Raw genomic sequence first — 53,411 nt, forward strand, 5'->3', positions numbered from 1 at the left:
GCGGAAGACCGGCCGGCCGTCGCGCTCCAGCGAGGAGACGACCTCGACCATGCCGTCGCGCTCGAGCTGGCCGCCGGCTGCCTTCGGCCGCAGCACATGGGCGAGATCGTCGACGCCACAGGGTGGGAACGAGAGCCCGTCCTCCGGTACGTCGAGCCCGGAGGCATTGGCGATCGCCGCCATCTCGATCGCCGACTTGGTGCCGTCGAGGAAGGAGTTGAACATTTGCGGGTTCATGCCGGCGGCCTTGGCCGCTTCCGGCGTCAGCCCGTATTGGCTCCAGACCTCGTCGGGCGTGACGCGGTGATAGGCTGGCAGGTATTTGGTGCCCTTGCCGGCGGCCGCGACGGCAAAGCCCGCCGCGCGGGCCCAGTCGACCATCTCGGAAACGAGCGCCGGCTGGTCGCCATAGGCCATCGAATAGACAACGCCCGCCGCCCTGGCCTTGGCCGCCAGCACCGGGCCGACCAGCACATCGGCCTCGACATTGACCATGACGACATGGCGGCCGGCCGCGATCGCGGCGAGCGCATGGCGGGCGCCCGCAGCCGGATGGCCGGTCGCCTCGATCACCACCTCGACGCCGTCCATCTCGGCCGCGGTGACGCCGCTATCGACGAAGCGTGTGGCGGCGATGCGGGCCTCGTCCCAGCCGACGGTGCGGCAGGCATTTCTCGCCCGCTCGGGGTCCAGATCAGCGATCGCCGCGACTTCCAGGCCCTCGATATGCGGAACCTGGGCGAGGAACATGGAACCGAACTTGCCGGCACCGATCAGGGCGCAGCGGACGGGGCGACCGGCCTCGCGGCGGGCGGCGAGCTTGGGCATGAGGTTCATGGGCAGGCTCCGGCATGTAAGGTCGTCATGGTCGGCCTTGAGCCGACCATCTCAGGACAAGAAGGCGCCCTTCTGGCGAGAGATTCTCAGGTCTGCGCTTCGCTTCGCCCGAGAATGACGGGGCGTCCTACTCCGGCTTGACGCCGGCTTCCTTGATGATCTTCTCCCAGGTCGCGATTTCCTGCTGGTGATAGGGTCGGAAGGCGGCAGGGTCGCGGACCTTGAGGGTGAAGCCGAGCTTCAGGATCTGCTCGGCGATCGCCGGCTTGGCGAGCGAGGCCAGCACGGCTTTCGACAGCGTCTCCAGGACCGGCGCCGGCGTCGCGGCCGGAGCGAAGAAGGCGGCCCAGCTATCGGCGTCGGCATCGGTCACGCCCTGCTCACGCAGCGTCGGGATGTCCTTGGCGCGCGGATTGCGCTCAGGGCTCGCCAGCGCGATGGCGCGGAGCGTGCCGGCGTTGATCTGCTCCAACACCGAAGGCAGCGTCGAATTGGCAATGTCGATGCGCCCGCCGATGATCTCCTGCACCAGCGGCGCGGCCCCCCTGAACGGCACATGCGTCATCTTGATGCCGGTGCGCTGCATGAACAGCTCCATGGCGAGATGCGAGCCGGAGCCGACGCCGGTCGAGCCGTAGTTGAGCTTGCCCGGATCAGCCTTGGCAAGCGCCACCAGCTCCTTGATGTTCTTGGCCGGCAGGTCGTTACGCACCACGAAGGCGTGCTCGAAGGCGCCGACGCCGGCGACCGGCGCGAAATCCTTGACCGCATCATAGCCGGGGTCCTTCAGCAGGAACATGTTGTTCCCGTGCGTCTGGTTGTTGCCGAAGATGAAGGTGTGGCCGTCGGCGGCGCCATGCGCGACGGCGCGAGTGCCGACCGCGCCCGAGGCGCCGGCGCGGTTGTCGACGAGGACATTCTGGCCGATCGAGGTCGAGAGGTCCTGCGCGACGAAGCGCGCGATCGCATCGGTCGGCCCGCCGGCTGGGTATGGCACGACCAGGGTGATCGGCTTCGACGGGAAGCTCTGCGCCCGGACGATGGCCGGAGCGAAGACGGCGCCGGCAACGAGGCCGAGCGTGGAACGGCGGGTCAGCAACATGAATTTCCTCCCGGGAGCCCGATTGGGAGACGAGCTTTCGCGGCAGGATTAGGGGCAACGTCCCAATTCGTCCAGCCGCCCGCAGCCTACCACACGCACGGCTTGGCGATGTTGCACCGCTGCTGCTACGCTGGCGCCGATAGCCGTGCCTCGAGCGAGACTTCTTCCGCTCCAATCTGCTCCCAAAGTGCAGGTGACCAAATGGCGATCCGGCCCTTCATCCTCGAGCCAAACTATGACTCGTTTTTCGACCGCGCACGCACAGGGCAACCTGCGCAGCTTCGCATCAGGTTGAAAGTGACGCTTGTCCCTCTCGACCCCTCCACGGCGTGGGCAAGAAGCTCCCATACCGCCAAACTTCCGGGATCGCGTCCGGGGCCGCTCCCCCCGTCCCATCTGGCCGCGAGCGAGGCCGACTTCAAACGCGGCAGTGTCGTTGACGCCAGCGGCCAACCCGTCCCCTGCCGCAGCTGGCTCGCCAGCGAATGGCAGGATTTCACCCGGCGCTTCAAGAACATCGTCGAGACCGTCTGGAACAACCAGATGGTGTTCCTCCCGACCGAAAGCGGAGACAGCTTGAGCGACGCCGACTTCCGGCAATTGATCGGCAATCCAAAAGTGCCGGCCCATGTCGTCGGTGTGCTCGAAATCGATCTGCAGCCTGCCGGTGCGGATAGCCATGCCCTCATCGAGGTCGCGCATCTGGCCAATCCAGGCGCAACCTTCCGAGACCGGATGACCCGCATCACAGATGAAAGCGTCCAATACGGAGAGCACAACTTCACCGCAGGCCGAGCCCGCGGGATCGGTGGAAAAACCGGTCAATTCGCTGCCGCGCACGAGGTCGGCCACTGGCTCCGCGATCCCGGATCGAAAGTGTTCGACCACATCGATCGCTCCTACGCGGTCACCCTTCCCAGAGCGCAGCAAGACAACGCGCAATATGGTCGAACGCTCGGGCGATACTATTCGATCATGGGGGGCGGAACCGTGGTGACGGATCATGATGCCACGCCGTGGATTTCGCGCCTACGCCGGCAGACGCCCATGAAACTCGGGTGGATGTATGTGCACAGGATCGATTTCCGCCGCAGCCTGGGCGACGTGTCTGCGCGTCAGAAGCGGCTGCTGCTGGCTGCTGGATTCCTGCCCCAGATTCTTCAACCGGGGCAAAAATTCCCTAGCTAGGCTGGGCGGAGAACCCTGCCCGCTTCAGGCGCTGCACCGCGACGTCCAGCGCCTGCAGGAAGGCCGACCGGTCCTTCTGCGAGAACGGCTTCGGCCCACCGCTGACGCTGCCCATGGCGCGCAGGTCTTCCATCATGTCGCGGGTGGCCAGCGCCATGCCGATCGAGGCTTCGGTGAACGGCTTGCCGGTCGGGCCGATCACATCGGCGCCGGCCTTGATGCAGCGGTCGGCGAGCGGGATGTCGGCGGTGATGACGACCGCGCCGCGGCCGGCGCGCTCGGCGATCCAGTCATCAGCGGCATCGAAATTGCCGGGCACGACGACGCGCTCGATCCAGGGCTCGCGTGGCACCTGCATGAAGCTGTTGGCGACGACGAAGACCTTGAGCTTGTGGCGCTCGGCGACGCGATAGACCTCCGGTTTCACCGGACAGGCATCGGCGTCGATATAGATCGCGATCGTCGTGGAAGCATCCATGGCGCCGGCATCGCAGCCGCAAGGACGCTGCGCAAGCCTTTATGCCGGCCTTATGCGCCGCAACACCTTCCGCATGGCGGCCTTATCGGGGGCGGACCTACATCATCGGCATCGATGGAGGTCGATATGTCGATGAACAACGCCTTGTTTCGCACCAGCCAGCAGCGCCGTGCCCGCGCCGTCTATGACAGCGTCGCCAGCCGCCGCCCGGTCGTCGGGATCCTCTGCGCCGAGATGGTCGCGCTCGCCGTGTTCGCACTGGCAGCCGCCGCCTTCATCGGCCTGCGCGCCTGGTTCGCTTTGCCGAACTGAGAGCGCCAGCATGGGACAATTCAAGCCACTACAGCCGCTCACCGGCGAGAGCCACCTCTTCCTGGTCGGCCAATCGAGCCACGGCTTCTGGGTCGCGCGCGACCTCGAAGGCCGCAGCGAAGGCATCTTCCGCAACCAGAAAGAGGCGGTCCGCTTCGCCCTCTCCGAGGGCGGTCACCTCAATGCCGTGCTGATCTCGCCGAACGAGGTCGAGCCGAGCTATGGCCTGGGCATCCATTGACGGGATGCCCACGGCTGGCAAGGCGAGCCGCGCCCTCGACAGGGCGCTGCTCGCCATCTTCCTTGAGGCAGCCGGCGCGCTGATCGATCAGCTCGTCGAGGCCGGCATCAGCGATCCCGCCGACATCGCCCGCCGCCTCAACCGCCGCGGCTTTCCCTGCTTCGGCCGCCCGCGCTGGGGTGCAAGCACCGTCTCCATGGTCAGGCGCCGTCGGTCGCTCCGCGACAGCGTTGATGAAGCGCTGCCGCGCCAAGAAAGCGCGTGCTCTGGCCGCGACTCTGTCTTACGCTCCGCATCTGCTTCGGCTTGACGGCCCGGTTTCCGCGGGCCGGCCGTGGCAGTCGGAAGCCGGCCGCCATGACCTAAGCTCGCAGCCGTCCCGACCAGCGTCAGGTTCGANGCGGCGATGCCTGTCATTCCGACCGAAGGAGACGAGACATGGCAAAAGGCGAGCAGCGCAGCAACCGCGAGGCCAAGAAGCCCAAGAAGGACAAGCCGAAGGCGAGCGCGACCCCTCCGGCAGGCTTCGCCTCGGCCGTCGCCAAGGCAGCGGCGGGACCGAAGAAGAAGTGATCCGCTTCCGCACGATCGACCCGGCCCAGCCCGAAAAGCCGGCGCCGCAGCCAGCCCTCGCGCAATCTGTCGCCAGCGCACTGGCAAAACCGGAGCCGGAGGGCGCGAGCGCCGCTCCGGCAACCCCCAAGGGCCTGACCCGCAAGACGCCGTTGCGAGCGAAGAAAATGGCTGAGGCCGTCCCGCTCTTCGAGAAGTAGACGGCCTCGGCCGGGCGGTCTCAAGCCGCCTCGCCGACCTCGTCCGTCCAGACCCTGAAGCCGGTCAGCGTGTTCGGTCCGAAGGTGGTGGCGATCGCGACATCAGCGGCATCGCGTCCACGTGCAATCAGCACCCGGCCGATGCGAGGGACATTGTTGCGCGGGTCGAACATCTGCCAGCCGCCATCCAGGAAAGCCTCGAAGGAGGCAGCGAAATCGCCCGGCGGCCAGGGCGGCGCCGTGCCGACATCACCGAGATAGCAGGTGCAATAGCGCGCCGGGATGTTCATCGCCCGGCAGAAGGCGATGGCGAGATGGGCATAGTCGCGGCAGACGCCGCGCCCTTCGCGATAGGCCTCGGAGGCGCTGCGGGTCACGCTGGCGTCCATGTAGTCGAAGGCGATGCGCTGGTTGACGAAGTCGCAGATCGCCTGCACCCGCGCCGCGCCCGGCGGCGTATGGCCGAAGAGTTCCCAGGCGAGGTCGAGCAGGCGATCGCTGTCACAGAACCGACTGGCGAGCAGGAAAACCAGGCACTCTTCCGGCAAGCGCTCCACCGGCACCTGCCCGGCCGTCCTGTCGAACGCCTCGGGCAGGCCGCTGTCGCTGATCATCGCATCGGCGGAAATGCGTATCGTGCCCTGCGGCGCCACCAGGCGGCTGCACCAGTTGCCGAAGCCATCGCGATAGGCCGTGACCGGTGTCGGCGGCTGGATGCGCATATGGTCCGGCGCCGCGAGATCCGAAACCCGGCTGAAATGCACGTGCAGCATCAAGATCATCGGGGTCGGCTGTGGAAAGACGTAGTCGAGCTCGTAGCCGATCCGGAGTTTCATGCATGAACCTTCTGCGCGTCAGCGCGCTGTGTTCTTTCGGCTCCCCAGCTTCCTCTTACCAAGCATGTTTCAGGCCACGACGATACGGCTTCGGTCACCAGCCGGGACCATGCCGTTCTCGCCCCGGAGGCACAGGCACGCCCTGCCGCCATTCCTGTCGTTTCTGGCGGGTATCAAGCACTGTCGCTTGCAGTGCCCGCGCGAGGGTCCTAAACCACGCCCGCGCCCGAAGGCGCGCCCTGCAAGCTCCCGGAGATCTGGATCATGGCTTTCCTTGCCGACGCCCTGAAGCGCGTGAAGCCCTCTGCGACCATCACCATCACGCAGAAGGCGCGCGATCTGAAAGCGCAGGGCAAGGACGTGATCTCGCTCTCGGTCGGCGAGCCCGACTTCGATACGCCTGACAATATCAAGGAGGCGGCGATCGCCGCCATCCGCCGCGGCGAGACGAAGTACACGCCGGTCTCCGGCATTCCGCAGCTGCGCGAGGCGATCACGCGAAAGCTCAAGCGCGAGAACGGCCTCGACTACAAGCCGAGCCAGACCATTGTCTCGACCGGCGGCAAGCACGTCATCTACAACGCCCTGCTCGCCACGTTGAACCCGGGCGACGAGGTGATCTGCGTCTCGCCCTACTGGGTCAGCTATCCCGAGATGGTGGCGCTGTGCGGGGGAACGCCGACCTTCGCCGAGACGAAGATCGAGAACGAGTTCAAGTTGCAGCCGCAGGAGCTGGAGCGCGCGATCACGCCCCAGACCAAATGGGTCATCCTGAACTCGCCGTCGAACCCGTCGGGCGCCGCCTACAGCCATGCCGAGATGAAGGCGCTGACCGATGTGCTGATGCGCCACCCCCATGTCTGGGTGCTGACCGACGACATGTACGAGCATCTGGTCTATGGCGACTTCCAGTTCGTCACCCCGGCCCAGGTCGAGCCCGGCCTCTACGAGCGCACGCTGACGATGAACGGCGTCTCGAAGTCCTACGCCATGACCGGCTGGCGCATCGGCTACGCAGCGGGTCCGCAGCATCTGATGAACGCCATGGACCTGGTCCAGGGCCAGCAGACCTCGGGCACCTCGGCGATCTCGCAATGGGCGGCCGTGGAAGCGCTCGACGGCACGCAGGAGCACATCCCGGTGTTCCGCAAGGCGTTCGAGCGCCGGCGCGACCTCGTCGTCTCGATGCTGAACCAGACGCGCGGCCTGGTCTGCCCCAAGCCCGAGGGCGCCTTCTACGTCTATCCCGACTGCTCGGCCCTGATCGGCAAGACCATGCCCAACGGCAAAAAGATCGAGACCGACGAGGATCTCGTGATGGGGTTGCTGGAGACCGAGGCGGTCGCGGCCGTGCATGGCTCATCCTTCGGCCTCGGCCCGAATTTCCGCATCTCCTACGCCACCTCGGACGAGAAGCTGGAAGAGGCCTGCCGCCGCATCCAGCGCTTCTGCGCCGAATTGCGCTGAGACGAGAACGGGGCGCGATGACTCTCGAGGATCAGCGCGCCCTGATGCTGTCGGGGCGCATGTATGACGACCTCACGCCCGAGCTGATCGCAGCCCGGGCGCGGGCCGTTGGCCTGACCGACGCCTACAACCGCAGCTTCGGCCAGCCGCAGGCCGAGCGAGAGGCGCTGCTGCGCGCTTTCCTGCGCGATGTCGGCCCCGGCGCCTATTTCGAACCGAATTTCCGCTGCGAACTCGGTTTCAACATCAGCATCGGCCGCAGTTTCTACGCCAATTTCGACTGCGTCATGCTGGATGGCGCCGAGATCACCATCGGCGACCACGTCCTGCTCGGACCGCGCGTCGGCATCTATACCGCGAACCACGCCTTCGACCCGGCCGAGCGGGTGGCAGGCGGCTGCTATGTCAAACCCGTGACGATCGGCAATCGGGTCTGGGTCGGTGGCGGCGTCCAGATCACGCAGGGTGTGACCATCGGCGACGATGCGATCATCGGCGCCGGTAGCGTCGTGACGCGCGATATTCCGGCCGGCGTGATTGCTGCCGGCGTCCCCTGCAAGGTGCTGCGCGAGATCACCGAAGCGGACAGGACCGGATTTTGCTCAACCCGTCCCTGAGCTGGCCGCGCTGCCGCTTGCCGCACCGGGCTTCGTGAATTGCTCTCATCACCGCCTTTGGATAACGCTCCGGCATGAACCGCCGCGCATTCCTGCTGCTCGCCGCCACCTGCTCGCTCCCGCGGCACGCCGAGGCTCAGACACCCCTACCCTCGCTCTCCGTCCGCGAGACGCATGAGGCGGTGAAGGCCGGCAAGCTCGTCCTCGTCGACATCCGCACATCCGAGGAATGGGCCGATACCGGCGTGCCGGAAGGCGCGATCAAGCTCGACATGACCGGCAGCGCCTTCGAGGTCCGCCTCGCCGCGCTGAAGCTCGATCATCCCGGCAAGCCGATCGCGCTGATCTGCCGGACCGGCAATCGAACCTCGACCCTGCAGAAGAAGCTCGCGGGGCGCGGCTGGACGAATTTGATCGACGTCCGCGGCGGCCTGCTCGGCAACCCGAAGGACAAGGGCTGGCTGGCGGAAGGCCTGCCGGTGACGACTTATCCCTAGCTCAAAGCTCCAGGAAACACTGAGTCGTCCCGGGCGAAGCGAAGCGTAGGCCCGGGACCCATGCCTGAACCTCTTTCGGAGAAGCTCAGGCATGGGTCCCGGATCGGCGCCGCTATCGCGGCTTGTCCAGGACGACCTATCCTCCCTCGCGATCGGCAAGCAGATCCGGCCGCCGCTCCCGCGTGATCGCCTCCGCCTGCTCGCGGCGCCAGCGGGCGATGCGGGCATGGTCGCCGGAGAGCAGGGCCTCGGGCAGGCCCCTGCCCTCCCATTCGCGCGGGCGGGTGTAGTGCGGATATTCGAGCAGGCCGTTCTCAAAACTCTCCTCGGTGCCGGAGGCTTGCTTGCCCATCACGCCGGGGATCAGCCGCACACAGGCGTCGAGGAGCACCATCGCCGCCATCTCGCCACCTGAGAGAATGTAGTCGCCGACCGAGACCTCGGTCAGGTTCCGCCCCTCGATCACGCGCTCGTCGACGCCTTCGAAGCGGCCGCAGACGATGACGACGCCCTCGCCCGCGACGAAATCGCGGACCATGAGCTGGCTGAGCGGTCGGCCGCGCGGCGACATCAGCAGGCGCGGCCGGGTATCGTCAGCCGGAACCGCCGCATCGATCGCCGCCGCCAGCACGTCGCAGCGCAAGACCATGCCGGCGCCACCGCCGGCCGGGTTGTCGTCGACATTGCGGTGACGGCCGATGCCGTGCTCGCGGATCTGATGCGTCTCCAGCGACCAGAGACCGGTGCGCAGGCCCTCGCCCGCCAGCGAAGCGCCCAGCGGGCCGGGAAACATCTCGGGATAGAGGGTGAGAATGCTGGCGCGGAAGGTCATGCTTGCTGGATCGCCATCAGTTGATCTGTGGTCATCCCGGCCGGAGCGCAGCGAAGAGCCGGGATCCATGCCTGAAGCTGCACGGAATAGCGTTCTGGCATGGATCCCGGATCAGCGCAGCTACGCTGCTAGTCCGGGATGACAAGCCCTTTTGTTCGGACGCCGAGATTTCAGGCGAAGCGCAGCGCCGGATTGCCGTTCAGATCGGCGTAGTCGCTCACGCTGGCGATGACGTTGTCGAAGGCCGCGAAAGCCTCGGCCGGCAGCATGGTCAGCATCGCCACCGCGCGCATGCCGGCGCGGCGGGCCGCCTCGACGCCGTTCGGCGCATCCTCGAAGACGATGCAGTCGGCCGGCGCGATGCCCATGCGCTCGGCGGCGGCGAGGAACATGTCGGGATGCGGCTTACCGCGAAAGCCCTGGCTCGGCGAGACGATGGTGGCAAAGCGCTCGCGCAGGACGAGCGTGTCGAGGATCAGCGCGATATTCGGCGGAGCGGCGGCAGTACCGACCGCCATTGGTACGGCATGAGCGCGAGCCCGGTCGAGCAGGCCGAGCAATCCCGGAAGCGCCGCGACATGCGGGAGATAGGTCTCGCGATAGGCGCCCTCCTTCTCCTCGGCCAGGCGATCGAGCTCGGCCGCGTCGGCGCCGGGGAAATGCGGGCCGATGATGTCGGAGATCGCCATGCCCGCGGTGCGCGCCGAGAAGGTCGCGCGCTCGAAGGGCAGGCCGTATTTGCGATACCAGACCTCCCAGGCATCGTCATGGTAGCGCATGTTGTCGACGATGGTGCCGTCCATGTCGAAGATCAGGGCCTTGGCCGGCGTCTCAGGCAGCATCGTCATCCTCGAACAGACCGGCCGGAGGCAGGGCCTCGATGCGCTTGGCCGCGATGTCGATGCGGGGCGCATAGGCCTTGGTGAAGGGCATCAGCACCGAGCGGCCATCCGGCGTCTCGATGTCGATGAGGTCGCCGGCGCCATAGTTGGCGACGGCGGTGACGGTCCCGAGGATGGCGCCATCAGGGCCAATAACTGAGCAGCCGACGAGAGCGGCCTGCAGGAACTCGTCCTCGTCCTCGGGCGCAGGCAGGCGCGAGCGTTCGACATGGAGTTTCACACCGTTGAGGAGCTCGGCTCCCTCGCGGCTGGTCACGCCCTTGAGTCGGGCGACGACCACTTCCTTGGCGGGCCTGATATCGGCGATCTCGAAACGCCGGCCCTGCTCATCGACGAGCGGGCCGTATTCGGCGAGCGCCATCGGATCGGCGGTGAAGGCCTTGATCCGGACCTCACCGCGCACGCCATGCGGCGCGCCGATGATGCCGAGCACCACGAGATCGCTGTCAGCCATCACGCTTCCTTTTAGGCGGCGCGCGTCATGCTCGGGCTTGACCCGAGAATGACGGCAGTCCGCTCACTCAGCCGCAGCTTCAGCCGGGGCAGCGCTCTTGGCGGCCTTCTTCTCGGCACGCTCCTTGGCCTTCTCGCCGGGGACGGCCTTGTCCGGGTTGTTGCGGGCCGGACGCTTCAGCACGCCGGCAGCGTCGAGGAAGCGCAGCACGCGGTCGGTCGGCTGGGCGCCCTTGGCGAGCCAGGCCTTGGCCTTCTCGAGGTCGAGCACGACGCGCTCCGGCGAATCCTTGGCCTTCATCGGGTCATAAGCGCCGATCTTCTCGATGAAGCGGCCATCGCGCGGCGAGCGGGCGTCGGCGACGACGATGCGATAGTACGGGCGCTTCTTGGCGCCGCCACGGGTCAGGCGGATCTTGAGGGACATTGCTCTTCTTCCTTTGGGTTGAGCGGTAAAAACTACTTCTTCTTGAAAGGGTTGTTGCCGAGGCCGGGCATGCCGCCGAGGCCGGGTAGCTTGGGCATCATGCCGGCGGGCGGGGTGACGCCCTTGGGCAGACCGGGGAAGCCGCCCGGAGGCAGCGAGGGCATGCCGCCGCCTGCACCGAGCTGCTTCTGCAGTTCGGCGAGCTGCGCCGGATCCATCTTGGAGGGGTCGGGCATGCCGGCCGGCATGCCGCCGCCGCCGAGCCCGAACATGGTGCCGAGCTTTCCGAGCATGCCGCCCTTCTGGCGGGCCATCTGCTTCATCATGTCCGCCATCTGGCGGTGCATCTTGAGCAGCTTGTTGATCGCCTCGGGCGAGGTGCCGGAACCGGCGGCGATGCGCTTCTTGCGGCTGTTCTTGAGCAGGTCGGGATTCCTGCGCTCGGCCGCCGTCATCGAGTTGATGATCGCGATCTGCCGGGCGAGCACCTTGTCGTCCATCTTCGAGCTGGCGATCTGGTTCTTCATCTGCGCCATGCCGGGCAGCATGCCCATCAGCCCGCCGAGGCCGCCCATCTTCTCCATCTGCTGGAGCTGGGTGCGCAGGTCACCGAGATCGAAATTGCCCTTGGCGAGACGCTGCGCCAGTTCCTGCGCCTTGTCGGCATCGACGGTTGCGGCGGCCTTCTCGACCAGGCCGACGATGTCGCCCATGCCGAGGATGCGGTTGGCGACGCGCGAGGGATGGAAGTCCTCGAGCGCATCGGTCTTCTCGCCGGTGCCGACGAGCTTGATCGGCTTGCCGGTGACAGCGCGCATCGAGAGCGCCGCGCCGCCGCGGCCATCGCCGTCCATACGCGTCAACACGATGCCGGTGAGCCCGACGCGCTGGTCGAAGGCGCGGGCGGTGTTGACCGCGTCCTGGCCGGTCAGCGCGTCGGCGACGAGCAGGACTTCATGGGGATTGGTCGCCGCCTTGACCTCGGCGACCTCGGCCATCAGCACTTCGTCGAGCGTGACGCGGCCGGCGGTGTCGAGCATGACGACGTCGTAGCCGCCGAGCTTGCCGGCCTCGATCGCGCGCCTGGCGATCTGCACGGCGCTCTGGCCGGCGACGATCGGCAACGTCTCGACGCCGACTTGCTTGCCGAGGATGGCGAGCTGCTCCATCGCGGCTGGGCGCCGCGTATCGAGCGACGCCATCAGGACCTTCTTCTTGTCCCGATCGGTCAGGCGCCTGGCGATCTTCGCGGTCGAGGTCGTCTTGCCCGAGCCCTGGAGACCCACCATCAGGATCGGCACCGGCGGCACGGCGTCGAAGGTGATGCCCTCGCCCTCGCCGCCGAGCGTGTCGATCAGGACGTCGTTGACGATCTTGATGACCTGCTGGCCGGGCGTGACCGACTTCAGCACCTCGGCGCCGATGGCGCGTTCGCGCACCTTGTCGGTGAAGCTGCGCACGACCTCGAGCGCGACGTCGGCCTCGAGCAGCGCACGGCGCACCTCGCGCAGCGCGGCGTTGACGTCGTCCTCGGTCAGCGCGCCCCTGCGGGTCAAGCCCGAGAGGATGCCGGAAAGTCTGTCGCTCAGCGTGCCGAACATGCGGTCCTGCTTTGCCTGGCCTCAACAAGTGAGAGACGGATTCACTGATCAGGTTGAACCAACCCGATCAGATCCGGCTCTGGGACCGACATCACCCAAGCCATTCGCCAAACGGTTTCGCGCCCGAGGGCGCAGACGCGCTGTCGGGCGTTGACCTCCGGGCTCTCGGCGGTTCCATGGGAACGGCCCGGTCGGCGGATGTGGTTTCGGCGATGTCGGCGAAACGAATGCGGGCGTTTAAGCGGACAAATGCGGCGAAAGTCAAGCTGAAGCGCGCAACAGCGCCGGGTGCTCGCCGGCGATTGCGTATCGCGCGGCAGCCCGCCTATGTCCTGAAACCGGTTCCGACCGGCCTTCACCACGGAGATGACATGAAGCTTCCGGTTCTCGCCGCCGCGCTGTTCGCACTCGGCCTCACCCAGGCGCAGGCCCAGTCCTGCGAAGGCAATTTCTCCGTCGTCGGCACGCCGATGCTGACCGGCCTGAGCTACAAGACCTGGGACATGGTGCCCAAGCGTGCCCCGGCGCGGGTGCTGAAGGACCTCGGCGCCGCTGTCTCCGCCGAAGGCTTCGCCGACATGCGCATCGACAACGCCACGAGCTCGGTCCTGGCTATCCAGGAGACCTCGGGTTCCGGCCGGCCACAGACCCTGCGCATCACCGCCCGCAAGAGCGGCAGCGGCACGCGAGTCGATGCGGTCTTCGTCGTCCAGCAGGGCCAGGTCGCCCCAGAAGGCTATGTCCGCGACGCGCTCTGCCGCGTGATCTCCGGCGCACAGGGCTGAGGCCTCACGCCTGTGTCGTCAGCAGATTGGCGTCGCGGGAAAGCCGCCAACGCCCGTCCGCGCCCTTGCGCAGGATCGTCAGCGTGTAGCCGGAGCGGCGGATGGTCTTGCCGTCCGCCGTGGTCGCGGTCATGTCGATGTGATTGCGCAGCCAGGCGATGTCGCCGAGCACTTCGAGCTCGCGAATGTCGCTGCGGCCTTCGATCGTCATAGTCCCCAGCCCCTTCAGCGCGGCGGCGAAAGCCTCTTTGCCGAAGGGCTCGGCGCCGGGAACCATGAAGACCACGTCGTCGCTCATCAGGCCCAGCACGGTCGCGACGTCGCCCGCCTTCGTCGCGCTCATCCAGCTTTCGACGAGATCGCGGATCGCCTGTTCGTCATCGCTCATGGGCTGTTCTCCCGGATCGGCTTGCGATAATCGCGCCGTATTCCTCGCCTAGGTCCGGCCCTGCTTCGTCGGCGTGGCGCAGCAGAAGCCGAGATCGATGCGATGACAAGACATGTGGGCGCAGCCCTCCTGACCGCCCTGCTCCTGGCCGGCTGTGCCGGGGCACAACGCGAAACCACGGCGCCGAGCCCGCGGAAGCAGGAGCGTCTCGCCGCCGTGAAAGCCGATCCGGCCGAGGCGGTGCGCATCCTCAACGCCTATCGCTCCGGCAAGGGCCTCGGCCCGGTTCGGCTCGATTCGACCCTGACCGCGATGGCGCAGCGCCAGTCCGATGCGATGGCAGCCGGCGACAACCTCTCCCATGACGCAGCCGGCAGCTTCACCTCCCGGGTTCACGGCGCCGGCCTCGATGCGGTGCGCGCCGCGGAGAATCTCGGCGCCGGCTACTACTCGACGCAAGAAGCCTTCGACGGCTGGAAGAAGTCCTCCGGCCATGAAGCCAACCTCTCCATGCCGCAGGCGACACGCATCGGCATCGCGCTGGCAAAGAACCCGCAGACCCGCTACGGCGCCTGGTGGACGCTGATGCTGGCGGGCGATCCGGAGAAGCGACAGGAGATGTCGGCAGGGCCCCTCGTTCCCGTACGCGGCAGCGGGACGACGACCTTCCGCTGGGGCGCCCCGCTCTAGGCGCGTGGCAGCGCAGCGATCACCATCGAAAAATGCCTCTTTACAAGCGCCCCGGTCTGGTGATGGCTCTGGTTTTTAGCGGAGCCTCTACACAATGACCTTTGAAAGCTGGGCTGCCTTCGCCGCCGCAACCGCCGTCCTCCTCGTCATCCCCGGCCCGACGATCCTGCTGGTGATCTCTTATGCGCTCGGTCAGGGCTGGCGTACCGCCTTGCCGATGGCGGTCGGCGTCGCGCTCGGCGACTTCACCGCGATGACCCTGTCCATGCTCGGCGTCGGCGCGCTGCTCGCGACTTCGGCGACGATCTTCACCGCATTGAAATGGGCGGGCGCCGCCTACCTGATCTATCTCGGCGTCAAGCTCGTCCGCGCCGGCGGCAGCCTCAACGCCGAGCCACACCGGGACGCGAGCTCGGCGCTGAAGATGCTCGGCCATGCCTGGCTGGTGACGGCTCTGAACCCGAAGAGCATCACCTTCTTCGTCGCCTTCCTGCCTCAGTTCCTCGACCCCAAGGCCGATTTCTGGACGCAGATGCTGATCTTCGAGGCGACCTTCATCACCCTCGCCTTCGCCAACGCCTTCGGCTACGCGCTGATCGCCTCGCGCGCCCGCACCCTCGTCGGCAATCCCCGCGCGATCGGCCTGTTCAACAAGGCCGGCGGCACGCTGCTGATCGGCGCCGGCATCGCCACCGTCGCGGTGCGTTCGGGCAGCAATTGAGGCCTCGCGAATGAGCGGACGCGACGCGGACACGCTCGGCTTCTATGCGGCCGAGGCAGAAATCTATGCCGGGCGTGCCCGCGAGCTCGGCGAGGCGCGGCTGCGACGCTTCGCCGAACTGCTGCCCGCCGGCGGGCAGGTGCTCGAGCTCGGCTGCGGCGGCGGACAGGACAGCGAAGCCCTGCTCGCGCTCGGCCTCGACGTCACGCCGACCGACGGCTCACCCGAGCTTGCCGCAGAGGCGCAAAAGCGGCTCGGCCGGCCGGTCTCGGTGCTGCTGTTCGAGCACCTCGCGGCCGAAGCCGCCTTCGACGGCGTCTGGGCCAATGCCTGCCTGCTGCATGTCCCACGTCCGGCCCTGCCCGGCATCCTCACGCGGGTGCACCGGGCGCTGCGGCCGGGCGGAGCCTTCTATGCCAGCTTCAAGGCCGGCGAGGCGGAAGGGCGCGACCGCTTAGGCCGCTATTACAACTACCCGGATGCCGGCTGGCTGCGCATGGCCTACGGCGATCTCGGGTGGAACCGCATCGATATCGAAGAGAATCTTGGCGGCGGCTACGACCGGGAGCCAACGCGCTGGCTGCACGCAATGGCTATCAAGTTGTCTTGAAGCTGATGGCCCGGCCTTGACGCTGCGCGATCCGCGCACAAGTTGACGGACCATGACACGCCGCAAGCTCCTGCGCCTTCTCGGTATCCCCGCTCTGCTCGGCTCGACCGGATTCGCCTGGGCCTCCTATGCGCGTTCGCGCAATCCCTACTATCAGGGCCCGGTCAGCGACCACTTCAACGGGCTCGTCTTCAGCGACGGCCGGCCCGTCACGAAGGGCCTCTCCGATGTGCTGCGCTGGCAGTTCTCGCAGCGCGAGCGCGAGGTCTTCCCGGCGCAGTACGAGGCCCCGCCGCAGGACAAGCCGCCGGCACGCGTCGAGGGCCTGCGCGTCGTCCATCTCGGCCACGCCTCGTTTCTGTATCAGGTCGCCGGCCTCAACATCCTGATCGACCCGGTCTTCTCCGAGCGCGCCAGCCCATTCTCCTTCTTCGGGCCGAAGCGGGTGAACGCGCCGGGCGTCGCCTTCGCCGATCTGCCGAAGATCGATGTCGTGCTGGTCACCCATAACCATTACGACCATCTCGACGTCGAGACGCTGGCAGCGATCCATGCGCGCGACAATCCGCGGATGATCATGCCGCTCGGCAACGACGTGATCGCCAAGGCGCGCGATGGTTCGATCCGGGCCGAGGCGCATGACTGGGGCACGCGGCTGGACCTGTCGGACAAGGTCGCTGCCACGCTGGTGCCGAGCTATCACTGGTCGGCGCGCGGCGCTTTCGACCGGCGCATGGCGCTGTGGTGCTCCTTCGTCATCGAGACGCCTTCCGGCAAGCTCTTCCACATCGGCGACACCGGCTACCATGACGGCTCGCTCTATGAGCGGCTCGGCCAGGAGCACGGCCCGTTCCGCCTCGCGGCGCTGCCGATCGGCGCCTATGAGCCGCGCTGGTTCATGAGCGACAACCACATGAACCCGGAAGAGGCGGTGGCGGTGATGCGCTCACTGCGAGCCGAGCAGGCGCTCGGCCACCATTGGGGCACGTTCCAGCTCACCGACGAAGGCGTAAGCCGGCCGCCTGAAGCGCTCACCGTCGCGCTCGACAAAGCCGGGCTGCCGCAAGAGCGTTTCCGGCCGATGCGGCCGGGGCTGGTCTGGGAAGCTTAGACCGCAGCGCCGTCATGCTCGCCCTTATGGCGAGCATCCACGTCTTGAACACCGCGCTCGACCAGAGAAGACGTAGATGGTCCGGACAAGCCCGATCATGACGAGGAAAGCGCTGCGTTACTTCGGCTGGACGTAGACGTTGATCTCGAGATTCGGGTCGCCGGGATCCTTGAGGTCGCCGACATACTCCTCGAGGAAGGCGTCCTTCACGACGATGTTCTTGGCCTCGAGATAGGCCGTGATCGTCTCATAGGTCGAATCGATGTCGTCATAGGGCGCGGTGTGGACGAAGCGCAGCGAGCGCCCGGCCGGCGACTGGCTGTTGCGCACGCCGGTCGCCAGCGGCTTCGCCGCATCTGCCGGACGGTCGACCGGCAGCATCGCCTCGAATTTGAAGCCGTTGTCGTCGGTCTCGACGAACAGGCTCAGGGGTCGGCCGGCAACCTTGAGCCCGGCCTTGTCAGCCTCGGTCCGCAGGAGCGTGATGGCCTCCGAGAGTTTCTGGAAGCCCTGGTCCCAGCTCGCCTGACCGGCGAGCAGCAGCACGGGCTTGGCCGTCAGCTGAATCTCGTCGACATCGGAAGGGTCGCCCTGTTTGCCGGCGAGTGTCGCATTCGGATTGGGCGCGCCGGTCTGCTGTTGCTGCACGGGAGGCGCCGGCTGCGGATTGGGCAGGGTCGGCGGCGGCTGGACGGGCTGCGGCTCGACCGGCGTCTGCGGCGCGGGTGCGGGCTGGACCGGCTGCGGCACGATCTGCCCCTGTGGAGCCGGCGGCGGCTGCACAGGCTGCGGCTCGGCCGGGACGGGCGGATTGGCCTGGCTTTGCGCCGGAGCCTGCTGCGCGGGTTGCGCGTTCTGCGCCGGCACTGCCGCGCCGGGCGGTGCGGCGAGCGGGGCGCTCTCCACGGCCGTCGGCGGCGCCACGCGCGTCTGCGCGGCGGCCGGATAGGCAAAGGCGAGCGCAAGGAGAAGCGCGCTGAATCTCGACTGCCGCATACCCGAACATCCCGAGCTGACACGATCGATTCGCGCCGTGCCGCACGCTACGACGATCCCGTTACGGCAGGAAGATCGCGAAGGGTGGCATTTTTTCGACGTAGCGCTCATATACCCGCTTCATCATTGAGATGTGACGATATGAACGCCCTCGCCCACCGCCGGTTCCTCAAGATGAACGGACTCGGCAACGAGATCACCGTGCTCGACCTGCGCGGAACCAAGCACATCGTCACGGAAACCGAGGCACGCGCCATCGCGAGCCAGGAACGGACCCGCTTCGACCAGCTCATGGTCCTGCACGACGCGAAGGTGCCCGGCACCGACGCCTATGTCCGGATCTACAACACCGACGGTTCGGAGGCCGGCGCCTGCGGCAACGGCACGCGTTGCGTCGCCTGGGCGATGACCGCCGACCCTGAGATGGGACAAGCCGGCCGGGATGGCCTGCTGCTGCAGACCAAGGCCGGGCTCCTGCCGGTCGCGCGTCTGTCGCCGGCCGTCTTCACCGTCGACATGGGCGCGCCGCGCCTCGCCTGGGACGAGATCCCGCTGGCCGAGCCGTTCGAGGACACCAGCCGTTTCGAACTGCAGATCGGCCCGATCGACGATCCGATCCTGCACACGCCCTGCGCCGTCAGCATGGGCAATCCGCACGCCGTCTTCTTCGTCGACGATCCTTATCGCTTCAACCTGGAGCAGATCGGCCCACTGCTGGAGAACCACCCGATCTTCCCGGATCGCGCCAATATCGGCCTCGCTGCCGTGACGGCGCCGGACCATATCGTGCTGCGGGTCTGGGAACGCGGCGCCGGCATCACTCGCGCCTGTGGCTCCGGCGCCTGCGCGGCGCTGGTCGCGGCCGTGCGCCGTGAGCTGTCCAATCGCAAGGCGACCGTCAGCCTGCCGGGCGGTGATCTCGTCATCGAATGGCGCGAGAGCGACGGCCATGTGCTGATGACAGGCCCGGCCGCGCTCGACTGGGAAGGCGTGCTGGAGCCCGAGCTCTTCGCCGCCGTCGCCTGATGGCGGTCGAACTCGTCACCTTCGGCTGCCGGCTCAACCTGGTCGAGAGCGAGACGATCGAGCGGCAGGCGCGGGCCGCCGGCCTTGCCGATGTCGCGGTCATCAATACCTGCGCCGTGACGGCGGAAGCCGTGCGCCAGGCTGGCCAGGCGATCCGCCGGCTCGCCCGCGAGAAGCCGGAGCGCCCGATCATCGTCACCGGTTGCGCCGCGCAGATCGAGCCGGAGCGCTTCGCCGCGATGCCGGAGGTGACGCGGGTGCTCGGCAATGCCGAGAAGCTCGACATCTCCCGCTGGCGAAGCCTCGCCAACTCGAACAGCCTGCGCGCGCGGAGCCCGCAGGACGATCCTGCCAGCAAGATCGTCGTCGGCGACATCATGCAGGCCCGCGATGCCGCCCCTCAACGCACGCAGGCGCTCGGCCAGCACACGCGCGGCTTCCTCCAGGTGCAGAACGGCTGCGACCATCGCTGCACTTTCTGCGTCATCCCGCTCGGGCGCGGCAATGCCCGCTCGGCCGAGGTCGACGAGGTCGTGGTGCAGGCGCGCCGCCTCGCCGCGGACGGCGCCAGCGAGATCGTGCTGACCGGGGTCGACCTGACGAGCTATGGCAGGGAGCGGCCTGAGGGGCCTACGCTCGGTGCGCTCGTCGGCGCGATCCTCGCGGCGCTGCCCGAGCTGAAGCGCCTGCGCCTGTCCTCGCTCGACGCGGTCGAGGTCGATGATGATCTGCGCGCCCTGATCGCCGGGGAGCCGCGGCTGATGCCGCATCTGCATCTGTCGCTGCAATCGGGCGACGACCTTGTGCTGAAGCGGATGAAGCGCCGACACAGCCGCACAGAGGCGGTGGATTTCTGTGCTGAGATGCGCGACTTACGCCCCGACATCGTCTTCGGCGCCGACCTGATCGCGGGCTTCCCAACCGAGGACGAGGCGATGTTCTCCCGCACGCTCGCCCTGATCGAGGAGTGCGGCCTGTCCTATGTCCACGGCTTTCCGTTCTCACCGCGGCCCGGCACGCCGGCGGCGCGCATGCCGCAGGTCGCAGGCGGTGAGATCAAGGAACGGGCGGCCCGTCTGCGCGAGGCGGCGGAAGCGGCGCATGCCCGGCACCTTGCGGACCGCATCGGCCGGTCGCTCTCCGTTCTGACCGAGCGCGGCGATACCGGCCGGGCCGAGGATTTCACCCTTGTGCGCTTTGGTCGCAGCATCGAGCCCGGCCAGATCCTGCCGGTGACCGCCCATGCCCAGACCGGCAAATCGCTGCTGGCGGCTTGACCGATCAGCCCATGCCGGCCCAATAGCCGCAGCAATTCGCCCGTCTCGTTACCGTCGCAATCCGGAATTAGCCCGTGACCATGACCAGATCGCTTCGCCTGTCCGCCGCCCTCGCCGCCATCCTGTTCGCCGGAGGCGCCGCCGCGCAGTCCTATGGCGATTCCGCGAGCGGCCTGTCGGTCTCGCCACCCGCCGGTTTCAAGGCGGAAGCCGGCAAGCCGCATCCGCAATTCGAGGTGACGATCGACATCAGCTCGAAGACGGGCACGCCCAAGGCGGTCAACAGCACCGGCCAGCTCTGCACGCTCGGCTTCAAGAGCGCGACCCAGAACGGCCAGCTCAGCCGCGAGGCGATCAACGAGCAGATGGCCAAGCCGGAATGGCAGCAGCTCTATCGCGAGATGTTCGAGACGATCGGCACCGTGTCCGACTTCAAGCTGTTCGAGCACCAGGGCTTCGCCGGCGTCGAGCTGATCGTGACGCCCAAGACCGGGCCGAGCCCGCAGAATGTGCGCATGTTCACCTCGACCCTCGAGACAGCCAAGGGCCGCACCGCGCTGATCTGCGCCACCGACCAGGCCGGCCTCGCCGCCGCCCTGCCGCAGTTCAAGGCGCTGCGCGCGACGATCCACGCGCCGGAATAGGGCCCGCGCGCGCCGCTCAGCCCGTCTGCGCGGCGACCTCCTCGCGCAACGCCCGCCGCAGCACCTTGCCGACATTGGTCTTCGGCAGCGTCTCGCGGAAGACGATGTGCTTTGGCACCTTGTAGCCGGTGAGATTCTCCTTGCAGAAGGCGCGCAGCTCCTCGGCCGTGACGCCCGGATTGCGCTTGACCACGAAGGCGGTCACCGCCTCGCCGGAGTGCTCGTCGGGCAGGCCGATGACGGCCGATTCCAGCACGCCGGGATGCTTGGCGAGCACGTCCTCGACCTCGTTGGGATAGACGTTGAAGCCGGAGACGATGACCATGTCCTTCATCCGGTCGACGACCTTGACCTGCCCGTCCGGCAGGAGGACGCCGACATCGCCGGTCCGGAAAAAGCCGTCCGCCGTCATCACCTTGGCGGTCTCGTCCGGCCGGTTCCAATAGCCGACCATCACCTGCGGCCCGCGAATGCAGATCTCACCGGGCTGGCCAGCCGGCACGTCGTTGCCCTCGGCGTCGCGAATGGCGAAATCGGTCGAAGACAGCGGATATCCGATCGTGCCGGTGAACTCGGTGATGTCGGTGCGGTTGACCGAGGCGACCGGTGACGTCTCCGACAGGCCATAACCTTCGATGATCGGCCGGCCGGTGGCATCCTTCCAGCGCTTGGCGACGGCGGCCTGTGTCGCCATGCCGCCGGCGATGGCGAAGCGCAGTTCCGAGAAATCCACATCCTTGATCTCGGGATGGCTGGCGAGCGCATTGTAGAGCGTGTTGACGCCGGAGAAGAGCGTGAACCGACTCCCTTTCAGGATCTTCACGAAACCGGCGATGTCACGCGGATTGGCGATCAGCAGGCTCTTGGCACCGATCCGCAACATGAACATGCAGCAGCAGGTCAAAGCGAAGATGTGATAGAGCGGCAGCGCCGTCACCATGACGTGCTGATAGTCGCTGCGGCCATGGGGCGGCTCGAGCTGCCAGCCGAGCCAGAGCGCGCATTGCGCGACATTGGAGGCGACGTTGCGATGGGTCAGAGTCGCGCCTTTTGCGATGCCGGTCGTGCCGCCGGTATATTGCAGGAAGGCGACATCCTCCGGCGTGATCGTGACCGGGCTCATCGTCCCCGGTTGTGCGAAGATCGTCTTAAGCGACACCGCCCCTGGCAGGTTGTAGGGCTTGACCACCTTCTTGATCTTGCGAGCGACGAAATTGACGATCGTCCCCTTGAATCCCATCAGATCGCCGGCCGTGGCGATGACGATCGATTCCAGCTTGAGATTGGGCCGCGCCTCCTCGACGACATGGGCGAAGTTCTCGATCACCACCAGCGCACGCGCGCCGGAGTCGTTGAGCTGGTGGGTCAGCTCGCGTGCAGTGTAGAGCGGGTTGACGTTGACCACGGTGTAGCCGCCGAGCAGCGTGCCGAAGATCGTAGCCGGATTGGCCAGGATGTTCGGCATCATCAGCGCGATGCGGTCACCCTTCTTGAAGCCTTGGGCCTGCAGCCAGGCGGTGAAGGCGCGCGCCGCGCGACCGACCTCGGAAAAGGTGATCGACTTGCCGAAGCTCTCGAAGGCCGCACGATCCGGATAGGTCTCGTAGGCCCCGCGGATCAGATCGGCGAGCGTACCGACTCCAGCCTCGTCGATGGTCGGCGGCACGGCCGGCGGATAATGCGCCAGCCAGGGGCGCGTATCCGATGTCGCCTGAACCGCGGAAAGAGCCGTCATCCTCATCCTCCCCTCTGCGGCCCACCCTGTTACCGGGCGTGAGCACCGCGCGGCGGACGCTCGGCTGCTGCCGGTCACGTTCCGCACCTTCTGATTGTCCTGCGCTACACTGCGCAAGCCTAGCGGCGGGCGCAAGCACCCGCCATTAGAAAGTTTACATATAAACCTTCTTGCTGCAACAGACCTCATCGGGCGCCGCGCCAGATCGCAAGCACGGCGCCGAACCAAAGCCAGAGCCGAATCCGGTCAGATCGGGCCAACCTGACCGGCAAATCTGCCCTTCTCTTTTAGTTCATAGACTTTAGTCTGAACTGCTCCCCTCGCCGATTTGCCGCGCAAGCAGGCTGGAATGGGCCCTAACGGGCCTGCGCCATCGCCTGAGCCGCGACCACCGCATCGGCCGGCTTGCCGGCGAGCTCGGCGAGATGGTCGAAGCGGGCGCTGAAGGAGCCGACGCCCGCCGTCGCCGAGCGCAACTCGACGATCAGCCCGGCCATCTCGGCCTCCGGCATCAGCGCGTTGATCTGGTCCCAGCCGCGCCAGCCGGGCCGCGCATCATAGCCGAGGATCTGGCCGCGCCTTGCCGAGACGATCGCCGAGGCCCGCGACATCGCATCCGAGGGGATCACGATCTCGACCGCCAGGATCGGCTCCAGCAGCACGGGCCTGGCCTGCGGACAAGCCTCGCCCATCGCGATCCGGGCCGCCTGGCGGAAAGCCATGTCGGAGGAATCGACCGTATGGTAGGAGCCGTCGGTCAGGGCCACCTCGATGTCGACCAGCGGAAAGCCGAGCGGGCCGCGCTGGCAATAGTCGCGCATGCCGGCCTCGACCGAGGAGATATACTGCCTCGGCACGACGCCGCCGGTGATGCGGTCGACGAAGCGGATTCCCTCGCCGCGCTGGAGCGGCGCGATCTCCAGCACGACATCGCCGAACTGGCCGTGGCCGCCGCTCTGCTTGCGGTGCCGGCCGCGGGCGCTGGCCTTGCCGCGCAGGGTCTCGCGATAGCCGATCTGCGTGGCGCCGCTGTCGACACTGACGCCGTAGCGCCCGGCGAGCCGCTCGAGCGCGACGCGCAAGTGCATCTCGCCCTGGCCGGACAGACGCATCTCGCCGAACTCGGCGCGATGATCGAGCGCGAGCGCCGGATCCTCCTCGATCAGCTTGGCGAGGCCGGTGGTCAGCCTGACGTCGTCCTTGCGATCCTTGACGCCGACCGAGAGCGCGTGGACCGGCTCAGGCGGCGCGACGGCGCTGACGATATCGGGCCGGGCCTTGCCGACCGCGACCGCATCGCCGGTGCGGACGCCTTCGAGCCGGGCGAAGGCGACGACCTCGCCTTCCTCGGCCGCCGGGCGGCGCTGCTGCTCGGAGCCCTTGAGCTCGAGCACGCCAGCGATACGGGCCTCGATGCCGCCGGACGAAGTGATCACATCGCCTTCCGTCATCCGCCCGCGCAGCACGCGGGCCAGCGAAACCTTGCCGCCCTGGCCGGACTGCCAGGTCTTCAGCACGAGGGCGAGCGGCGCTCCGCTGTCGACGACGCCGATCCGCCCACGCGTCACCTCCAGGGACGGCGCCTCGTGCCTCAGCGCCTTGAGCAGCCGGGTGACGCCGTTGCCGCGCTCGGCCGCACCGATCAGCACCGGCACGACATGGCGCTCCTTCAACTCGCGGGCGAGGTCGTCGAAAACGAGGTCCCGCGGCGGTTCGATGTCGCCGAGCAGCCCCTCCATCAGTTCGTCGTCGTAGTCGGCGAGCTTCTCCAGCATCGAGAATCGGGCGTCGCGCTCGCGCTCGACCTCTTCGGGCGCCAGCGGCACGACCTCGCTCGGGGCATGCTCGCGATAGATGAAGGCCCGCTCCAGCGCGAGATCGATGAAGCCGACGGCGATGCCGTTCTGCCAGATCGGGATCTGCCGAAGCAGCAGCGGGGTACGCGAGGCGCGCTGCAGCAAGCCAAGCGTCTCGCGCACGCGCCGCGAGGCGGAATCGATCTTGTTGAGGAAGAGGAAGCGCGGGATGTCGGCCTCTTCGAGCTCGCGCAGGACGAGCTCCAGTGCCGGCGCCTTGCGGTCATCGGCCTCGCAGACCACCACCGCGGCGTCGACCGCCGGCAGGACATGGCGCATTTCCTGGAGGAACTCGACCGAACCCGGGCAGTCGATGAAAGTGTAGCGTTCGCCCATGAAGTCGACGCTGGCGACATTGGGCTCGGTGCTCATCTGATGGGAGCGCGCCTCGGGCGAGGCATCGCCGACGCTGTTCTTGGTCTTGACGGAGCCGGCACGCGAGACGGCGCCGCAGCGCTCCAGAATGCTCTCGAACAGGCTGGTCTTGCCACTCTGGAAGGGACCGACGAGCGCGATGCATCGCGGCCCCCTGCCTCTGACGCCGGACGGGTTTCCTCCATTGCTGGAAGTCGCAGCCATGTCGTCCTCCTTCGGTTCTGGCCGCGCGGACGGTGGCCTTGAAGCCTTGCGTACGATGCGGCGGTTGACCGGCGGGAACGAGAATGGAGCGCCCACGCCGGAAAGGCGGCGGTCGCTCGGGCCCGACGGGGTCGGGCGGCCGTCGAAGAGGGATGTCAGAAGACAGGTTCGCGCCGTTCCGGAGACGGCGCAAGCGGAATATTGCCGCGCTCCGAAACTCGTCTGACGGTCCAATAGCCCTCATCCTGAGGAGCCGCGGAGCGGCGTCTCGAAGGATGTTCCAGTCTCCGGAGCCTCCTGGAAGATCCCTCGAGACGCGGGCTTGCGCCCGCTCCCCAGGTGAGGGCTCGCGAGGGACAGGTTCTGCCGAGCTTTCCCGCCCGCATGCCGGCGGCCGCATCGTCAACCTGAAGGGGCCGGCGGAATATTCGCCTGAAGAGGCAGCACAGGCGCTCAGCGAACTGCTCGGCAAGCCGATCGCGGCGGTTCCGACGCTGCGCGAGGACTGGGAGCCCGCGCTCGTCGCCGCGGGCTTGAGCCCGAGCCACGCCCGCGAACTGGCCGGTCTCTACGACGCGATGAATGCCGGCCGCGCCGCTTTCGAGGATGTCGGCGAGACGCGCCGTGGCAGCGTCACGCTGAAGGCGGCGCTGGCCGGGCTATTGGGCTAGCGGTTGCGCCTTTGCCCGCGCAATGTCGGCAGGCCGATGCCGACCGCGTCGAAGCCGCCGTCGACGGCGAGGACCTGGCCGGTGATGTAGCTCGACCGGTCGCTGCACAGGAAGAAGATCGCCTCGGCGAGCTCTTCTTCCGCGCCGTAGCGCGCGAGCGGGATGGCGTCGTGATAGTCGGCACGGATCTCGGGCGAGTGCACGGCCTTGGCCATGGCGGTCTCGACCGGCCCGGGCGCGACGGCGTTGACGCGGATGCCAAGGCCCGCAAGTTCGGCCGCCTGCTGCTTGGTGAGGTGAGCAAGAGCCGCCTTGCTGGTGCCGTAGGCGACGCGCAGCGTCGAGGCGCGCAGGCCCGAGATCGAGGTGATGTTGACGATGGCACCGCCGCCATTGTCGGCCATCACCGGTGCGACCGCCTGCGTCGTCAGGAACGGCCCGTCGAGATTGACGGCGAGGACACGCTGCCATTCGGCGTAAGTGGTTTCGAGCAATGGCTTGAACACGGCAGTGCCGGCATTGTTGACGAGGGCATCGAGCCGGCCGAAGCGCTCGACCACCGCATCGACCGCCTCCGTGACCTGCTTGGGAATCGCGACGTCGCAGCCGATCGACATCGTCGCGGTGGGCGCGTCGAGCTCGGCCATCGCCCTTGCGAGTTCCGGCTCGTCGATGTCGAGCAAAGCGACCCGCCAGTTGTCGGCGAGGAAACGCTTCGCCGTCGCCAGCCCGATTCCGCGCGCTGCCCCGGTGACGAGGGCGGTCTTGATCGAACTCTCGGACATGGCGCTGCTCCGTCATCTCGGGACTGGCGCCTGCATACAGCCCGGCGCGGCCAGCCGGAAGTGTTCAGCGAAAGGCGGCCAGCAGCAGGAACAGTCCGGAGAGCAGCATCATTCCGTCGAGCAGGAGCTGGAAGGTGCGCTCATCCATGCGCCGCACCAGCGCCTTGCCGATGAAGGCGCCGAACATCAGCGAAGAGCCGACGATGACGCCCTTGGCGAAGATCGCCAGCGGCATCGCGCCGAAGCTGCGAAAAGTCCCGACCTTGGTCAGGTAGATGAACAGCGAGGTGGCGGCTTCCGTCGAGAGCAGCGCGCCCTTGGTCAGGCCGTATGCGGCGAAGGCGGGAACGCTCAGCGGTCCGGTCGAGAGTACCAGCCCCGTCAGGAAACCGATCGCCGCGCCGGCCAACGCGAGTTGCCAGAGACCGAGCCTGATCCGGCGCGCCGCGAGCCAGTGCCGCCCGGGGATCATCAGCAGGAAGAACAGGCCGAGCCCGATATCGATCGCCGCGGCCGGTAATTGCAAGAGCGTGCGCGCGCCAAGCATCGCCGCCGGGATGCCGGGTAGCGCATAGGCGAGGAAGGCGCGCCAATCGACCTCGCGCCACCAGGCCGCGAGCCGCGCCAGATTCGCCATCACCGCGGCAACGGCCATGATCGGCACCGCCTGCTTCGGTCCGAACGACCAGACCAGCACCGGCAGCAGCATGATCGAGGAACCGGTGCCAACCACGCCGCCGACAGTGCCGGCGATCAGCCCGACGAGCAGGGTGAACAGCGTCGCGTAGGTCAGGATCTCAGCCGGCATGCAGCATCTCGTCGCCTTGCCGGCGAAATTGTGCAAGATGATCGAACACCGGCCGGGCCCAGCCGCTGCGGCGTCTCGACAAACGCCCCGCGCTCCTGTATGGCGACGGCCTCAACTTAAAACAGCGAGCCGAAAGCCCGCGCTTCCGCGCGAACACGGCCATGGAGAGACCCATGAACATCATCGAGCAGATCGACCAAGAGCAGATCGCCAAGCTCGCCGACGGCAAGGAAATCCCGCATTTCCAGCCCGGCGACACCGTGCAGGTCAACGTCAAGGTCAAGGAAGGCGAGCGCAGCCGCGTCCAGGCCTATGAGGGCGTCTGCATCGCCCGCAATGGCGGCGGGCTGAACCAGAGCTTCACCGTCCGCAAGATTTCCTATGGCGAGGGCGTCGAGCGCGTCTTCCCGCTGTATTCGCCGAACCTCGACTCGATCAAGGTCGTCCGCAAGGGCAAGGTTCGCCGCGCCAAGCTGTATTACCTGCGCGATCGTCGCGGCAAGTCGGCCCGGATCGCCGAGCGCGTCGAGGCCAGGCCGGCCAAGGGCGAGGGCAAAGGCAAGGGCAAGTAAGCCGCTCTTCCTTTTGTGGATTTCAGGAACGCGGCCTTCGGGCCGCGTTTTTTGTTGCCTGCACCGACGCAAGTCACCAGAATCGTCATTCTCCACACGCATATCGAGGGCATTGATCGGCGATTGAAGTGCGCTTCTAGCATTGCTAAGTGAGCATATCATTAGCAAGCTACTTATGTGAACGCTATGGACTCCGCAGAGCTTCAGGCCGCCTTCACCGCCGAGTTGGCTGCGGCCAACCGCAAGCTCAGGGCACTGGTCGACGAGCGCGCCCGCGACATGGGGCTGACGCTCTCGCGGGCCCGCCTTTTGATGCAGCTCGCCAAGGTCGACGGGCCGATTCAATCCGATCTCGCAGGGCTGCTCGACATCGAACAGCCAACGCTGGTGCGCCTGCTCGACGGGCTCGAACGCACCGGCATGATCGAACGCCGCGCCGCCCCGGGCGATCGGCGCGCCCGGCGGGTTTTCCTGACGCCGGCGGCGCGGGCCCAGGCCGAGGATATTCTGGCTTTCCTGACCGAGCTGCGCGCCGATATTCTCGACGGGGTCGGCCGGGAGGAACTCGAAATCGCTCTGCGCGTCCTCACCAGGATGTCGAAGAACATCGCCGCCAATCGCGGGGCGGCCGGATGAACGCGCCCTCCCCCAACCCGCAAGCTGCACCGCCGCCACCAGCCGCGGCCGGCATGAGCCGCGCCCGCGCGCTCGGCTATATGCTGGCGTCGACGGTGCTGGCGATGACGCAGCAGGTCGGCGCCAACCTGATCACGACCAATGTCTACCAGATCCAGGGCGATCTCGCCGCCACAGTCGCCGAGACCAACTGGCTGATCGCCGCCTATATGGCGCCGAACGTCTCGCTCTCGATCGCGCTGATCAAGATCAGGATGCAGTACGGTCTGCGCAACTTCGCCGAGATCAGCATTGCTGGCTTCGTGATCGCCGCCCTGCTCAATTTCTTCGTGCACGACCTGCAATCGGCCCTGGTCGTGCGCTTCATGAGCGGCATCGCCGCCGCACCGCTGTCCTCGCTCGCCTTCCTCTACATGATCGAGCCGCTGCAACCGCGCCAAAAGCTCACGGTCGGCCTGTCGCTGGCGGTGACCAACACCACGCTCGGCATCCCGGTGACGCGGCTCATTTCACCGACGCTGCTCGAGATCGGCGGCTTCCACGGGCTGACCCTGTTCGAGACGGGGCTGGCACTGGTCGCCTTCGGCCTGGTCTATGCGTTGCCGCTGACGCCGCCGCCGCGGGTCAAGGTGATCGGGCCGCTCGATGGGGTCAGCTATCTCCTGATCGCGCTCGGCTTCGGCGCCATCGCCGTCGCGCTCTCGCTCGGTCGCATCTATTGGTGGCTGGAGACGCCCTGGCTCGGCTGGCTCTTCGCCGGAGCGATCATCTGCCTGACCCTGGCGGCGATCATCGAGCTGCACCGGCAGAGCCCGCTGATCGACATACGCTGGCTGACCAGCCCGGCGACGCTGCACTACGCTACCGTGCTGCTGCTCTTCCGCGTCGTGCTGGCGGAGCAGACGGTCGGCGCCTCCAATTTCTTCCAGGCGCTCGGCTTCCAGAACGAGCAGACCCTGTCGCTCTACGGCGTGATCCTGGCGGCGATCCTGGCCGGCGGCTTCACCTGCGTGGCGCTGCTGCGACCCGGGCGGGAGAGCGCCTTCTACGCGGTGGCGCTGATCTGCATCATGACCGGCGCGATGCTCGACAGCAACGCCACCAGCCTGACCCGCCCGGACGACATCCATCTCAGCCAGGCGCTGGTGGCCTATGGCTCCGCCCTCTTCCTGCCGGCCGCCATGGCTCAGGGCCTCGCCCCGGCGCTGGCGCGCGGGCCTGTCTACATCCTGAGCTTCTTCGTGATCTTCCTGTTCACCCAGAGCATTGGCGGGCTGCTCGGCTCGGCGCTGTTCGGCAGTTTCATCATGCTCAGGACCAGCTTCCACTACAGCCAGCTCGCCGAGCATTTCTCGCTGGCTGATCCGCTCGTCGCCGAGCGCGTTCAGCAGCTCGGCGCCGCCTATGGTCATGTCCTGACCGATCTTGGACTGACCCGGGCCGAAGGCGTCACCCTGCTCGCCTCGCAGGCGACGCGGGAAGCGACCGTGCTCGCCTATAACGACGCCTTTCTGCTGATCGCCCTGATCGCCGGCAGCGCTCTCACCGGCCTCCTCGCCCACCTCGCCATTCTGCACTGGCGCGAGCGTTCCGCCGCTCCGGCCACCTCTCCTGCTCCCGCGCCCCAGCCATGACCCGCATCTTCCGCTCCGCCGCGACTTATGTCGCCCTCGCCATCGGCCTCGCCGGGCTCGCAGTCGTCCTCTACGCATGGCGGCTGCCGCCCTTTGCCAGCGCGATCGAGACCACCGAGAACGCCTATGTCCGCGGGCAGGTGACAGTGATCGCGCCGCAGCTCGCCGGCTACATCGCAGAGGTCGCGGTGCAGGATTTCGCAACGGTGAGGCAGGGCCAGCTGCTCGTTCGCATCGACGAGCGCATCTTCCAGCAGCGGCTGGAGCAGGCTCGCGCCAGCCTCGCCGCCCAGCACGCCGCACTCGCCAATTCCGAGCAGGCCCGCCACGCCGCCCAGGCGCGCCTGCGCGCCAGCGAGGCCAATGTCGCCAGCGCCGAAGCGGCCCTGCGCACGGCGGAAGCCAATTGGGGCCGGATCGAGCCGCTGCGCGAGCGCGGCGTCGTCAACCAGACCAATGCCGACCAGAGCCTGCAGGCGCTCGACCAGGCCCGCGCCGGGCTGACGGCGAGCAACGCCGCAGTCGACGTCTCCCGGCAGGACGTGCAGAGCGCCATCGTCAACAAGGTTTCGCTGGAGGCCTCGGTCCAGGGCGCCGAGGCGGCTGTCCATCTCGCCGAGATCGACCTGCAGAACACCCGCATCGTCGCCCCGCAGGACGGGCGCCTCGGCGAGGTCTCGGCCCGGCTCGGCCAGTACGTCTCGGCCGGCACGCAATTGATGGCGCTGGTGCCGAGCCAGGTCTGGGTGATCGCCAATTTCAAGGAGACCCAGCTCTCCGGCATGCGCATCGGCCAGAGCGTCAGCTTCACCGTCGATGCTCTGCGCCACGCCCGGCTGACCGGAAAGATCGAACGCTTCTCGCCGGCCGCCGGCTCGGAGTTCAGCGTGATCCGGCCGGAGAACGCCACCGGCAACTTCATCAAGATCGCCCAGCGCGTGCCGGTGCGGATCGGGATCGATCCCGGCCAGGATCTGGCCGAGCGTCTTTCACCCGGCATGTCGGTGGTGGTCAGCGTCGATACGGCACAGCGCTGACGACTGTCCGGTTCTGCCGCTCAGTCGGCGACATCGACATCTGTGAGCAAGAACCCGGTCGGCCCCTTCGTGAAGGTGAAGACATCCCCACCGCAGACGATGGCGTAGATTTCGTTCTTGTTGCCGTCGCGATCGTAGACCGGCTTGTTGCGCTGGAGGCAGGCGCGGTTCTTCGCGGTAAAGTCGCGCGGATAGGCTTTTGCGCGGAACTGTGCGGCGTCCTGCACCGAAGCGTCGCCCATGAACGGTAACCGCGTCATGGCGGCGACCGCCAGCGGATCATTGGCTTTCAATGCCGCGCGGAATTTTCCGATGAAGCCATCGAACTCCTTCTGCACGGCTGGAGGCGCGGTGGCCGGCTTAGGAGCCTGAGCGAAGGCAGGAGCGAGAGCGGCGAGTGCGGCGGCGATCGCGAGGCCCGGCAGAGTCTTCATGCATCAGCTCCGTCCGATCGATCAGCGCGGGGTGCAAGCTGACCGGGCCAGAGCCTACCGCAACGTCATCAACCGCTCCAGCAGCAGCTTCACGTCGCTTTCGGTCTGGTAAAGCCCGAAGCCGACACGCAGGCGGTCGCCGCGCAGGTCGACGGTGATGCCCGCCTGCTTCAGCTTCTCATGCCAGAGCGCCGCGTCGGCATGGCGGAAGGTCAGGAAATTGCCGCGCGCCGGCTCGCTCAGCGGCACGACCAGGTTCTCCAGAGCGAGCACGCCGCAAGGCTGCCGCGCCAGTCCCTCGGCAAAGATCGCCTGCAGGGCATGCGCATGGGCATGGATCGCCGCGGCGTCGAGCCCCCTGGCACCCAGCCAGTCGAACATCGCGCCCATGCGGTAGAGCCCGGACGGGTCGAAGGTCGCGCCCATGAAGCGCCAGCCATTCGCGGCATAGCCGATGCTGTCTTGCGGGCCAGCGAGCGCGCCGAAGGAGGCATACCAGCCGGTGTCGCGCGGGCGCATGGCGAAGCCGGGCGGGCAGTGCATGAAGCAGGCGCCCTCGCCCGACATCGCGTATTTATAGCCGCCGGCGATGTAGAAGGCCTTGTCAGCGATGGCAGAGAGGTCGGTCGGCCGGGCCAGGAAGCCGTGATAGCCGTCGATGACGACGAGCCGGCCAGGTGCCGAGACTCCGTCGACCAGCGCCTCGAGATCGGTCAGCGCATAGCCGGAGTTGAAGTGGACCTGGCTGACGAAGACCATGTCGGGGCCGGGGCCGTCCTTCGCCGCTGCGGCCAGCCGCTCGGCCAGACCTGCGAAAGGCTCGGCTGGCACGACGGTGAGCTCGATCAATCCGTCCTCGGCGAGCCGCTCGATCTGGCGCCGGAAGGAGTGGAACTCGGCATCGCTGGTCAGGATGCGTGGCTTTCGCTCGCGCGGCAGGCAGGAGAGCAGCCGGTTGACGAATTCATGGGTGTTGTTGGCCGGGACGAGCCCGTCGATCCCGGGCAGGTTGAGGTGCCGCGCCACGCCCTGCGCCAGCTTCTGCCAGACCGGGCCGAGCACCTCCTGCCATTTGCCGTCGACGAGGCGGGCGGCATCGTCCCAGGCGCGTAAGTGCGCCTCGCGGGTCGCATCCGGCCAGAAATGATGGCTGTGGGCGGCGAAATGCAGCTTGGCCGGCCAGTTCTGGCGGAAGCGCGAAAAGTCCGCGGCGAGGTCGAAGGGCGGGCGGCCGAGCGTTGCGGGAGCAGTGGTCATCTGGTCCATCATCAGGCTCCCCTGGCTTGCCGATCCGGCAAAATACTTTAAGCTTAAAATATCTTGCGCCTGTCCTCAGTCAAGGCGCGAGTCCAGCGAGGACGGCACGATGACCACCGGGACAGGCGATCACAAGAGCCGGATCGAACCCGGCATCCAGACCGATTTCAAGGAGCGGATGGACTACGGCTCCTATCTCGGGCTCGACCTGCTGCTCGCGGCGCAAAAGCCGCTGAGCGATGCGCCCGACGAACTCTTGTTCATCACCATCCACCAGGTCCAGGAACTCTGGCTGAAGCTCGCCGCGCATGAGCTCGACGGCGCCATCGCCGCGATCAGGGCCGACGAATTGCAGCCAGCGTTCAAGTCGCTCGCTCGCGTCTCGCGCATCCAGGCGCAGCTGATCAGCGCCTGGGACGTGCTCTCGACCATGACCCCGGCCGACTACCTCGCCTTCCGCGACGCACTCGGCCAGTCCTCCGGCTTCCAGTCCCACCAGTATCGCGCCTTCGAATTCCGCCTCGGCGCCAAGGACCCGCGCATGCTGGCGATACACAAGCATCATCCCGAGCATCACGCCCATCTCAAGGAATTGCTGGAGGCACCGAGCCTCTATGACGAGGCCTTGCGCCTGCTGGCGCGACGCGGCCTGCCGGTCCCGGCGGACTGCATCGAGCGCGACTGGAGCCAGCCGCATGTCACGAACGAGGGCGTGAAGGCGGTGTGGCTGACGATCTATCGCGACACGCACAGCTATTTCGATCTCTACGAGTTCGCCGAGGAGCTGGTCGATGTCGAGGACCAATTCCAGCAATGGCGCTTCCGCCACATGAAGACGGTCGAGCGCATCATCGGCTTCAAGCAGGGCACCGGCGGCTCCAGCGGCGTGAAGTTCCTGCGAACGGCGCTGGAGCGCTCGTTCTTCCCGGAGCTGTGGCAGCTGCGGAGTGAGTTGTGACCCTCTCCAGCCCTCATCCCGACGAGCAGCCATCAGGCTGCGTCTCGAAGGATGCTCCAGGAGGCTCCGGAGGCAGCTGAACCATCCTTCGAGACGCCGCTGCGCAGCTCCTCAGGATGAGGGCTTTGGATTGGAGCGCCGCTTCTTACTCGCTGTTCCCTAAGGTCATATCCCGCCGCGCGGTCAGGATGCTGATCGAGTAGCCGGCGATGACATCGACCAGCGCCATCAGCGTGATGATCACGAAGGTGCCGGTGCCGAAGCCGGGCACGAACAGGAAGATCAGACCGCAGGCGATGAACACCACCATGGAGAGGCCGTGGTTCAGGATCGAGCTCGACTTGGCGCTGGTCGCGTTCATGATCTCGAAGAACAGCACGACCGTCGAGATCGCGAGCAGGAGCTCGCTGACCGTCAGCACGAAGGCCGTCCCGGACGGCAGGCCGATATTGAGAAGCTCGCGCGAGAGCGGCACGCCCAACGCCGCGACGGTGACGCCATAGGCGATGACCGCCAGCAGCATGAAGGGAAAGAAGCGCGCCATCGCATCACCGTTCCGTTTGCCGGCGCAGCCGCTCTTTCGCGGCGCGCCCGGAGCCGCTAGATAACAGCCCTGCACTGAACGCGCTACGCGGCTGCCGCTGCGACAGGCGTACCGCGTTGCCCGTGCAGTTTGGAACTGGTAGAAGCGGGTCATGACGACGAAACGGCAGAACAGGGGCGAAGTCCGGCGCGTAGTGCGCCGCACGCTGAACCTGCGCCGTTTTCCGACCACCCAGGGCTTCGCCGCGCTGCATGACCATGCACGCCTGCCCTGGCGCTTCTTCGGCCGCTTCACGGCCTCGCTCGCAGCCGGACTTACCTGCGCCTGAGACCGGCCTCTGGCCGGCGACAGGCCGTTGCGATGCGTGCTGGCCCCAAAATTGGGCCGCTACCCGATTTCCATACCAAAGGCGATTGAAGCCATGACTGCGACCAAGGCCCCCACCACCCTCTACGACAAGATCTTCGAGGACCACGTCGTCGACCGCCAGGACGACGGCACCTGCCTGCTCTATATCGACCGCCACCTCGTGCACGAAGTCACCAGCCCGCAGGCCTTCGAGGGCCTGCGCATGACCGGCCGCAAGGTTCACGCCCCCGGCAAGACGCTCGCCGTCGTCGACCACAACATCCCGACGACCGACCGCAGCAAGGGCATCGCCGAGGAAGAGAGCCGGATCCAGGTCGAGGCGCTGGCCAAGAACGCGAAAGAGTTCGGCGTCGAGTATTTCGACGAGCTCGATATCCGCCAGGGCATCGTCCACATCGTCGGCCCGGAGCAGGGCTTCACCCTGCCCGGCACCACGATCGTCTGCGGCGACAGCCACACCTCGACCCATGGCGCCTTCGGCGCGCTGGCCCACGGCATCGGCACCTCGGAGGTCGAGCATGTGCTCGCCACCCAGACGCTGATCCAGAAGAAGGCCAAAAACATGCTGGTCCAGGTCGACGGCAAGCCCGCTCCGGGCGTCGGCGCCAAGGACATCACGCTCGCCATCATCGGCGAGATCGGCACCGCCGGCGGCACCGGCTCGGTGATCGAATATGCCGGCGAGGCCATTCGCGGCCTCTCGATGGAAGGCCGGATGACGGTCTGCAACATGTCGATCGAGGGCGGTGCCCGCGCCGGCATGGTCGCGCCGGACGAGAAGGCCTACGCCTATCTGAAAGGCCGCCCGAAGGCGCCGCAGGGCGCCGCCTGGGACGAGGCCGTGCGTTACTGGGAGACGCTGCGCACCGACGAGGGCGCGCATTTCGACCGGATCGTCAGGCTCGACGCCGCCAACCTGCCGCCGATCGTCTCCTGGGGCACGAGCCCCGAGGACGTGATCTCGGTGACCGGCGCGGTGCCCGATCCCGAGCAGATCGCGGACGAGGTCAAGCGTGCCTCGAAGAAGCGGGCGCTCGAGTATATGGGCCTGACCGCCGGCACCAAGATGACCGAGATCCCGCTCGACGTGATCTGGATCGGCTCCTGCACCAATGGCCGGATCGAGGACCTGCGCACGGTCGCCAAGATCGTCGAGGGCAAGAAGATCCATGAGAGCCTGGACTACGCCATGATCGTGCCGGGCTCCGGCCTGGTGAAGCAGCAAGCCGAGGCCGAGGGGCTCGACAAGGTCTTCCTCGCCGCCGGCTTCGAATGGCGCGAGCCGGGCTGCTCGATGTGCCTCGGCATGAACCCGGACCAGCTCAAGCCTGGCCAGCGCGCCGCCTCGACCTCGAACCGCAATTTCGAGGGCCGTCAAGGCTTCAAGGGCCGCACCCACCTGGTCTCGCCGGCCATGGCGGCGGCAGCGGCCCTGATCGGCCACTTCGTCGACGTGCGCACGCTGGGCTGAAGCGGATCGTTTCGCGGGAGGACGTCATGAGCACCGATCCCCGCGAAGCCGCTCGTGCCAAGGAGGCCAAGGAAGCGCTCGCGCGCGTCAAGCGCGACGATGAGAGCTTCCTCGGTTCGTCCATGGGGCGCGCATCCGATCACTTCTCCGGCAAGGACGCGCCGGAAGGCGACAACATCGAGCTCTGGGGCCGCAGAATCGGCCGCGGCCTCTCGCTGATCGCCTTCATCGGCCTGTCCTGGTGGCTCGGGCATCAATTGAAGATCTGGTGATGGGTAGCGTTCCGTCGATCAAGGCAGCCGCTTCGTCCGAGGCCTCGCAGGGCCTCGACTGGGACGGCGTGCGCGCGCCCTCAAGCGCCGAGTTCGAAGTGCTGGCGCAGGTGGCCTATGACCGCCTGCCCGAGGATTTCCGCAAGCTCTGCGCCGACCTCGTCATCAACGTCACCGAGTTCCCTGAGGACGACGTGCTGAAGGAGCTCGAAGCCGAGAGCCCCTTCGACCTGCTCGGCCTGTTCTCGGGGGTCGGCCTGCCGCAGCAGGGCTATGCCCCGCAGACCGGGCAGATGCCCAACACCATCCATCTCTACCGCCGGCCGATCCTCGACTACTGGGCCGAGCATGACGAGAGCCTGGGCGCCATCGTCAGCCATGTGCTCGTCCACGAGATCGGCCACCATTTCGGCTTCGACGACGACGACATGGACGCGATCGAGAAGGCGGCGGGATAGCGACATGCTGGACGAACTGATCCGCCACCTGCCCGATCTGGCCCTGGTCTTCTCGGCCTTCTTCATCGCCGTCGCCAGCCCCGGACCGAGCAATCTCCAGGTGATGGCGACCTCGATGGAGCATGGCCGGAAGGCCGGGATGACGCTGGCGTTCGGCGTCACCACGGGATCGCTGACCTGGGGCATCCTCGCCGCCATCGGCGTCACCGCGCTGATCGTCGCCCATCCCGGCGCGCTCTACGCCATCAAGATCGTCGGCGGACTCTATCTGCTCTTCCTGGCCTGGCGCTCGGCGCGCTCGGCCATGCAGGCGGAGATGCCGCCGCCGAAAGCCAGTGGTTCGGGGCGTCGCCTCTATCTGCGCGGCTACCTGATGCACCTCACCAACCCGAAGGCGATCCTGAGCTGGACGGCGATCATCGCGCTCGGCCTCAGGCCCGAGACGCCGGCGGTCGTGCTCTACGCCATCATCCTCGGCTGCCTGACGATCTCGCTCGCGATCAACCAGAGCTATGCCTACCTGTTCTCGACGGCGTCGATGGTCGCGGGTTACCGCAGGATCCGCCGCCGGGCGGAAGCCTGCCTCGCCGCCTTCTTCACCTTCGCCAGCTTCAAGCTCCTGACGGCGCAGCTCTGACGCAGCGCCTCACCCATCCTGACCAGAACGACCTGCCGGAGTATCCGCCATGCAGCCTTTCACCACCCTGACCTCGACCCCCGCCCCACTGAAGGTGATCAATGTCGACACCGACATGATCATCCCCAAGCAGTACCTGAAGACGATCAAGCGTACCGGTCTCGGCACCGCACTGTTCTCGGAGATGCGCTACAAGGAGGACGGCTCGGAGAACCCGGATTTCGTCCTCAACCAGCCCGCCTATCGCAAATCGGAGATCCTGGTCGCCGGCGATAATTTCGGCTGCGGCTCGTCGCGCGAGCACGCGCCCTGGGCGCTACTCGACTTCGGCATCCGCTGCGTGATCTCCACCAGCTTTGCCGACATCTTCTACAATAACTGCTTCAAGAACGGCATCCTGCCGATCGTAGTCAGCCAGGAGGATCTGGACAAGCTCTTCGACGACGCCGATCGCGGCTCGAACGCGACGCTGACCGTCGACCTTGAGAACCAGAGCATCAAGGGGCCGGACGGCGGCGAGGTCCGCTTCGAGATCGACCCGTTCCGCAAGCACTGCCTGCTCAACGGCCTCGACGATATCGGCCTGACCATGGAGAAGTCGACCAAGATCGACGCCTATGAGGAGAAGTTGAAGGGCCGCGCCTGGGCTTGACCTAGGGGCATTCTAAGCCGCCAACGATCAACAGCCCGCATCCTGAGGAGCCGCGTCAGCGGCGTCTCGAAGGACGGGGGCTGTGGGTTTCCGCTTCGACAAGAGCGAGAGGCGTTCGAAATCACCCGCGATGAACGCTTCCTTCTTGGCGCGTGACCAACCCTTGATACGCCGCTCCATGGCAATCGCATCCGTGATGGCTTGAAAATGCTCGGCAAAGACCAGCGTTACCGGGATGCGCTTAGAGGTAAAACTGTCGGGATGAACACAATTGTTGTGCTCCGCGACGCGGATCTCGATGGTCGAGCGCTGAGCCAGTATAAAAAGCTCCATCGGCACATCTGAGAATGTAGACCCAACATCCATCGGTATCGCGCATTGCGATCACTCGGATTCCGGCTTCTCGTGTATAAACCATCGGCGGCCATTCTGGACCATCCTTCGAGACGCCGCTACGCGGCTCCTCAGGATGAGGGCTGTGGTGAAACTACGCCAACTAGATCACCAACCCCTGCATGGGCTTGAGATCGGCGGTACCAGGAAAAACCTTCTCGGCCAGCACCGGCCCCGACAGCCCGAAGAGGTCGGCGACGACCCCCTTCGCGACGGCGCGGATGTCGGTGGTCGGCCTGAGGTCACGCTGCTCGTGCAGCTGCTCCGGCCTGAGGCCGGGCCAGTCGGCGATCATCCGCTTGCCCTTGATCGCCCCGCCCACGAGAAAAGCGACCGTACCGGTGCCATGATCGGTGCCGACCGTGCCGTTGACGCGGGCGGTGCGGCCGAACTCGGTGACGACCATCACCACCGTATCCTTCCAGACCGGCTTGAGACCGCTCTCGAAGGTCGCGAGCGCGCCATCGAGCCCGCCGAGCAGGCTGGCGAGTCTTCCCTTGGCACCGCCCTCGTTCGCGTGCGTGTCCCAACCTTCAAAGGCGAGCGCAGCGATGCGCGGGCCGTCCTCGGCGCCGACCAGGCGGGCTGCCCCCTCGGCGATGCGCTTCATGCCCTCGGCACTGTCCGGCCCGCCGCCGCCACGCGGCTGCTCGGCGCCCTGCCGGGTCGCGATCAATTCGGTCTCGATCGCCCGTTTCAGCACCAGCGCGAGAGCGGGATCGCGCTCGCCATAGAGATCGCCGAGACGCTGGACGAGGTCGGCGCCGGCCCGCGCCATGCGCGGCGGCGCCCAGCCGAGCACCGGCGCCTCGCCGCGCACCACCAGAGGCGGCACCACGCCGACACCGAGCGCGCCATGGCGCGACACTGCCTCGCCCGGCGGCAGGCTGGCGATCAAACGGTTGAGCCAGCCGGAATCAGTCTTGCCGGGACCGCCCTGCCCGCTTTCCAGCACATCCTGCCCGTCGAAATGCGAGCGCTCGCGATAGCCAGTCGCGCTGGCATGGACGATCGCCGCCTGCCCGCTGGCATAGAGACGCGCCAGGTTCGGCATCGCCGGATGCAGATAGAAGAAGCCGTCGAGCGGCAGCGCCGCCTCCGGACCGTCCTTGGCCAGCGCGATGCCTTCGCGCAGATCGGCGTAAGCAGGGTCGCCGAGCGGCGGCACGGCCGAGAGCCCGTCGAGCGCGCCGCGCAGCACCACCAGCAGGAAACGGGAATCGCGCGCGCCGGCCGCCGCATGCGCGAATGTCGGCATGTATGACCAGGCGAAGAGCGCACCGGCCGCCCCAAGCACGGCGCGGCGTGAGGGCGTCATCCGTTCGCAATCATCATCGGCGGCCATGCTCACCTCCGCTGGAATTCAGGCGACATCAACAGCAACGCGATCGCCTGCTGCTTGCTTTCGGCGCGCGCCACCGCCTGCCGCGTCTGCGGCGAAGCGAGCGGGCCGAGCACCTCCTCGACCAGCGCGCGCGGATCGGCGACCGAACCCGCCGCCTGACGGCCGAGCTGGGCAGCGACGTCGATGCGGGTCTTGATCCCCTCCGGCGTCGACCAGGCCGCGTTCGTATCGGGATAGCCGTCCGGGCCGGAGGGCTGCCAGAGCGGCTGGCCCATCACCCCGAGCGGTCCGGCGATCTGGCCGAAATCCGGCTTGCGGCCGAGCGCCCTGAAGGCGGCAACCAGGAATTCCTGCGGCGTGCGCAGCTTGGTCGCCGGGGCGCCCCAGGCGAGTTCCGAGGTCACCAGTGCCCGCGACAGCGCGGCGAGGTCACCACCCGTCTCACGGAAGACGCGGGCGAGCTCAGCGACCAGCGCCTGCGCCGGATCGTCGGCGACAAAATGGCGGGCGAGCTTGCGGGCGATGAAATTGGCGGTGCTCGGATGGCGGGCGAGATCGGCGAGCGCCGCCATCCCCATCTCCTTGCCCTCCTGCCGATAGACCTTGCCGAGCAGCTTCTGGCCGCCGGGATCGTGCAGGCCAGGATTGAAGGCGAAGGAGCCGGGGAAGCCGAGACGGGCATCGCGCCCCACCACCGTCCAGCCGGTGATGATCCGCGCCAGGCTGGTGACGTCTGCCTGCGTATAGCCGCCGGAGACGCCGAGCGTGTGCAGTTCCATGATCTCGCGGGCGAGGTTCTCGTTGAGGCCGCGGCCACGGCGCTTGCCGGCACGCGAATCCGGACCGATCGAGAGCTGGTTGTCGAGAAAATTGAGCATGGCCGGATGGCTCTCGACCGCGATCAAAAGGTCCTCGAAACGGCCGAAGATGTTGGGACGGATCGCCTCGCGCTCGAAGGCGCCGGCCATGGCACGCACGAAATTGCCCTTGGCGACCGAGACGCAGAAATGGTTCGACCAGAACTGCACCAGCCGCTCGGCGAAACCGGTCTCGGCCTCGAGCGCGTTCTGGACGCGAGCGACGACCTCCTCGCGATAGATTGCCTGCGGAAACTGCGGAACCGGCTGCGCCGGCGCCGCCATCTGGCCTTGCGGCTGTCCCGGCATAGGTGGCGCGGCCGCAACCTGCACGCCTTGCGCCATGCCTTGCTGTCCGGCCACCCGACGCGCTTCACGCGCCGCGCGCTCCTCATCCTCGAAGGCGTAAAGCGCCCGGCCGATCGGCGCTGCGCCGGAGAAGCTGACGCGTGGCTGGGCAGCGCCTTCGCTGCGACTCTCGGCGAGCAGGCGCTCGCGGACATCCGCCAAGCCAGCAGCCTGTCCCGGTTTCAGGCCGAGGCCAAAACGCTGTAGTGCCAGCACTGTCTGACTTGGCTCGGAGCGATCTGCCATGTCCGCGCCTTCCGCCGTTCGGGTCGCCGAGTGCAGGCTCCACTGCAACTATGGCGAAAGCCCGACTGCAATATCGTCGTTCAGAACATGAGAAAGGCCGCCGTTCCTCGCAGAACGGCGGCCTCGCCCCGGTCGGAATATCCGCTCGGCTTACATCGCCGGCAACGCCGCGACATCACGTACCGGCGCGGAGAGCCCGCTGATCTTGCCGACCATCGCGGCCTTGCCCGTGGCCATATCGAGCTTGTAGAGGCCGCCATCGGCGACGAGCCAGCCGGTGTTCGTGCCGTCGGCCGCCGTCTCAATGTCGAAAGCAATCGCCTTCGGCGTGATGCCGAGCTTGCCGATCGCGCCGAGCACGCCGTCATTCGGCGGTGCCTGCTTCAAGAGCCCGCCAATCTTGCCGTCGATGTCGTAGAGCGCCGTCTCCTTGGTGCCCTTGACCGAATTGCTGTAGGCGCCGGCGACGACCATCGGCGTCTCGCCCTTGTGCATGTCGGTCTCGGCGAACTTCAGCTTGCCATCGACCGTGGTCTTGCCGTCATCGACATTGACGCGGAGGTTGGTGCCGTCCGCGCCGATGACGCGCAGGCGGTCGGCCGCCGGGTTGAAGTCCACCGTCGCCATCGTGCTGGCAGACAGCACCGTGTCCATCTTCGACTTCATCGTCGCCTTGCCGGCCTTGTCGATCGTGTAGATCGTGCCGTCGACCGCCAGGGCATAGAGCATGCCGTCGGCGGGGCGGACGTCGATGCCGGCGATCTTGCCGTTGATGCCGCTGACCTTCATCGACTTGCCGGCCTTCTGGGTCGCGGTGTCGACCATGGTGAGCGTATCGTCGCCGGTCAGCACGGCGACCATGCCGGCATGAGCAGCGCTGGCGGCAAAGGCCGTGGCGAGAATGGTGGATGCGAGAAACAGGTTGCGAGCCTTGGTCATTGGGGATGTCCTCCGGTTCGTGTCGCGATCTCAAAAGGGGCTGGCCGACGCCTCCTGCGACGCGGCACCCATGGCGGATAGCGGCGGCGCTCCAAGGCGGATGCGAATGAAAAAATAAAAGCTGCGGCCTGCATCCAAGGCGGCGCGCGTCGCGTAACAATTGGCCGCTGTTCTTGCGACGGCGGTTGGATACCGGGGAGACGGATGGCGACTGACGCTACGCAGCCGCGACAGACCGGCGAGATCGAAACCGCGCTGCTCGCCTGTGCCGCCGGCGATAAATCAGCACTCCGGCGCATCTACGAGGTGGAGTCGCCGCGTATGCTCGGCGTGGCGCAGCGTCTGCTGAAGCGCCGCGCCCTGGCGGAGGAAGCGGTGCAGGATGCGTTCGTACTGGTCTGGCGACATGCCGCCCGCTTCGATCCGGAGCGCGGCGCGGGCCTGAGCTGGATCTACGCGATCCTGCGCAACCGCTCGCTCTCGATCCTGCGCGACGAGAAGCGGACGGAGACGAGCGATACACCGATCGCCGAGGAAACGGCGAGCGAGGAGGACGACCCGGAGACGGTGATGGCGAAACTGTCGGACGCAACGGCGCTGCGCGCCTGCCTGGAGATGCTGCCGCCGCAGCGGCGCGGCCTCGTGCTGCTCGCCTTCGTCCAGGGGCTGACCCATGGCGAGATCGCCGGGCGCCTGAAGCTGCCGCTCGGCACGGTGAAATCCTGGATCCGCCGCTCGCTGCTCTCGCTGAAGGAGTGCCTCGGATGAGCCCCGTCGCCGACGCAGCCTCGCCCGAAGCCATCGCTCTCGCGGGCGAATATGTCCTCGGCCTGCTCGAAGGCCAGGACCGCCATGCCGCTGAACATCGCCTGGAGCAGGACAGCGCCTTCGCCGCCGCAGTCGAGCGCTGGCGCCATCATTTCGCCGCCCTCGACGCTACGGCCACTCCGATCACGCCCCCCACCGATCTCTGGTCGCGGATCGAGGCCGGGATAGTGGGTCTCATCCAGCCGGCGGCCTCAGCAGCGGCGGCGCGCCCGGCCATGGCCGGCTCCAGCCGCCTTGCCGACTGGTGGAACAGCCTTTTCGTCTGGCGCGGCGCGGCCTTTGCCGGCGCACTGGCAACCGTGCTGCTGGCGGTCGGCCTCGTCGGCGCCCTCGATCGCGCCAAGCGTCAACCGCTGATGGTCGCTGTGCTGCTGACCGACAACAACGCCGCTGCCGCGGTGGTGCACACCTTCGCCGACGGGCGTGTCGAGATGCTGCCCTTGCAGAGCATCGACGTGCCGGCCGGCAAGGCGCTGGAGATCTGGACATTGTGGGACCGCGCCGTCGGCCCGCGCTCGGTCGGCCTGATCGACCGAGCCCGCTCGACACCCTTGCGCCTCGACAACCTGCCGCTCGGCAAGGACCAGCTCTTCGAGATCACGCTGGAACCGGCAAGCGGCTCGCCGACGGGACGCCCAACCGGCCCGATCATCGCCAAGGGGACGACCTCGCAGCGGCTGTGAGGCAGTAACAGGCGGCGAGCCTCACAGCTCGCCGCAAGCCCCTTACTGCATATCAGCGAACGCCTGCTTCAGGCGCTCGGCCGCCTCGATCACGACGGAGCGCTGGGTCGCGAGGTTGAAGCGCAGGAAGCTGTCGCCGCCGGCGCCGAAGCTGGTGCCGTGGTTCACCGCGATCTTAGCCTGCTTCTCGACACGGGCGATGAACTCCTTGGCGTCCATGCCGGTGCCGGCGAAGTCGACCCAGGCGAGATAGGTCGCCTCCAGCGGCATCGAGCGCAAGCCGGGAATGGCGTTGATCGCCGCGTCGAAGAGCCGGCGGTTGCCGTCGAGATAGGCCGCGAGCGCATCGACCCAGGCCGCGCCTTCCTTGCTGTAAGCGGCGGTCGACATCTCCATGCCGAAGGAGTTCGGGGAGATGCCGAGCGCGTTCATCCGGGTGCGGAAGGGCGCACGCAGCGCCTCGTCGGGGATGATGACGTTGCCGACATGGGCGCCGGCGATGTTGAAGGTCTTGGTCGTCGCGGTCATCATCACCAGGCGATCGATGATCTCGGGCGCGGCGACGGGCATGACCGTGTGCTTGTAGCCGGGCATGACCAGATCGTGGTGGATCTCGTCCGAGACGAGGATCAGGTCGTGGCGGACGCAGAAATCGGCGATCTGGCGGAGTTCGCCCTGGCTCCAGACCCGGCCGCCCGGATTATGCGGTGAGCACAGGATCAGCATGCGCTCCTTGCCGGTCATCTGCGCATCCCAGGCGGGGATGTCGAGGACGTAGCGGCCGTCCTCCTGCGCGAGCCGGCATTCGAGGACCTCGCGGCCGGCAGCTTTGATGACGCGGGCGAAGGCGTGATAGACCGGGGTCATCAGCACGACACCGTCGCCTGGCTTGGTATAGGCGTCGACGCAGAGCGCGGTGCCGTTCACCAGCCCGTGCGTGGTGAAGATGGCCTGTGGCTCCACCACCCAGCCATGGCGCTCCTGCATCCACCAGCGGATGGCGTCGCTGTTGGTGCGCTCGTCGCCGAAATAGCCGTAGACGCCATGGCCAGCCATCGCCTCGATCGCGGCCTGGACGCAAGCCGGCGGGCGGAAGTCCATGTCGGCGACCCACATGGCGATGCCGTCGGAAACCGGCACGCCGTAGATGGCCTCCATCTTGTCCCATTTGGCGCAGTTGCTGCCGCGGCGGTCGATGTGCAAGTCAAAGGTCGAAGCTGCGATCATCTCGGGTTCCGATGCATTGCCGGGCCAGCACGAGCCCATCGCATACCAAGAAAATTCTTCTCCGCCAGCAGCGCTACGCGCAATTCCAATCTACCGTGGCGGTCTGGCTTGGCCTCGCCGCATGAGCGGCGCCGTCGTTCGCCAGACATGGCAAGGCCGCTCTGGAAGCTGCTATAGGCCGGCCATGAGCCTGCCAGCGCCCCTGATCGAAACCCTCGGTTCCGTCGCTGCGATCACGGAGAACGCCCGCGAGCCTTGGTGGATCATCGCCAGCGCCGCGGCCGCCCTTCACGGCGCCAGCCCGATCTCCGTCGCCGATGTCGACGTGCTGCTGAGCCTCGAGGATATCAACCGCATCCTGCCGGCTCTCGGCATCGAACCCCATCGAGGGCCGCCAAACCCGTTGTTCCGCTCGACGGTCCTCGCCAAATGGCCGGAGCCACCCGTGCCCGTCGATCTTATGGCCGGATTCGAGCATCGCGTCGGCGATAGCTGGCGCGCGGTCCAGCCGGCGACGCGACAGGCAATCACAATCGGTGCGACAACCGTCTATGTCCCCGAGCGGGACGAGCTCAGGCGCATCATCAAAAGTTTCGGCCGCCCCAAGGACTTCGAGCGCGCCCGCCTGCTCGCGGGCCCTACATCACCACCGTGATCGTCTCGGCCGCGCGGGTCAGGCCGGTGTAGAGCCAGCGCGCCCGGTGCTCGCGGAAGGCGAAAGCCTCGTCGAAGAGCACGACATTGTCCCATTGCGAGCCCTGCGCCTTGTGGACGGTAAGGGCGTAGCCGAAGGTGAACTCGTCGGTGTGGCGGCGCAGCTCCCAGGGCACCTCGTCCTCGGTGCCGTCGAAGAAGTTCGGCATGACCGAGACCTTGACCGGCTTTCCACCGGTGTCGTCCTCAGGCGTCACCCGCATGGTGATGAGGCCCTTCTTCGAGGTCTTCAGCTCCTGCACGATCCAGGCGCCGCCATTAAGCAGACCCTTGCTCTTGTCGTTGCGCAGGCAGACCAGCTTCTCGCCAACCGCCGGCACATTGGCGACATGGCCCATGAGCTGGCGCATGCGGGCATTGTATTGCCGGCGCGTCTTGTTCATGCCGACCAGCACCTGGTCGGCCGACAACACGATCTCGGGCGTGATCTCAGCGCGGCGAATGATCCGGCTCGCGCCATACTCGCCGATCTCGAGCCGCCCGCCCTCGCGCACGATCATCGACATGCGCACGATCGGGTTGTCCGCAGCCTGGCGGTGGACCTCGGTCAGCATCACGTCGGGCTCGGCTTCGGTGAAGAAACCGCCGCCCTTGACCGGCGGCAGCTGCGCGGGATCGCCCAGCACCAGCACCGGGGTGCCGAAGGAGAGCAGGTCGCGGCCGAGATCCTCGTCGACCATCGAGCATTCGTCGATGATGATCAGCTTGGCCTTCGCGGCCGTGCTCTCGCGGTTGAGCACGAAGGTCGGGCTCTCCTCGTCGACGCCGCGCGAACGGTAGATCAGCGAGTGGATGGTCTGCGCGCCCTCGCAGCCCTTGTTGCGCAGCACGAGCGCCGCCTTGCCGGTGAAGGCGGCGAAGACGACGGTGCCGTCGACACCCTCGGCGAGGTGGCGGGCGAGCGTGGTCTTGCCCGTGCCGGCATAGCCGAACAGACGGAAGAGCTGCGGCGAGCCGACTTTCAGCCAATCGGCCACGGCGGCGAGCGCCGCGTCCTGCTGCGGTGACCAGCTCATGAGGGGATGCACAGGCTTTTTGGCATGGCGCACATGGCCGCGAGTCGGCCGGCCATGGCAAGCCGGTTCAGGCGGCGCGCAGGCGCCGGGCGAACTCGTCGGCCTCCGCCTGCAGGGCTGAGATGCGCTCGTCAAGCTGGCGGGCACCGCTCGCGCCCTGCTCGGCATGGGACGCTGTCTGGACACCAGCGCCGGCGATCGTCGTCACCGCGGCGGCCGCCTGTCCGGTGACCACCGAGATGCGCGCGATGGTCTCGCCGAGCCCCTGCAGCAGGCCGGTATGGGAGGCGACCATGGTCGAGATTTCCGTGCTCGCCTGCTCGACCGCACCGGCGCGGCTGGCGATGCCGATGATCGCCTGAGCGGCCTGCGACAGCGCCGCGTCCACGGTCGCGATCCGGGCGGAGATCTGCGCCGTCGCGTCGGCGGTCTGCGTCGCCAGGGTTTTCACTTCGCTGGCGACGACGGCAAAGCCGCGGCCATGCGCGCCTGCCCGCGCCGCCTCGATCGTGGCATTGAGCGCGAGCAGGTTGGTCTGGCGCGCGATCGCCTGGATCAGCTGGACGACGTCGCGGATCTTGCCGGCGTTCTCGGTCAACCGGCCGACGAGGCCGACCGTGCCGGCAGCTTCGCGGGTCGCCAGGCTCGCGGTTTCGGAGACCCGCCTGACCTCGCGATTGATCTGCTCGACGACCTCCTCCAGCCGCACCGCGGCGTCGGCGATGCGCTCCGCCTCGTCGCCAGCTCCGGCGACGGCCTGGGCCGCAGCGCTACCGCTATGCGAAATCTGCCCGGCCCGGGTCGCCGACGCGGCCAATGCAGCGCGAAGGCCCTCGCTCAGCCGGCCGATATCGGCGAGCAGACGGCCGATGCGGGCCTCGAACTCCTGGGCGATCCGGTGCAGTTCGTCTGTCCGGTGCTGCCGGAGCTGCTGCGCCAGATCGGCCTCGGCATCGCGGGTGACCAATGTGGCGCGGACCTCGCTCAGCGTCCGCACTGTGCGGGCGAGCTCGCCGATCTCGTCGCGGCGCTTGCGATGCGGCACCTCGACGATCCGGTCCGACGATGTCGCCAGCTTGATCGTATCCATCAACTCGCGCAGCGGCCGGGTCAGATGCGCCCGCAACATCAAGATCGCCAGCAACCCACCGGCGAGCGGCAGGCCGGCGGCGATCATGATGACCCGCAATCGCACTTGCGAGGCGAGGTCCTGCGCGCGCGCCGCAGCAATCCCGGCCTGCCGGTCGAGTTCGTCACGCATGACCGAGGTCACCAGCATGATCTGGCGGACATTCTCCTTCGCCGCTTCGGCGGAAGCCTCGATCAAAGCCGCCTTCGGCGAGACCTTGCGGCCGATCTCGACGATATCGCGCTGGAAATCGATGAAGGTCCGGATACGCGCATCCAGCGTCGCATTGGCTTGCAGGACGCTTGCCGGCAAGGAAGACGTCAGGCTGGCGCGTGCCGCGTCCACGAGCTCCACCGCGGCATCGAGCTGGTCGAGCGCCTGTTCGACAGCCCGAGCCTCGGTGACGTCGTCGAACCGGCTGAGCAGCGAAGCCTGCGCGACCCGGCTGGAGAGCAATGCGGCCTTGTTGGCGAGTTGCTGTCCGCCGAAAGCCTCGCGGTCGATTTGGTGGACGGAGTCGAGACCGCTCACCGCGCTGGCGAGACCCAGCGCGGCCGCGATGCCGAAGATCGCGAAAAGCGCCGTGATCTTCGCCGTCAACCCGAACCGCCGCATCGTGTCCCACCGCCAAAGCCGACGGCCGACTTCTCGCAGTTGCGAAGCAAACAGATACTTAACGGAGCCAGCTAACTACCTCAAATATTTGAAATTTTCAGCTTGACAGCCTTTTTTTGCGTATCGACCTTCGCCGTCAGCGGGAAGACCAGAATCCCGTGTTGGCACGCGCCCTCCCTCTCGACAGCTCATGGCAAACAGAGGAGGAATGACGCTCCGCCCGCGAGGCGGCCGCCAAGCCTCCGGAGGCTGCCCCCATGTCACTCGAACTCTTCGCCGCCTACCTCGTCGCCTGCCTGGTGATCATCATCGTACCCGGCCCGACGGTGACGCTGATCATCGCCAACAGCCTGAGGCATGGTAGCCGCGCCGGGCTTCTCAACATGGCAGGAACGCAGGCGGGCCTCGCGATCATGATCGCGATCGTCGGCATCGGCCTGAGCTCGGTGATCGCCGCGATGGGCCACTGGTTCGACTGGGTCAGGCTCGCCGGCGCCGCCTATCTGATCTGGCTGGGATGGAAGATGTATCGCAGCGCCGGCGCAACCGCCGAGGGTGCAGGCGAGGCGCGCCCGCCGCGCGGCGGCTTCTTCCTGCAGGGCCTGCTGGTGGCGCTGAGCAACCCGAAGACACTGGTCTTCTTCGGCGCCTTCTTCCCGCAATTCCTCGATCCGGCGCGCGACTACGCCACCCAGATCGCGATCATGGGCGCGACCACGATGCTGTTCGCTGCGCTCAGCGACGGCGCCTATGCGGTTCTCTCCGGCCGGGCCGGCCGCTTCCTCTCGCAAAGGCGCGTCCGGCTGATGTCGAAGGTCAGCGGCGGCTTCCTGATCGGCGGCGGGCTCTGGCTCGCCTCGACCCGCGGCAACTGAGGCTCAGCGTGAGACGATCACCACGGGATCGCCTCACCCTTCCAGTTTCGGAAGCTGTTGGTCTGGGCCATGCCGGAGGCGTCGATCGTCGCGATCAATCCTGCGGCGCTCTCGGTCGGCGGGATATCGGCGCCGCCGCCACCCATGTCGGTGCGGACCCAGCCGGGATGGAAGAGCAGCACCGCGACCTCGCTGTCGCGCACGGCATTGCCGAAGGCGACCATGACCATGTTCACCGCCGTCTTCGAAGAGCGATAGGCGACGGCCCCGGACGGGTTGGAGCCGATCGAGCCCATGCGGCTCGAGATCGTCACGACCTTGCGGCCTGAGCCCGCCTCGACATTCGGCAGGAAGGCCTGCGCGACGCGTAACGGGGCGTAGACATTGACCTCGAAGACCTCTCGCCAGGCCTTGAAATCCATGTCGAGTGCCGTTTGCCGGTCGCGCGGGCCGTAAACGCCGGCATTGTTGACGAGCACGTCGATCGGCCGGCCATCGAGCGCCTGCTTGGCCGCGGCGACGCTCCTGTCGGAGGTGACGTCGAGTTCGAGCGGAGTCAGCGTGCCGGCCTGCCCGCCGGCGACCTCCGCCAGGGCCCCGCCCCAGGGATCGCGCGCCGCGGCGACGACATGGTCCCCCCGCCGCAGCAATTCCATCGTCAGCGCCAAGCCGATGCCGCGATTGGCGCCGGTGATCATCCAGGTCTGGGGCATGGTCAGGTCTCCGTCTCAGAGACTTCAGATAGGCATCCCCTGCGGGCGCGTCATCAGGCCAGGAACCGTAAGCCCGCGCACAGCTTGCATGAATATTCATATCATCTTATTTGAATATCCATCAGGAGACATTTCATGCCGCTTTATATTCGCGACGATGCCGTGGACGCCCTGGCCGAACGCGTGCAGCGGGCGACGGGAGCGCGCACCAAGACTGATGCCGTGAAGGCCGCGCTTGAGAACGAGCTGACTCGCATCGAGGCCGACAAGCCGCTGCGGGAACGACTTGCGCGCAGCCTTGCAATCGCCGACGCCATGGGCGAGGCGCCGGGCGATTTCGACATGAAGCGCTTCACCGACGAGATGTGGGGCGAACGCTGATGTATCTCGATGCGTCCGCGATCGTCGCAATCCTGGGCCGCGAATCCGATGTGGAATCGCTGATCACGCGGCTGGAGGCAGCCGCCACGCCGCTGGTGGTTTCTCCACCGGGGTTGTTCGAGGCGGTGCTCGGCCTCGCCGCGAAGAAGGCACGGGCGGCAGGCCGCGAGCCCGATGCGGAGATGATCACTCGCGCCGAAGCCAGCGTCCGGCAATTCGTCGTCGATCTCGGCGCCGAGGAGATCTCCGTGACGCCGGAGATCGGTCGCGCCGCGATCGAGGTCGCCAAGCGCTACAGCCGTGCGGTCGGCAGCCCGGCCGCACTCAACTTCGGTGACTGCTTCGCCTATGCCTGCGCCCGCAGCCGCGATTTGCCCCTGCTCTACAAGGGCAACGATTTCGCGCAGACCGATCTGGCTTGAGCCTCAACTCTTGCGCTTTCCATAGCCCCCGGCCGTCGGCGTGATCACGGTGACTGCTTCGCCGGCCTGGAGCAGCGTCTGGTCTGATGGCTTGAGCTCCTCGACTGCGCCCGACAAACGCCGGACCAGCGTCCTGCCGAGTTCGCCGGACTCGCCGCCCTTCATGCCGAAGGGCCTGACCTTGCGATGCGAGGCGAGGATGGCGCAGTCCATCGTCTTGAGGAAACGGATGGTGCGGCTGGTGCCGTCGCCGGCGTTCCACTCGCCCTTGCCACCCGAACCCAGCCGGATGTGGAAATCCTCCAGCACGACCGGGAAGCGCGTCTCCAGGATCTCCGGATCGGTCAGGCGCGAATTGGTCATGTGGACGTGCACACCGGAGGTGCCGTTGAAGCCCGGCCCGGCCGGCGATCCCGAGCAGATCGTCTCGTAATACTGATACTGATCGTTGCCGAAGGTCAGGTTGTTCATCGTGCCCTGCGAGGACGACATCGCCTCCAGCGCGCCGAACAGCGTGTTGGTGACGGCCTGGCTGACCTCGACATTGCCGGCGACGACGGCGGCCGGGTAGCGCGGTGCCAGCATCGAGCCTTCCGGCACGATGATCTTGATCGGCCGCAGGCAGCCGGCATTCATCGGGATCGCATCGTCGACCATGACGCGGAAGACATAGAGCACGGCGGCGCGGGTGACGGGTGCCGGCGCGTTGAAATTGTCCGGCCGCTGCGGCGAGGTTCCGGTGAAGTCGACGGTGGCCTCGCGCCTGTCGCGGTCGATGGTGATCTTCACCTTGATCGCGCAGCCCTGGTCCATCGGATAGGTGAACTCGGCGTCGTGCAGCTTGGTCAGCAGGCGCGCGACACTCTCGGCTGCGTTGTCCTGGACATGGCCCATATAGGCCTGGACGACATCGAGGCCGAAGGAGCGGATCATCTTCTTCAGCTCGGCCACGCCCTTTTCGTTGGCGGCGATCTGGGCTTTCAGGTCGTTGACGTTCTGCACGACGTTGCGGACCGGATAGCGCGCGCCGGTCAGCAGCTTGACCAGATCCTCCTCGCAGAAGCGGCCTTGATCGACGATCTTGAAGTTGTCGATATAGACGCCTTCCTCCTCGATATTCGTCGCGAGCGGCGACATCGAGCCCGGCGCGGTGCCGCCAACATCGGCGTGGTGGCCGCGGCTGGCTACCCAGAACAGGATGTCCCTGTCCTCGGCATCGAAGACCGGCGTGCAGACCGTGATGTCGGGCAGATGCGTGCCGCCATTATAGGGCGCGTTCAGGCAGTAGACGTCGCCGGGCTTGATCACCGGGTTGTTCTTGATGACGGTCTCGACCGACTTGTCCATCGAGCCGAGATGGACCGGCATATGCGGCGCATTGGCGACCAGCGAGGCGTCGGAGGCGAAGACGGCGCAAGAGAAGTCGAGCCGCTCCTTGATGTTCACCGAATAGGCGGTGTTCTGCAGCGTAACGCCCATCTGCTCGGCGATCGACATGAAGAGGTTGTTGAAGATCTCGAGCATGACGGGATCGGCCTTGGTGCCGATTGCGGCGTTCTGAACCAGCGCCTTGCTGCGGGTCAGGACGAGATGGTCCTTGGCCGTCAGCTTTGCGGTCCAGCCATCCTCGACCACGACGGTCTGGTTCGGCTCGATCACGATGGCCGGACCGGCAATGCCCTGGCCTCGTGCCATCGCCTCGCGCCGGACGATCGCCGCCTCGTGCCATTGCCCCTTCGAGAAGAAGCGGGTGCGCTCGGCGATTCCGGGCTCGCCGGCGTTCTCGGCCGCTGCGGCCTCCTCAAAGCGGGCCCCGCCGCCGACCGCCTCGACCTCGACGGCTTCGACGACCAGCGCCTTGGTCTCGTCCATGAAGCCGAAGCGCGCCTTGTGCGCGGCCTGGAAAGCCTCCTGCATCTCGGCGCGCGAGCCGAAAGCGACAGCAATCGCCGTATCGGTGCCGGCATAGCGGATATGGGCGCGGACATGGATGGCGATGTCGCCTTCCGGTACGCCCTGCCCGGCGACCTCGGCGCGGGTCTCGGCGCCAAGCCTGTCGCCGATTCCGGCGATCGCCGCCTTCGCCTCGCCATCGAGCGGCACGTCGAGCGCCGCCGTCCGCGTCGCACGGATCTCGGCGAGGCCCATGCCATAGGCCGAAAGCAGGCCGGAGAACGGGTGCAGCAGCACGGTCTTGATGCCGAGCGCATCGGCGACGAGGCAGGCATGCTGGCCGCCGGCGCCGCCGAAGGAGTTCAGCGCATAGCGGGTGATGTCGTAGCCACGCTGCACCGAGATCTTCTTGATCGCCTCGGCCATGTTCGCGACGGCGATCTGGACGAAGCCGTCGGCGACCTCCTCGGGCGAGCGACCATCGCCAACCTCGGCCGCAAGCGTCGCGAATTTTTCGCGGACGGTCCCGACATCGAGCGGCTGGTCCTGGCCGGGGCCGAAGATCGGCGGGAAATAGGACGGGATCAGCTTGCCGACCATGACGTTGGCGT

Annotated in this window: 62 protein-coding genes (2 of these 62 cut by a window edge); 35 read left to right on the forward strand and 27 right to left on the reverse strand. The window is 67.0% G+C overall.

What is annotated here, in order from left to right; translation table 11 throughout:
- A protein-coding gene (locus ASE66_RS00700; RefSeq protein WP_057187658.1) for an NAD(P)H-dependent oxidoreductase crosses the window boundary here: on the reverse strand, nt 1-837 show its 5' portion. The gene continues 468 nt to the left of window position 1, outside the view; 837 of the gene's 1,305 nt are visible here — the first part of the coding sequence; its start codon is at nt 835-837; the stop codon falls past the left edge of the window.
- Nucleotides 838-964: 127 nt separating this feature from the next.
- On the reverse strand, nt 965-1,939 hold the full coding sequence (locus tag ASE66_RS00705; protein ID WP_057187659.1) for a Bug family tripartite tricarboxylate transporter substrate binding protein: 975 nt from the start codon (nt 1,937-1,939) through the stop codon (nt 965-967).
- 201 nt (nt 1,940-2,140) lie between these two features.
- On the opposite strand from ASE66_RS00705, the gene ASE66_RS00710 reads away from it, so the two are divergent.
- Nucleotides 2,141-3,127, forward strand: coding sequence for a hypothetical protein (locus tag ASE66_RS00710; RefSeq protein WP_057187660.1), 987 nt, complete (start codon nt 2,141-2,143; stop codon nt 3,125-3,127).
- On the opposite strand, the gene ASE66_RS00715 is transcribed toward ASE66_RS00710, so the two are convergent.
- Complete coding sequence (locus ASE66_RS00715) at nt 3,120-3,605, reverse strand: YaiI/YqxD family protein (RefSeq protein WP_057187661.1); 486 nt, start codon at nt 3,603-3,605, stop codon at nt 3,120-3,122. The two genes, ASE66_RS00710 and ASE66_RS00715, sit on opposite strands and share 8 nt — an antisense overlap.
- 126 nt (nt 3,606-3,731) lie before the next feature.
- Here ASE66_RS00715 and ASE66_RS00720 point away from each other — a divergent pair, with 126 nt between their 5' ends.
- The 5 genes from ASE66_RS00720 (at nt 3,732) to ASE66_RS00735 (ending at nt 4,931) form a co-directional block, all read left to right on the forward strand.
- The gene (locus ASE66_RS00720) at nt 3,732-3,917 is read left to right on the forward strand and encodes a hypothetical protein (RefSeq protein ID WP_152017057.1); all 186 of its coding nucleotides are present in this window, start codon (nt 3,732-3,734) and stop codon (nt 3,915-3,917) included.
- A 10-nt stretch (nt 3,918-3,927) separates the two neighbouring features.
- Nucleotides 3,928-4,158, forward strand: a complete 231-nt coding sequence (locus tag ASE66_RS00725) for a hypothetical protein (protein WP_057187663.1) — start codon at nt 3,928-3,930, stop codon at nt 4,156-4,158.
- Entirely contained in the window at nt 4,139-4,468 is a 330-nt protein-coding gene (locus ASE66_RS00730; protein WP_156411974.1) for a hypothetical protein, read from the forward strand. Before ASE66_RS00725 ends, ASE66_RS00730 begins: the two co-directional genes overlap by 20 nt.
- A gap of 128 nt (nt 4,469-4,596) precedes the next feature.
- Nucleotides 4,597-4,731, forward strand: a complete 135-nt coding sequence (locus ASE66_RS33625; protein WP_274532916.1) for a hypothetical protein — start codon at nt 4,597-4,599, stop codon at nt 4,729-4,731.
- Nucleotides 4,728-4,931 (forward strand): hypothetical protein, encoded by a 204-nt coding sequence (locus ASE66_RS00735; RefSeq protein WP_057187665.1) that lies wholly within the window; start codon nt 4,728-4,730, stop codon nt 4,929-4,931. The genes ASE66_RS33625 and ASE66_RS00735 overlap by 4 nt, the downstream gene beginning before the upstream one ends.
- Before the next feature lie 20 nt (nt 4,932-4,951).
- Here the strand turns inward: ASE66_RS00735 and ASE66_RS00740 are convergent, their stop codons facing one another.
- Nucleotides 4,952-5,767: a transglutaminase-like domain-containing protein gene (locus tag ASE66_RS00740; protein WP_057187666.1), complete on the reverse strand. Its 816-nt coding sequence runs from the start codon at nt 5,765-5,767 to the stop codon at nt 4,952-4,954.
- Nucleotides 5,768-6,031: 264 nt separating this feature from the next.
- On the opposite strand from ASE66_RS00740, the gene ASE66_RS00745 reads away from it, so the two are divergent.
- From ASE66_RS00745 to ASE66_RS00755, 3 genes are all read left to right on the forward strand, one after another.
- Nucleotides 6,032-7,234, forward strand: coding sequence for a pyridoxal phosphate-dependent aminotransferase (locus ASE66_RS00745; protein WP_057187667.1), 1,203 nt, complete (start codon nt 6,032-6,034; stop codon nt 7,232-7,234).
- Nucleotides 7,235-7,251: 17 nt separating this feature from the next.
- Nucleotides 7,252-7,851, forward strand: coding sequence for a sugar O-acetyltransferase (locus ASE66_RS00750; RefSeq protein WP_057187668.1), 600 nt, complete (start codon nt 7,252-7,254; stop codon nt 7,849-7,851).
- Between the two features lie 74 nt (nt 7,852-7,925).
- Nucleotides 7,926-8,348, forward strand: a complete 423-nt coding sequence (locus ASE66_RS00755; RefSeq protein ID WP_057187669.1) for a rhodanese-like domain-containing protein — start codon at nt 7,926-7,928, stop codon at nt 8,346-8,348.
- 136 nt (nt 8,349-8,484) lie between these two features.
- Here the strand turns inward: ASE66_RS00755 and trmD are convergent, their stop codons facing one another.
- The 5 genes from trmD to ffh all read right to left on the reverse strand — a co-directional run bounded on the left by trmD (nt 8,485) and on the right by ffh (nt 12,563).
- A complete protein-coding gene (trmD, locus tag ASE66_RS00760) occupies nt 8,485-9,180 on the reverse strand; it encodes a tRNA (guanosine(37)-N1)-methyltransferase TrmD (protein WP_057187670.1) in 696 nt (231 codons plus the stop codon).
- Nucleotides 9,181-9,350: 170 nt separating this feature from the next.
- Complete coding sequence (locus ASE66_RS00765; protein ID WP_057187671.1) at nt 9,351-10,022, reverse strand: HAD family hydrolase; 672 nt, start codon at nt 10,020-10,022, stop codon at nt 9,351-9,353.
- A complete protein-coding gene (rimM, locus tag ASE66_RS00770; RefSeq protein WP_057187672.1) occupies nt 10,012-10,536 on the reverse strand; it encodes a ribosome maturation factor RimM in 525 nt (174 codons plus the stop codon). The genes ASE66_RS00765 and rimM overlap by 11 nt, the downstream gene beginning before the upstream one ends.
- Nucleotides 10,537-10,599: 63 nt before the next feature.
- Nucleotides 10,600-10,962, reverse strand: coding sequence for a 30S ribosomal protein S16 (gene rpsP, locus ASE66_RS00775; RefSeq protein WP_057187673.1), 363 nt, complete (start codon nt 10,960-10,962; stop codon nt 10,600-10,602).
- A gap of 32 nt (nt 10,963-10,994) precedes the next feature.
- Nucleotides 10,995-12,563: a signal recognition particle protein gene (gene ffh / locus ASE66_RS00780; protein ID WP_057187674.1), complete on the reverse strand. Its 1,569-nt coding sequence runs from the start codon at nt 12,561-12,563 to the stop codon at nt 10,995-10,997.
- Between the two features lie 371 nt (nt 12,564-12,934).
- On the opposite strand from ffh, the gene ASE66_RS00785 reads away from it, so the two are divergent.
- Nucleotides 12,935-13,348, forward strand: a complete 414-nt coding sequence (locus tag ASE66_RS00785; protein ID WP_057187675.1) for a hypothetical protein — start codon at nt 12,935-12,937, stop codon at nt 13,346-13,348.
- A 4-nt stretch (nt 13,349-13,352) separates the two neighbouring features.
- Here ASE66_RS00785 and ASE66_RS00790 read toward each other — a convergent pair whose 3' ends face one another.
- Nucleotides 13,353-13,736, reverse strand: a complete 384-nt coding sequence (locus ASE66_RS00790) for a YybH family protein (RefSeq protein ID WP_057187676.1) — start codon at nt 13,734-13,736, stop codon at nt 13,353-13,355.
- 102 nt (nt 13,737-13,838) lie between these two features.
- Between ASE66_RS00790 and ASE66_RS00795 the strand changes: the two genes are divergently transcribed.
- The 4 genes from ASE66_RS00795 to ASE66_RS00810 all read left to right on the forward strand — a co-directional run bounded on the left by ASE66_RS00795 (nt 13,839) and on the right by ASE66_RS00810 (nt 16,868).
- Nucleotides 13,839-14,426: a CAP domain-containing protein gene (locus tag ASE66_RS00795; protein ID WP_082613120.1), complete on the forward strand. Its 588-nt coding sequence runs from the start codon at nt 13,839-13,841 to the stop codon at nt 14,424-14,426.
- Between the two features lie 94 nt (nt 14,427-14,520).
- Entirely contained in the window at nt 14,521-15,147 is a 627-nt protein-coding gene (locus tag ASE66_RS00800) for a LysE family translocator (protein ID WP_057187678.1), read from the forward strand.
- A 10-nt stretch (nt 15,148-15,157) separates the two neighbouring features.
- Entirely contained in the window at nt 15,158-15,757 is a 600-nt protein-coding gene (locus tag ASE66_RS00805) for a class I SAM-dependent methyltransferase (protein WP_057187679.1), read from the forward strand.
- A 52-nt stretch (nt 15,758-15,809) separates the two neighbouring features.
- Nucleotides 15,810-16,868, forward strand: coding sequence for an MBL fold metallo-hydrolase (locus tag ASE66_RS00810; RefSeq protein ID WP_057187680.1), 1,059 nt, complete (start codon nt 15,810-15,812; stop codon nt 16,866-16,868).
- Between the two features lie 117 nt (nt 16,869-16,985).
- Here ASE66_RS00810 and ASE66_RS33630 read toward each other — a convergent pair whose 3' ends face one another.
- A complete protein-coding gene (locus tag ASE66_RS33630) occupies nt 16,986-17,864 on the reverse strand; it encodes a GyrI-like domain-containing protein (protein WP_057187681.1) in 879 nt (292 codons plus the stop codon).
- Between the two features lie 141 nt (nt 17,865-18,005).
- Here ASE66_RS33630 and dapF point away from each other — a divergent pair, with 141 nt between their 5' ends.
- The 3 genes from dapF (at nt 18,006) to ASE66_RS00830 (ending at nt 20,811) form a co-directional block, all read left to right on the forward strand.
- The gene (gene dapF, locus ASE66_RS00820) at nt 18,006-18,890 is read left to right on the forward strand and encodes a diaminopimelate epimerase (RefSeq protein ID WP_057187682.1); all 885 of its coding nucleotides are present in this window, start codon (nt 18,006-18,008) and stop codon (nt 18,888-18,890) included.
- On the forward strand, nt 18,890-20,167 hold the full coding sequence (mtaB, locus tag ASE66_RS00825; protein WP_057187683.1) for a tRNA (N(6)-L-threonylcarbamoyladenosine(37)-C(2))-methylthiotransferase MtaB: 1,278 nt from the start codon (nt 18,890-18,892) through the stop codon (nt 20,165-20,167). Before dapF ends, mtaB begins: the two co-directional genes overlap by 1 nt.
- 74 nt (nt 20,168-20,241) lie before the next feature.
- Entirely contained in the window at nt 20,242-20,811 is a 570-nt protein-coding gene (locus ASE66_RS00830) for a hypothetical protein (RefSeq protein ID WP_057187684.1), read from the forward strand.
- A 16-nt stretch (nt 20,812-20,827) separates the two neighbouring features.
- On the opposite strand, the gene ASE66_RS00835 is transcribed toward ASE66_RS00830, so the two are convergent.
- Both ASE66_RS00835 and ASE66_RS00840 read right to left on the reverse strand, forming a co-directional pair.
- Entirely contained in the window at nt 20,828-22,546 is a 1,719-nt protein-coding gene (locus tag ASE66_RS00835) for an AMP-binding protein (RefSeq protein WP_057187685.1), read from the reverse strand.
- A gap of 356 nt (nt 22,547-22,902) precedes the next feature.
- Nucleotides 22,903-24,981, reverse strand: coding sequence for an elongation factor G (locus ASE66_RS00840; protein ID WP_057187686.1), 2,079 nt, complete (start codon nt 24,979-24,981; stop codon nt 22,903-22,905).
- A 275-nt stretch (nt 24,982-25,256) separates the two neighbouring features.
- Between ASE66_RS00840 and ASE66_RS00845 the strand changes: the two genes are divergently transcribed.
- Nucleotides 25,257-25,652 (forward strand): hypothetical protein, encoded by a 396-nt coding sequence (locus tag ASE66_RS00845; RefSeq protein ID WP_057187687.1) that lies wholly within the window; start codon nt 25,257-25,259, stop codon nt 25,650-25,652.
- Here ASE66_RS00845 and ASE66_RS00850 read toward each other — a convergent pair.
- Nucleotides 25,649-26,437, reverse strand: a complete 789-nt coding sequence (locus ASE66_RS00850) for an SDR family NAD(P)-dependent oxidoreductase (RefSeq protein WP_057187688.1) — start codon at nt 26,435-26,437, stop codon at nt 25,649-25,651. The two genes, ASE66_RS00845 and ASE66_RS00850, sit on opposite strands and share 4 nt — an antisense overlap.
- A 64-nt stretch (nt 26,438-26,501) precedes the next feature.
- The gene (locus tag ASE66_RS00855; protein ID WP_057187689.1) at nt 26,502-27,245 is read right to left on the reverse strand and encodes a sulfite exporter TauE/SafE family protein; all 744 of its coding nucleotides are present in this window, start codon (nt 27,243-27,245) and stop codon (nt 26,502-26,504) included.
- A gap of 173 nt (nt 27,246-27,418) precedes the next feature.
- Between ASE66_RS00855 and rplS the strand changes: the two genes are divergently transcribed.
- The 4 genes from rplS (at nt 27,419) to ASE66_RS00875 (ending at nt 31,124) form a co-directional block, all read left to right on the forward strand.
- A complete protein-coding gene (rplS, locus tag ASE66_RS00860) occupies nt 27,419-27,817 on the forward strand; it encodes a 50S ribosomal protein L19 (protein WP_057187690.1) in 399 nt (132 codons plus the stop codon).
- Nucleotides 27,818-28,003: 186 nt separating this feature from the next.
- Nucleotides 28,004-28,453 (forward strand): MarR family winged helix-turn-helix transcriptional regulator, encoded by a 450-nt coding sequence (locus ASE66_RS00865; protein ID WP_057187691.1) that lies wholly within the window; start codon nt 28,004-28,006, stop codon nt 28,451-28,453.
- The gene (locus ASE66_RS00870) at nt 28,450-30,087 is read left to right on the forward strand and encodes an MFS transporter (RefSeq protein WP_244494762.1); all 1,638 of its coding nucleotides are present in this window, start codon (nt 28,450-28,452) and stop codon (nt 30,085-30,087) included. Before ASE66_RS00865 ends, ASE66_RS00870 begins: the two co-directional genes overlap by 4 nt.
- Nucleotides 30,084-31,124: an HlyD family secretion protein gene (locus ASE66_RS00875; RefSeq protein WP_057187693.1), complete on the forward strand. Its 1,041-nt coding sequence runs from the start codon at nt 30,084-30,086 to the stop codon at nt 31,122-31,124. Before ASE66_RS00870 ends, ASE66_RS00875 begins: the two co-directional genes overlap by 4 nt.
- 20 nt (nt 31,125-31,144) lie before the next feature.
- On the opposite strand, the gene ASE66_RS00880 is transcribed toward ASE66_RS00875, so the two are convergent.
- Both ASE66_RS00880 and ASE66_RS00885 read right to left on the reverse strand, forming a co-directional pair.
- A complete protein-coding gene (locus ASE66_RS00880; protein ID WP_057187694.1) occupies nt 31,145-31,558 on the reverse strand; it encodes a hypothetical protein in 414 nt (137 codons plus the stop codon).
- A 54-nt stretch (nt 31,559-31,612) separates the two neighbouring features.
- Entirely contained in the window at nt 31,613-32,824 is a 1,212-nt protein-coding gene (locus ASE66_RS00885; RefSeq protein WP_244494763.1) for an aminotransferase class V-fold PLP-dependent enzyme, read from the reverse strand.
- Nucleotides 32,825-32,924: 100 nt separating this feature from the next.
- Between ASE66_RS00885 and kynA the strand changes: the two genes are divergently transcribed.
- Nucleotides 32,925-33,773: a tryptophan 2,3-dioxygenase gene (gene kynA / locus ASE66_RS00890; protein WP_057187695.1), complete on the forward strand. Its 849-nt coding sequence runs from the start codon at nt 32,925-32,927 to the stop codon at nt 33,771-33,773.
- A 145-nt stretch (nt 33,774-33,918) separates the two neighbouring features.
- On the opposite strand, the gene ASE66_RS00895 is transcribed toward kynA, so the two are convergent.
- A complete protein-coding gene (locus ASE66_RS00895) occupies nt 33,919-34,317 on the reverse strand; it encodes a hypothetical protein (protein ID WP_057187696.1) in 399 nt (132 codons plus the stop codon).
- Between the two features lie 151 nt (nt 34,318-34,468).
- On the opposite strand from ASE66_RS00895, the gene ASE66_RS00900 reads away from it, so the two are divergent.
- The 6 genes from ASE66_RS00900 to leuD all read left to right on the forward strand — a co-directional run bounded on the left by ASE66_RS00900 (nt 34,469) and on the right by leuD (nt 38,176).
- Nucleotides 34,469-34,645 carry a hypothetical protein gene (locus ASE66_RS00900; protein WP_156411975.1) on the forward strand — a complete coding sequence of 59 codons (177 nt, stop codon included), beginning with the start codon at nt 34,469-34,471 and terminating at the stop codon, nt 34,643-34,645.
- 93 nt (nt 34,646-34,738) lie between these two features.
- Nucleotides 34,739-36,157 carry a 3-isopropylmalate dehydratase large subunit gene (leuC, locus tag ASE66_RS00905; protein ID WP_057187697.1) on the forward strand — a complete coding sequence of 473 codons (1,419 nt, stop codon included), beginning with the start codon at nt 34,739-34,741 and terminating at the stop codon, nt 36,155-36,157.
- 26 nt (nt 36,158-36,183) lie between these two features.
- Nucleotides 36,184-36,429 carry a hypothetical protein gene (locus ASE66_RS00910; protein WP_057187698.1) on the forward strand — a complete coding sequence of 82 codons (246 nt, stop codon included), beginning with the start codon at nt 36,184-36,186 and terminating at the stop codon, nt 36,427-36,429.
- Nucleotides 36,429-36,887, forward strand: coding sequence for a metallopeptidase family protein (locus ASE66_RS00915; protein WP_057187699.1), 459 nt, complete (start codon nt 36,429-36,431; stop codon nt 36,885-36,887). The genes ASE66_RS00910 and ASE66_RS00915 overlap by 1 nt, the downstream gene beginning before the upstream one ends.
- A gap of 4 nt (nt 36,888-36,891) precedes the next feature.
- Nucleotides 36,892-37,524: a LysE family translocator gene (locus ASE66_RS00920; protein WP_057187700.1), complete on the forward strand. Its 633-nt coding sequence runs from the start codon at nt 36,892-36,894 to the stop codon at nt 37,522-37,524.
- Nucleotides 37,525-37,573: 49 nt separating this feature from the next.
- Complete coding sequence (gene leuD, locus ASE66_RS00925) at nt 37,574-38,176, forward strand: 3-isopropylmalate dehydratase small subunit (protein WP_057187701.1); 603 nt, start codon at nt 37,574-37,576, stop codon at nt 38,174-38,176.
- Between the two features lie 27 nt (nt 38,177-38,203).
- Here leuD and ASE66_RS00930 read toward each other — a convergent pair whose 3' ends face one another.
- From ASE66_RS00930 to ASE66_RS00945, 4 genes are all read right to left on the reverse strand, one after another.
- Nucleotides 38,204-38,509: a GIY-YIG nuclease family protein gene (locus ASE66_RS00930; RefSeq protein WP_320409741.1), complete on the reverse strand. Its 306-nt coding sequence runs from the start codon at nt 38,507-38,509 to the stop codon at nt 38,204-38,206.
- Between the two features lie 163 nt (nt 38,510-38,672).
- On the reverse strand, nt 38,673-39,914 hold the full coding sequence (locus ASE66_RS00935; RefSeq protein WP_057187702.1) for a DUF1501 domain-containing protein: 1,242 nt from the start codon (nt 39,912-39,914) through the stop codon (nt 38,673-38,675).
- Between the two features lie 2 nt (nt 39,915-39,916).
- Entirely contained in the window at nt 39,917-41,365 is a 1,449-nt protein-coding gene (locus tag ASE66_RS00940) for a DUF1800 domain-containing protein (RefSeq protein ID WP_057187703.1), read from the reverse strand.
- Nucleotides 41,366-41,515: 150 nt separating this feature from the next.
- A complete protein-coding gene (locus ASE66_RS00945; protein WP_057187704.1) occupies nt 41,516-42,304 on the reverse strand; it encodes a DUF4394 domain-containing protein in 789 nt (262 codons plus the stop codon).
- A 204-nt stretch (nt 42,305-42,508) separates the two neighbouring features.
- Here ASE66_RS00945 and ASE66_RS00950 point away from each other — a divergent pair, with 204 nt between their 5' ends.
- Nucleotides 42,509-43,072 (forward strand): sigma-70 family RNA polymerase sigma factor, encoded by a 564-nt coding sequence (locus ASE66_RS00950; protein WP_057187705.1) that lies wholly within the window; start codon nt 42,509-42,511, stop codon nt 43,070-43,072.
- Nucleotides 43,069-43,815, forward strand: a complete 747-nt coding sequence (locus ASE66_RS00955; protein ID WP_057187706.1) for an anti-sigma factor domain-containing protein — start codon at nt 43,069-43,071, stop codon at nt 43,813-43,815. The genes ASE66_RS00950 and ASE66_RS00955 overlap by 4 nt, the downstream gene beginning before the upstream one ends.
- Before the next feature lie 42 nt (nt 43,816-43,857).
- Here ASE66_RS00955 and ASE66_RS00960 read toward each other — a convergent pair whose 3' ends face one another.
- Nucleotides 43,858-45,042: a MalY/PatB family protein gene (locus ASE66_RS00960; protein WP_057188623.1), complete on the reverse strand. Its 1,185-nt coding sequence runs from the start codon at nt 45,040-45,042 to the stop codon at nt 43,858-43,860.
- 184 nt (nt 45,043-45,226) lie between these two features.
- Between ASE66_RS00960 and ASE66_RS32875 the strand changes: the two genes are divergently transcribed.
- The gene (locus ASE66_RS32875) at nt 45,227-45,697 is read left to right on the forward strand and encodes a hypothetical protein (protein WP_057187707.1); all 471 of its coding nucleotides are present in this window, start codon (nt 45,227-45,229) and stop codon (nt 45,695-45,697) included.
- Here the strand turns inward: ASE66_RS32875 and ASE66_RS00970 are convergent.
- Complete coding sequence (locus ASE66_RS00970; RefSeq protein WP_057187708.1) at nt 45,681-46,772, reverse strand: ATP-dependent DNA helicase; 1,092 nt, start codon at nt 46,770-46,772, stop codon at nt 45,681-45,683. The two genes, ASE66_RS32875 and ASE66_RS00970, sit on opposite strands and share 17 nt — an antisense overlap.
- A 67-nt stretch (nt 46,773-46,839) precedes the next feature.
- Nucleotides 46,840-48,501 carry a methyl-accepting chemotaxis protein gene (locus ASE66_RS00975; RefSeq protein ID WP_162262431.1) on the reverse strand — a complete coding sequence of 554 codons (1,662 nt, stop codon included), beginning with the start codon at nt 48,499-48,501 and terminating at the stop codon, nt 46,840-46,842.
- A 272-nt stretch (nt 48,502-48,773) separates the two neighbouring features.
- Here ASE66_RS00975 and ASE66_RS00980 point away from each other — a divergent pair, with 272 nt between their 5' ends.
- Complete coding sequence (locus ASE66_RS00980; RefSeq protein ID WP_057187710.1) at nt 48,774-49,391, forward strand: LysE family translocator; 618 nt, start codon at nt 48,774-48,776, stop codon at nt 49,389-49,391.
- A 17-nt stretch (nt 49,392-49,408) separates the two neighbouring features.
- Here ASE66_RS00980 and ASE66_RS00985 read toward each other — a convergent pair whose 3' ends face one another.
- Nucleotides 49,409-50,104, reverse strand: a complete 696-nt coding sequence (locus ASE66_RS00985; protein ID WP_057187711.1) for an SDR family oxidoreductase — start codon at nt 50,102-50,104, stop codon at nt 49,409-49,411.
- A gap of 135 nt (nt 50,105-50,239) precedes the next feature.
- Here ASE66_RS00985 and ASE66_RS00990 point away from each other — a divergent pair, with 135 nt between their 5' ends.
- A complete protein-coding gene (locus ASE66_RS00990) occupies nt 50,240-50,485 on the forward strand; it encodes a type II toxin-antitoxin system VapB family antitoxin (RefSeq protein WP_057187712.1) in 246 nt (81 codons plus the stop codon).
- Entirely contained in the window at nt 50,485-50,907 is a 423-nt protein-coding gene (locus ASE66_RS00995; RefSeq protein ID WP_057187713.1) for a type II toxin-antitoxin system VapC family toxin, read from the forward strand. The genes ASE66_RS00990 and ASE66_RS00995 overlap by 1 nt, the downstream gene beginning before the upstream one ends.
- A gap of 3 nt (nt 50,908-50,910) precedes the next feature.
- Here ASE66_RS00995 and ASE66_RS01000 read toward each other — a convergent pair whose 3' ends face one another.
- Nucleotides 50,911-53,411: the 3' portion of a hydantoinase B/oxoprolinase family protein gene (locus ASE66_RS01000; protein ID WP_057187714.1), read on the reverse strand. Its footprint extends 1,096 nt past the window's final position; only the last 2,501 of its 3,597 coding nucleotides appear in the window; its start codon lies beyond the right edge, outside the window; its stop codon occupies nt 50,911-50,913.

It is taken from the genome of Allobosea sp. Root483D1 (assembly GCF_001429505.1).
Classification (GTDB): domain Bacteria; phylum Pseudomonadota; class Alphaproteobacteria; order Rhizobiales; family Beijerinckiaceae; genus Allobosea.

Coding starts and splice junctions, on each gene's coding strand:
- ASE66_RS00705 (WP_057187659.1), bottom strand. CDS start 1,939: ATGTTGCTGACCCGCCGTTCCACGCTCGGCCTCGTTGCCGGCGCCGTC.
- ASE66_RS00710 (WP_057187660.1), top strand. CDS start 2,141: ATGGCGATCCGGCCCTTCATCCTCGAGCCAAACTATGACTCGTTTTTC.
- ASE66_RS00715 (WP_057187661.1), bottom strand. CDS start 3,605: ATGGATGCTTCCACGACGATCGCGATCTATATCGACGCCGATGCCTGT.
- ASE66_RS00720 (WP_152017057.1), top strand. CDS start 3,732: ATGTCGATGAACAACGCCTTGTTTCGCACCAGCCAGCAGCGCCGTGCC.
- ASE66_RS00725 (WP_057187663.1), top strand. CDS start 3,928: ATGGGACAATTCAAGCCACTACAGCCGCTCACCGGCGAGAGCCACCTC.
- ASE66_RS00730 (WP_156411974.1), top strand. CDS start 4,139: ATGGCCTGGGCATCCATTGACGGGATGCCCACGGCTGGCAAGGCGAGC.
- ASE66_RS33625 (WP_274532916.1), top strand. CDS start 4,597: ATGGCAAAAGGCGAGCAGCGCAGCAACCGCGAGGCCAAGAAGCCCAAG.
- ASE66_RS00740 (WP_057187666.1), bottom strand. CDS start 5,767: ATGAAACTCCGGATCGGCTACGAGCTCGACTACGTCTTTCCACAGCCG.
- ASE66_RS00745 (WP_057187667.1), top strand. CDS start 6,032: ATGGCTTTCCTTGCCGACGCCCTGAAGCGCGTGAAGCCCTCTGCGACC.
- ASE66_RS00750 (WP_057187668.1), top strand. CDS start 7,252: ATGACTCTCGAGGATCAGCGCGCCCTGATGCTGTCGGGGCGCATGTAT.
- ASE66_RS00755 (WP_057187669.1), top strand. CDS start 7,926: ATGAACCGCCGCGCATTCCTGCTGCTCGCCGCCACCTGCTCGCTCCCG.
- trmD (WP_057187670.1), bottom strand. CDS start 9,180: ATGACCTTCCGCGCCAGCATTCTCACCCTCTATCCCGAGATGTTTCCC.
- ASE66_RS00765 (WP_057187671.1), bottom strand. CDS start 10,022: ATGCTGCCTGAGACGCCGGCCAAGGCCCTGATCTTCGACATGGACGGC.
- rimM (WP_057187672.1), bottom strand. CDS start 10,536: ATGGCTGACAGCGATCTCGTGGTGCTCGGCATCATCGGCGCGCCGCAT.
- rpsP (WP_057187673.1), bottom strand. CDS start 10,962: ATGTCCCTCAAGATCCGCCTGACCCGTGGCGGCGCCAAGAAGCGCCCG.
- ffh (WP_057187674.1), bottom strand. CDS start 12,563: ATGTTCGGCACGCTGAGCGACAGACTTTCCGGCATCCTCTCGGGCTTG.
- ASE66_RS00785 (WP_057187675.1), top strand. CDS start 12,935: ATGAAGCTTCCGGTTCTCGCCGCCGCGCTGTTCGCACTCGGCCTCACC.
- ASE66_RS00790 (WP_057187676.1), bottom strand. CDS start 13,736: ATGAGCGATGACGAACAGGCGATCCGCGATCTCGTCGAAAGCTGGATG.
- ASE66_RS00795 (WP_082613120.1), top strand. CDS start 13,839: ATGACAAGACATGTGGGCGCAGCCCTCCTGACCGCCCTGCTCCTGGCC.
- ASE66_RS00800 (WP_057187678.1), top strand. CDS start 14,521: ATGACCTTTGAAAGCTGGGCTGCCTTCGCCGCCGCAACCGCCGTCCTC.
- ASE66_RS00805 (WP_057187679.1), top strand. CDS start 15,158: ATGAGCGGACGCGACGCGGACACGCTCGGCTTCTATGCGGCCGAGGCA.
- ASE66_RS00810 (WP_057187680.1), top strand. CDS start 15,810: ATGACACGCCGCAAGCTCCTGCGCCTTCTCGGTATCCCCGCTCTGCTC.
- ASE66_RS33630 (WP_057187681.1), bottom strand. CDS start 17,864: ATGCGGCAGTCGAGATTCAGCGCGCTTCTCCTTGCGCTCGCCTTTGCC.
- dapF (WP_057187682.1), top strand. CDS start 18,006: ATGAACGCCCTCGCCCACCGCCGGTTCCTCAAGATGAACGGACTCGGC.
- mtaB (WP_057187683.1), top strand. CDS start 18,890: ATGGCGGTCGAACTCGTCACCTTCGGCTGCCGGCTCAACCTGGTCGAG.
- ASE66_RS00835 (WP_057187685.1), bottom strand. CDS start 22,546: ATGACGGCTCTTTCCGCGGTTCAGGCGACATCGGATACGCGCCCCTGG.
- ASE66_RS00840 (WP_057187686.1), bottom strand. CDS start 24,981: ATGGCTGCGACTTCCAGCAATGGAGGAAACCCGTCCGGCGTCAGAGGC.
- ASE66_RS00845 (WP_057187687.1), top strand. CDS start 25,257: ATGTTCCAGTCTCCGGAGCCTCCTGGAAGATCCCTCGAGACGCGGGCT.
- ASE66_RS00850 (WP_057187688.1), bottom strand. CDS start 26,437: ATGTCCGAGAGTTCGATCAAGACCGCCCTCGTCACCGGGGCAGCGCGC.
- ASE66_RS00855 (WP_057187689.1), bottom strand. CDS start 27,245: ATGCCGGCTGAGATCCTGACCTACGCGACGCTGTTCACCCTGCTCGTC.
- rplS (WP_057187690.1), top strand. CDS start 27,419: ATGAACATCATCGAGCAGATCGACCAAGAGCAGATCGCCAAGCTCGCC.
- ASE66_RS00865 (WP_057187691.1), top strand. CDS start 28,004: ATGGACTCCGCAGAGCTTCAGGCCGCCTTCACCGCCGAGTTGGCTGCG.
- ASE66_RS00870 (WP_244494762.1), top strand. CDS start 28,450: ATGAACGCGCCCTCCCCCAACCCGCAAGCTGCACCGCCGCCACCAGCC.
- ASE66_RS00875 (WP_057187693.1), top strand. CDS start 30,084: ATGACCCGCATCTTCCGCTCCGCCGCGACTTATGTCGCCCTCGCCATC.
- ASE66_RS00880 (WP_057187694.1), bottom strand. CDS start 31,558: ATGAAGACTCTGCCGGGCCTCGCGATCGCCGCCGCACTCGCCGCTCTC.
- ASE66_RS00885 (WP_244494763.1), bottom strand. CDS start 32,824: ATGGACCAGATGACCACTGCTCCCGCAACGCTCGGCCGCCCGCCCTTC.
- kynA (WP_057187695.1), top strand. CDS start 32,925: ATGACCACCGGGACAGGCGATCACAAGAGCCGGATCGAACCCGGCATC.
- ASE66_RS00895 (WP_057187696.1), bottom strand. CDS start 34,317: ATGGCGCGCTTCTTTCCCTTCATGCTGCTGGCGGTCATCGCCTATGGC.
- ASE66_RS00900 (WP_156411975.1), top strand. CDS start 34,469: ATGACGACGAAACGGCAGAACAGGGGCGAAGTCCGGCGCGTAGTGCGC.
- leuC (WP_057187697.1), top strand. CDS start 34,739: ATGACTGCGACCAAGGCCCCCACCACCCTCTACGACAAGATCTTCGAG.
- ASE66_RS00910 (WP_057187698.1), top strand. CDS start 36,184: ATGAGCACCGATCCCCGCGAAGCCGCTCGTGCCAAGGAGGCCAAGGAA.
- ASE66_RS00915 (WP_057187699.1), top strand. CDS start 36,429: ATGGGTAGCGTTCCGTCGATCAAGGCAGCCGCTTCGTCCGAGGCCTCG.
- ASE66_RS00920 (WP_057187700.1), top strand. CDS start 36,892: ATGCTGGACGAACTGATCCGCCACCTGCCCGATCTGGCCCTGGTCTTC.
- leuD (WP_057187701.1), top strand. CDS start 37,574: ATGCAGCCTTTCACCACCCTGACCTCGACCCCCGCCCCACTGAAGGTG.
- ASE66_RS00930 (WP_320409741.1), bottom strand. CDS start 38,509: ATGGAGCTTTTTATACTGGCTCAGCGCTCGACCATCGAGATCCGCGTC.
- ASE66_RS00935 (WP_057187702.1), bottom strand. CDS start 39,914: ATGGCCGCCGATGATGATTGCGAACGGATGACGCCCTCACGCCGCGCC.
- ASE66_RS00940 (WP_057187703.1), bottom strand. CDS start 41,365: ATGGCAGATCGCTCCGAGCCAAGTCAGACAGTGCTGGCACTACAGCGT.
- ASE66_RS00945 (WP_057187704.1), bottom strand. CDS start 42,304: ATGACCAAGGCTCGCAACCTGTTTCTCGCATCCACCATTCTCGCCACG.
- ASE66_RS00950 (WP_057187705.1), top strand. CDS start 42,509: ATGGCGACTGACGCTACGCAGCCGCGACAGACCGGCGAGATCGAAACC.
- ASE66_RS00955 (WP_057187706.1), top strand. CDS start 43,069: ATGAGCCCCGTCGCCGACGCAGCCTCGCCCGAAGCCATCGCTCTCGCG.
- ASE66_RS00960 (WP_057188623.1), bottom strand. CDS start 45,042: ATGATCGCAGCTTCGACCTTTGACTTGCACATCGACCGCCGCGGCAGC.
- ASE66_RS32875 (WP_057187707.1), top strand. CDS start 45,227: ATGAGCCTGCCAGCGCCCCTGATCGAAACCCTCGGTTCCGTCGCTGCG.
- ASE66_RS00970 (WP_057187708.1), bottom strand. CDS start 46,772: ATGAGCTGGTCACCGCAGCAGGACGCGGCGCTCGCCGCCGTGGCCGAT.
- ASE66_RS00980 (WP_057187710.1), top strand. CDS start 48,774: ATGTCACTCGAACTCTTCGCCGCCTACCTCGTCGCCTGCCTGGTGATC.
- ASE66_RS00985 (WP_057187711.1), bottom strand. CDS start 50,104: ATGCCCCAGACCTGGATGATCACCGGCGCCAATCGCGGCATCGGCTTG.
- ASE66_RS00990 (WP_057187712.1), top strand. CDS start 50,240: ATGCCGCTTTATATTCGCGACGATGCCGTGGACGCCCTGGCCGAACGC.
- ASE66_RS00995 (WP_057187713.1), top strand. CDS start 50,485: ATGTATCTCGATGCGTCCGCGATCGTCGCAATCCTGGGCCGCGAATCC.